We start from the raw sequence: 57,671 nt of genomic DNA, 5'->3' as shown, positions 1-57,671 counted from the left end.
CCGCGAGCATTTTTATTATAATTGCTTTCGGTTTTAACCACTGCATGGGCCATATCTACTGGCACATTATTGGCGGCTGCATGTCTTTTAATAATATCTTCATAAGGGCGACTTTCGTCGTTGTTTTGCGCTTTGCTTTTATCAAGCTTTTGAGTGCGCTCAATTTTTTTATCAATTTTGGGGACAGCATTTGCGATTTGGAAGGAGGCCGCAAAAAAGGTAATTAATAAAGTTATAAAGCTTATTATTTTCATGTTTTCTGTAATCTTCTTGCTTATATTGCAAATTTTTAATAATTTGCTATTTTTCAATGGAGTTAAACAATGCACGCACAAAATTATTTCAAACTATATTGTAGTTTGAGTGTGTTGAACGCCTATGATGTAGATTGGTTCCGTGGGAATATCGAAAATTTCGATTCCCAAATATGCTCGCAAAAAATGATCAATAAAAAAACTACGCAAGTTGCATCAGTTAAGAATGCGACAATTGCGGTTTTTTAATCTGTTCTTTGGGCAAAAAATTTTATTAGTTTAAGGTTTTCTAAATGGCGGTCTTTCATTTGTGTGAGCACTTGCTCAACCGGCTAATCATTTTTATTGCTTACTTTATGATAGATAAAATAAGCCAAAGAAGGACTACAAAGTGATTATATTAAGTTCATTTTATGATTATTACCAATATGAAACAAGTATAGTACTATTTAGTGCAAAATGACATTTGCAATATACCGCCCAATAAGACAGCAATAATGTTGATTCTATTGGCAAAAATTCAAGGTGAATGACTAGGCTCAGGACTCATTAATTAAGATAGAATATTACGGTTGCGGCGATGCATATAGCCGAGAAGAAGGTGTGTGCACATCGGTCATAGCGTGTCGCGATGCGCCGCCAGTCTTTTAGCTTGGCAAAGAGGTTTTCGATTATGTGACGCAACCGATAAGTTTGCCTGTCATAAACTATCTCGGTGGTTCTGCCCTTTCTGGGCGGAATGCAAGCCTTTATTTTTTTGTCAAGCAATGCCTGCCGGAACCAGTCAGCATCGTACCCCCGGTCTGCAATGAGTTCCTTGGCATCTGGCAGATGCGCTAGCAAAAGAGCGGCTCCTTTGTAGTCACTCATCTGCCCTTCAGTTAGTAGCAGACATATTGGCTTTCCATCTTGATCGCAGACCGTGTGCAGCTTTGAATTCAAGCCGCCTTTCGTGCGCCCGATACGGCGGGGAATATCCCCTTTTTTAACAGGCTGGCAGCCGTGCGATGCGCCTTGAGGTGTGTGGCGTCAATCATGATGCGTTGAGGTTTTGGGCCCTGTCCGGCCAGCATTGCGAAGATGCGGTCAAATACACCCAACCTGCTCCAGCGGATAAAGCGATTATAGAGCGTTTTATGCGGACCATAACCGAGGGGCGCATCTTTCCATTGCAGACCATGTTTGATGACATAGACAATGCCGCTGATAACGCGCCTGTCATCGACACGAGCAACCCCATGAGACAGTGGAAAACAGGGCGATATTCGCGCCATCTGCTCTTCGCTCAATAAAAACAAATCACTCATTAGTTTCACCTCCACAAAACCAATGAATCACAAATCAACAAAAAAAGGAATCCAAAAAATTAATAGGTCCTGACCCTAGAAAATTTAAAATTGAAGCTTTTGGAAAATGTGCTCAATAAAAAACCTCTTCATTGCAATGCCTGCAATGAAGAGGTTTTTTAGCTATAAGCCAAGGCTTTTAGGTTAATCGATCATGACTATTGATAGAATTACCGGCCCTCGCGATACCACATGCCGCTTATAATCAATAGACTGATTAGCAAGGCTAATAATCCAGTATAAAGTGGATAGCTTGCAACACTAATCAGCTTACTATCGCTACTTTCACGCAAGTGAATGGTATTTTTAAGCGGTTTGGCATTATCTTTTAATATTTCTATGTTTGGTTTTTTTAAGTTCGCATTTTTGGTGTCTTTTAACCTTATTACCGCACCATTAGTAGCATCTGCAATTGGCTGTAAAAGATGGGGTGTTGAAATAAGATCGCCAAATTCGGGTGCATTAATCGGACCAACCAAGGCTAGCGTTTCAAACTCATCATTTTTTATATGAACAAGTCCAATTTCCTCGCTGCGATAATCACCGGTAAATACGCCGTTACCTTTATTGCTATTAACTTGGTTTTTATCGCCTTGATTATCTTTGTTATTATCAAGCTTTGCTTGCAAGGTTAGTTCTTGGATTTTGCCCGACGGCAGGGTTATTTGCACTTTACCAATGTTATCTTTCATGCTTTGACGACGAATGTGAATATCATTGCCTTTACTGGTCGCAAAAAGTGCTTCTTCTTCAAGCTCTGGTTCTTTCATCAACCAGTGCGCTGTGCGTCGATAAAGGCTAGCATAAGGGCCGCCGCCTTCATAACCGCGCGCCCATAGCCAACCTTGGTCAGAAAGCAGCATAGCAACGCGCCCCTTATCTTCATGGGCAACAAGGAAAAGCGGCTTATCTTTAACGCCATTCATTAATATTTGCGCATTTTGGTTGGGTACAACATCTATTTGCCGTAACCAATGTCCCCATTTGGGTGGATTGATATTGCTGCCTTCAAGGCCACGGGTAATTGGATGCTTATGCCCAAGATCGGTAAGGCTTGGCAAAAAGGCTTCTTCCTCAATCATATCATTGGGAAGGGCTGGTAATATGCTAAATAAGGGTGTGCGGGCAAGTGAGTTCTCGCCAGTAAATTCTGGCCCAGTTGCCATAAGCAAGGCGCCACCTTGTTTTACATAATTGGCCAAATAATCATAATAAATGAGCGGCAATACGTCATAATGTTGATAGCGGTCAAAAATGACCAAATCAAAATCATTAATCTTTTCGACAAATAATTCCCTTGTTGGAAACTCAATCAAGGAAAGCTGGTTCATAGGTGTATTGTCTTGTTTTTCCGGTGGTCTTAAAATAGTAAAATGCACAAGATCAACACTGGTATCGCTTTTTAACAAATCGCGCCATGTGCGTAAGCCGTTATGTGGCTCGCCAGAAATCAGCAAAACTTTAAGATTTTCACGCACGCCATCAATCATAATCGCTGCGTGATTATTAATGTCGGTCACTTCATCGCTTGATGCAGGGGTGGATAATTCAATAATATTATTGCCGGCATGGGGCAGGGTGATTGAAAAGCTGGTTTCTTTGCCAATTTCAACGATTTGTTTTGATAATATTTCGCCATTCACAGTTATGGTAACATCTGCGGTTTTGGAGTGTCCTGCAATTTTTCCCGCATCATCCACTTGCATGGATAATTCCACCTCACGATTAGCAATGCCAAAACGCGGTGCTTTAATAAAGCGGATACGGCGATCATATTCTTCACTGTTTCCGGTAATCAGCGCATTAATAGGTGCATGAATGTTCAATTGGTTATTGGCGTCATTATTAGCTTTACTATTGGATTGTGAGGCTGAAGGATCGGGAATATCATGCACCTGCCCATCGGTAATGAGTATCGCACCACCTTGGCGGGCAGGGGGAACATCGGCAAGGGCTTTTTCAAGTGGTCCAAAAAGCCGTGTGGCTGTGCCATCATCATTGGCTGATGGATTGCCAGCTTCAATAATGCGTGTTTCAAATTGCGGATATGTATTTAATACGGTTTTGATATTTTCAAGCGCATCTAAAGTTTCTTGCTCGCGCTTATCTATTTTTTGGCTTTGGCTTTTATCAACAATAATTGCCACCACCGCTTTGGTTGGTTCACGTTGCTCTTGTAAAAATACTGGATTCATTAAAGCAAGGCTAAATAAAGCCGCCATAATAATGCGCAAAAATGAACCGCGTTTGCGCGAAATAATGGTGATGATTACCACTAAAAAACTAATGGCAATTAATATATAAACGAGCATTATTGGCAGTAGTGGTTCAAATTCAATAGAATATTGCATCGTCTTTTTCCTACTGGCCGAGGCGTTTTAAAATTTCAGGCACATGAACTTGGTCGGATTTATAATTGCCAGAAAGCACATACATGACAATGTTTAAACCACCGCGAAAAGCCCACACACGTTGCATATTATCATCAGGAACAAGCCGATATTGCCAGTCACCCTTGCCATTATGCGCCCAAGCACCGGCAAAATCATTTGCGGTTATTAAAATTGGGCTAACGCCATCACCAGCATTGACTGGTCGGTTTTCACCATTGTTTTGGGTTGCTTCAAGCCATAATTGCGAACCGCGATATCGGCCTGGAAAATCTGGCATAATATAATAAGAACGGCCAATGACATGGTTTTGAGGTTGTGGCTCCAATGGTGGAACATTAAGCCCTGCTAAAATTTCTCTTAAACGATTGGTATTGGCTGATGGTGAACCGTCAAGATTAAGGTTTGAAGTAATTTCATCTCGCGTATCAAATAAGACTGTGCCGCCTTGATGCATGAAAGCATCTATTTTGCCAATCGCTTTTTGGCTTGGCATATTGGTTGACGCGTCAATCGGCCAATAGATAAGTGGATAAAAAGCAAGCTCATCCTTATCAAGATCAAGTTCAATAACTTGCCCCGGTTCAATGGTAGTTCTTTGCACAATAAATTGGTTTAAAGCCTCTAAACCTGCCTTGCTGGTTGCGTCAATGGTATCATCTCCGGTTTTAACGTAAGCAAGATGGGTTTTACCAGCGCGCATGACAAGATCTGCTTCGCTTTGGGTTGTGTTATCGTCCGCATTTGCTGCTTGCGCCAAATTGGGTGCTGTCACACTCAATGTAAAGCTGCAGAAAAGCGCCATTAATAAGATTAAAGGTGACAGATTACTGCGCTTTAAATTTTTGAAATTTAAGCCACCTAAAATGAGCATAATAAGACTATCAAGAATAAATAATACGAAAGCTAGCCCCCACATAACGCCAATTAAAGATATTGTATCATTTTCGTCATAGTTATTATGGACAATTTTGTCGCCTTTTGGCAGCTCTAATCGTTTTAAGTCACTGTCACTATTTAATAAATTAAGTGCGTAAAGTGCGTCTTGCTGCCCATAGAGACCGGGTAGGTGATCCAGACTGGCAGTGATTGGCGTATTGCCATTAAGACTGATAGGCTTATCACTTGGCGATGGCGCTTGCGGAAAGCCTTCAGCATTGAAAATGCGCCAAGGTGCAAGCGCCTTGGTGCTGCTTTCTCCATCATTAACGCTAACTGGTTGATGGCTAAGAGCCACGAATTGGCGCAGTAAATCGACAAAAAATCCGCTTAATGGCAGGTTTGACCATTCTGGCCCAGCTGAGGTATGGACGAAAATAATGCGCCCAGCGCCACGTGTTTGCGCTGTCACCAGTGGCGTTCCATCAGCAAGATTGACCCAGCTTTTATCCCGAAGATCAACAGATGGTTCAGGCAATATTTGACGCGCTATTTCAATATCTTGTGGCGGCGTAAGGGTTGCAAATGGGCTGTCGGCTGCAAATGGGGCAATGCTTTGTGGCTTTGCCCAACTCATCACGCCACCAAGATTACGCTCGCCGCGTCTTAACTTCACTGGTAAAAGACCATCATTGCTTTCTGCCGCCGCTAAATTAGGGCCAGCAAAACGCAGCAATGTGCCGCCATTATGGATAAAGCGTGTAATGGCTTCTTCACTTTGCGGCGGTATATTGGCAATATCACCAATTACCAACATTGCTGGTTTTGATGCTAATAATGTTTTGATATTTTCGTCAATATCGCCTTTTGTGCTATAAATCATATCGCCATAAGGCGCTAAAGCTTTGGCAGGATAATAAAGCGGCGATAATAAGGGTTGTGGTAATTCGCTGGTTAAGGGTGCAAGCATGGCAATGCGCCGTCTTTTATTTGATGCATCCACCGCTAAGGTTGCGCTAGCATAGGCTTTATCATCAAGGCGTAGCCAAGCTATATCATTGCGAATTTCAAGCGGCGTGGTTATTTCTGCCTGACCTTTTGTTGCTGAATTATCAAAATGCAATTGTGCTTCACCAATTTTGCGGCCGTCACTATCAAAGGCTGAAAGTGGAATATTTTCCATTTTGCCCTTATCACTGCGAATGGCGTTAATAATCATTTTATCGCTTTGATTATTGACGCTGGTTAAGCCAATCCAATTTGCTTTGTCATTGCTAAATATATGAAAAATACCATGCGGAATTTGCTGAATTTGATTAAAACTAGCTGTATCACTTTTTTCACTTAAGCTATCGGTAAGATAGGCAATTTGTAAATCTGGTTGTAAATTTGGATTGTTTTGACCAATATTTTTAAGCCTTTCAACCAGTTGCATGCGGTCGGCAGCAAGAGGCATTGGTTTTATAGCGTCAAGCCGACTTAAGGCGGCACTGCCAGTAAATGGGCCCGTTTCGCTATTTTGTGGCTCGTTGCTGGCTAAAATATAAATTGGCAAATTATGATTATTGGCTTCTTCGATCAATTTGCGTGCGGTGAGTTTATGGTTTTGCCAATTGGTGGCTGATGGCCAGCTATTATCAATCAGCAAAGCAAGTGCGCCTTTATTTTGCACGAGTTGCTTGTCTTCGCGCCATGAAGGTTGTGCCAAGGCAATAATAATAAGAGCAGCAATGGCAAGGCGTAATAAAACCAACCACCATGGTGACTTAGTGGGGGTTTGATCTTTCTTAATAAGGCTTGCTAAAATACGAAGCGGTGGAAAAACTTCACGTTGCGGGCGGGGCGGCGTCATGCGTAATAGCCACCAGATTGCTGGCAGCACAACAAGGCTTATTAAAATAAGAGGGGTGCCAAAGCTAAGTGGTATCATGCAATATGTCCTCGCCGAAAGCCAAGATCGGCATTCATGGCAATATTTAAGGCGCTTAAGGTTTTGGTGACTGGCTCATCGGTAAGGCTTAGGCAAAAACCCCAACCATAATGGCGGCAAATATCTTTTAAGTGAGCGCGTCTTGCAGCAAAAAGCTGACAATAATCTTGTTGATATATTTGCGCGCGTCCTGCATCAAGTTCAAATCCGCTTTCAGGGTCTTGAAATAACACATGGCCTTGATAGGGAAAAACCTCTTCGCTTGGGTCTGATATTTGAATGAGGTGAACGCGGATATTAAGCTCTGCAAGCTTGGTAAAGCGTTGTTCCAAAACGCTCATATCATCTAAAAAATCGCTGGCGATAATAAGATGGCTGTAGCGGCTTAATACTGACAAATCCATGCTATTAGCTGCAGGCTGATGATTAACAAGGCTTATTGCCATGCGCTCTGCCCCATTGCGTGCTGAAATAGGTGGTAAAATAGATGGTATGGCAATACGCTCACCATTTTGCGCAAAAACTTCACCTAAAATAAGAGCTAGCAATAAAGCGCGTTCTTCTTTTGAATGTTCGCAATATTTTGATTTATACTGCATGGAGGGGCTTTGATCTGGCCATAAAAACACTGTTTGTGCCGCCTCCCATTCGCGGTCACGAATATAAAGCGTATTATCGCGGGCAGAACGGCGCCAATCAATGCGGCTTGCAGATTCACCGCTATCATAGGGACGAAACTGCCAAAAACTATCGCCACTTCCTTGTTTGCGTTTGCCATGCCAACCGCCTAAAATGCTCATCGCAATTTTGCGTGCATGAAGAACCAGCGCGCTGATTTGGCGGGCATCCTTTCCTGCATTTGCAAGAATGGAGTTTACCTTAATTGGTGGAGTAAGCGCGCCGATGGCCATTAGCTTTGTGCCTTTACCAAATCTGTAATAATGCGCGATACAGGAATGTTTTCAGCTCGCGCTGTAAAATTAAGCGCCATGCGGTGTTGTAAAACAGGTTCAGCCAAAGCATAGACATCTTCGATTGAGGGGGCAAGTCGGCCTTGATATAGGGCACGTGCACGTACGCACAAGGACAAGGCTTGCGCGGCGCGTGGGCCGGGTCCCCATGAAATATATTTTTGGGCAATTGCATTATCGCTATCAGGACGGGCAGAGCGTACAAGTTTTAAAATTGCATCAATAACCTGCTCACTCACGGGCATTTGGCGAATGATTTTTTGCATTTCAATCAAACGATGTGATGTAATAACCGCTTCCGCCTTGGTATCATTAATCCCGGTTGTTTCAACCAAAATGCGCCGTTCAGTATCAAGGTCTGGATAATGGATATTGATTTGCATTAAAAAGCGGTCAAGCTGTGCTTCAGGAAGTGGATAGGTTCCCTCTTGCTCAAGTGGGTTTTGGGTTGCAAGCACATGGAAAGGGCGCGGCAAGTCATAGCGGCTACCAGCAACAGTGACATGATATTCTTGCATGGCTTGTAAGAGTGCCGATTGAGTGCGAGGTGAAGCACGGTTGATTTCATCGGCCATTAGCAATTGTGCAAAAATTGGTCCTTGAATATAGCGAAAATTACGCCGCCCATCTTCGCCTTCTTCCATCACCTCAGAACCGATAATATCCGATGGCATAAGATCGGGAGTAAATTGGATGCGCTTTTCATCTAAGCCAAGCACCCGTCCTAAAGTTTCAACAAGGCGCGTTTTAGCAAGACCGGGTACACCAACAAGCAAAGCATGGCCACCAGCTAGAACGGCAGTAAGCGCAAGCTCGACAATTTGCTCTTGGCCAAAAATAACTTTGCCAATAGAACTACGAATTTTTTTTAATTCGTCATGAACGGCATCCGTTTTTGCAATAATATCCTCATTGGTTGAAGCCTCGCTTGTAGCTTGTTTATTATTGTCTTCTATTGTTTGGTTCATGTCGTCCTCAATACCAAGTGAATATAGTGCGTTTTGCAATAGCATCATTATTGTATTATGTTCAAAGTGACTTTATTGGCTTTTGATAAATAATCCATTGAAAAAACGTCAACAATGACTATTTCATGACTTCTTGCCCAAATTATGTAAAATCTTTGCACTAAAATATCTAAAATCACCTCAGTCAACTGCTAAAAAAACGATATTGCTGCGACTATTTGTGACATAAGACCAATAAACTAATAAAAATATCAATAGCTTGGTTTATAAAAATATGTGAGATGCTGAAAGTTCTGTCGCTTATTGTAATAAAAGAATGCAAATGGGGTTGTAATGAAGGAATGCAAATGAGTAATGATTTTTCATTAGCTGATTTTACCAAACGTTTTTATAAAAAAGGACAATCCATTGCTCAAACCCATGATGATGCTGCAAATTTTAACAGTGATCTTTCCATTTCTTATCATCTTATGGGTGCTGCCAATAAAGCTGAGCCTATTGATTATCATGCCCCAACTTGGAAAAAAGCGGCGGTATTAATCACTGTAATTGACCACAATGACGGTGCAAAAATCCTATTTACCGAGCGTTCTTCAAAATTGCGCAATCATTCAGGGCAGATTTCTTTCCCCGGTGGGCGTGTCGATTCTAGCGATAAGAATGATATTGATGCGGCTTTGCGTGAAGCGCGTGAAGAAATAGCTTTGCATGATGATAATGTTGCTATTTTAGGAAAATTGCCAAGTTATTTTACGGGTACAGGTTATAAAATTGCCCCGATTGTTGCAGCCTTACAAAAACAGCAAGATTTTATCGCTAATCCCACCGAAGTCGAAAAAATATTTGAAGTACCAATGGCTTTTTTGATGGATCCTAAAAATCATCAAAAAATGCATAAAGAGATTGATGGTAAACAACGCTCTTGGTACGCGCTTTATTATAAAGACTATGTTATATGGGGCGCAACGGCTGGTATGATTGTGCATCTTTATGAAAGGCTTTATGCGTGAAATTAACCAAAGACAAAGCAAATTGGCTTTTTGATGAAAGACTACAAAAATTGCTAAAAGTTTTAGGTAGTCAAAATGGCGAGGCACGCATTGTTGGTGGTGCTGTGCGTAATGCTTTAATGGGCAAGCCAATTAACGATATTGATATTGCCACCACCCATTTGCCAGATGAAACAACGCGCCTTGCGCAACAAGCTGGTTTTCATGCTGTGCCAACTGGCGAAGGCTTTGGCACCATTACCGTGGTGGTAGATCATCACCCATTTGAAGTTACAACCTTACGGCAAGATGTAACAAGTGACGGCCGTCACCCAAGTGTGGTTTTTGGTAAAGACTGGCAGGTGGACGCACAACGGCGTGATTTTACTATTAATGCGCTTTATTGCGACCATGAAGGGGTCATTTATGATGATGTCGGCGGGCTTGCTGATATTGAAACGTCAACCTTACGTTTTATTGGCCATGCGGAGGACCGCATCAAAGAAGACTATTTGCGTATTTTGCGGTTTTTCCGCTTTTTTGCCTTTTATGGCAAAGGTCGCCCAGATGCGGAGGGCTTAAAAGCGTCCGCACGATTGAAAGATGGCTTAAGCAAATTATCAGCAGAACGTATCTGGGCAGAGCTTAAAAAATTGCTAAGCGCCAAAGACCCAAGCCGCGCTTTATTATGGATGCGCCAAGCAGGCGTTTTAACTGCTATTTTGCCCGAAAGTGAAAAATGGGGCATTGATTTTATTCATGGCTTAATTGCTAGTGAGCAGCATTTTGGTTGGGATGTTGATCCATTTTTGCGTTTAGAAGCGATTATTCCACCTGATGCAGCACGGGTTTCCACCCTAGGTAACCGTCTAAAACTTGCGAATATTGAAAAAAAACGTTTGTCGAAATGGGCATTATTACCAGCGCCAAAATCCAGCGATACTGATATGCTGATTAAAAAACTGGTCTATCAAAATGGTGCGCAAGCAGTGCTTGACCATTTGCGATTAACGCAAGCTAAAGCACGAAGCCGCGGTATTGATGACGCCCATAATCCAAAGGGCGAGGCGGCTTTGATTGAGGCTGCCAATTATGGGCGAATGATTGACTTAGTTGAAAATTGGCCTGTTCCAGAAATGCCAATAAGCGGTGAAGATTTAATTGCGCTGGGCATTGAGCCGGGGGTTAAAATAGGTCAATTGCTTAAAGAAATGGAACAAAACTGGATTGATAGCGGCTTTTTAGCAAAACGAGACGCGTTATTAAAAGATTTGAATCTTTAGCCATAATCTACTTAAGGAATGTTTCTAAAGGCAGGAGCCATTAAATTGAATGAAAATTTATTATATTCTGAGATGAACATCCCTTGTTATATTTTGTTAATATTTAGCTCGTTCATTGGCTGTTTTGCCCAAGTAATATTAGCAATTAAACCCAACTGATCGAAGATTGGTATATTTTTTTAAAGCCATCTCCTGCTACGCTATTGATTATAAAAGTGACACCCTTATTGTTAGGCGTCTGCATCACTGTCTATGATGCCTATTATTGGGGGGAGCAAGCAATTTAACATACACTTACCGCATGAATTAAGAAAATATATCTCATTATAATAGGGAAACTTGGCTTGTAAGTATATATGGATAGTATAGGTTTGTAAAAAGGTAGCAACAAGGTTAAATATTGAGGGACATTATGGCGGGTGAGAACCAAGTTAAACAAGAAAATAAGTCGCCCCGTAAACATAAGGTGTTATTTGCTTTTATTGTGCTTGTTTTGGTTCTGGGGCTTAGTTTCTTTACTATTTTTAAAACCAAAAAAGATAGTGAAATTATTTTAAAGGTGGTGAACGAAAAAATAGATAATACTTCGCCAAGAACCGATAGCTATTTTAAAAATGCCGATCCAATTGTTTATCAACTAGCCCGCAAGATTGAAAAAAAAGAACCAATCACGCTTGAAGATGTCAAAATCTTACCTGACGGCACTCTTAACGCCCGCTATGACAATGATATAACATTGCTGTTTTTAGCTCTAACCGCGCGTAATTTACAAGCTATTGATGTGCTTTTGGCGGCAGGTGCAGACCCTTATATGGTTGATAGACCGTCGTATGGATCAGAAAATGATTTCACTTACTATACAGCCACGGTTACTATGGTGAAGCCTGATTATAGTTTTGATCCCGAAGTGACAAAAAAATTCCGTTATGAACTGACAGAAATTTATCTTAAAAATGGTGGCAAAGCCGATCATATCATTCCTGGAGAAAATCCACTTTCACTCCTATTTATGCATGCTCTAAAAAGAAATTATGATGCAGTTAAATTGCTTATTGATCAGGGTGCTGATCCACTTTGGATAGGAAGTCTCGGTCACTCAACTATAATGTCATTAGCAACTGAATATGATGAGGAAAGCCGCAAGCTTTTAAAATATATAGTTTGTAAAGGCTATTATAAAAATGCAACATATGAGCAGGTTAATGAAGCTATTAAGTGGTTTGCTCCTAGCGGTCCGAAAAATATTGCAAGGGAGCATGATTTAAAACAATTATCTATGCTTATTTTAAAAGAAAACCCAGACTTTAAAGATAATCGCTACACGGAAGAAGCATTTGCTGGACCAATTCCTTGGCAAGAAATCCGTGATATGAAAATAAGCGAAGTTTGCCATGACTAATACGACGACTAAGGTTATGGGTGGTCAAAAGCTTTGTAGTTATAGAGAGGGATATGCTATTGATGTTATTATTATTTGTTGGCATAAAATATGAGAGCTTGAGGCTATCTTTACTTATTTTCGTTTGGCATGGCTATTATAACAAGATTAAAGAACAAATTTTTTGTCGAACGAGGAATGATTTTATAGCCGATTTTAATATTTAATACTTTGATGTGATAATCAATATGCAGGCTAGGGCCGAATATCTTAACTATTTGTAAGCTGCCGGGGTTTGGGATATTTTATTGGAGCACGGCATAAAAGGTTGACTATAGTACAATTAACTCCAGTTATCATAGATTTGGAGCAAAAAGCATCTAACTTTTATTTTTTCAGTTTGGAAAGCATAACGTATATTTGTTGAGTTAATTGGTGGGTGATGCAGGGATCGAACCTGCGACCCGCTGATTAAGAGTCAGCTGCTCTACCAACTGAGCTAATCACCCTTACCAAATCAGTCACACGACTTGTGTGGCGATCTATAAACATCAAAAAACATCATGTCTAGTCCATAATTTATTTTTTTTCATTTTTTTGTCATAATCCATAATTTTTCAGGCGGAAATTTTCAATTTGCATTATCGTTTATTAAAAACCATACATAGCCTCTTGATAGTTTTAACAAAAAATATCATTATAGACACTGTATTTTGTTTCCAACTTCGGCTTTGACGATTTTTTCCAAAGCTGTGTTATTGAAAAGGTTGATCGAGCGTAATGCCCGGCACATCATGTGAAGACCCTGCAAGCAGTATGAGGCGGCATTTAATGTCGCCATTTTTTCCTTATAAAAACATTAGTTTAGCAAAAAAAGTTAAATCACTGAAAAGCCAAATCGCTTTCGGCTTCAATGCTATTCTTTCTTCTATTTCAAGAAGCATCAAAAAACATTTTTCAGAAAGCAGATTGCTTGAATAGCCAAGTATTCTGCGAATCAAACTAAAAATCTAAATTTCTTAAATGTTATTTTTTGGCAAGATTTTTAATCTTGTACTATTTATATAAGACAGCAGGATAAAATTATGGAATGGATTGCCGATCCCCATGCTTGGCTAGGCTTGGTAACACTGATTTTTCTCGAAATTGTACTTGGTATTGACAACCTTGTTTTCATTGCAATTCTTGCAGAAAAACTGCCGCCACACCAACGTAACCGCGCCCGACTAACCGGCCTTTCGCTGGCGCTTGTCATGCGCCTTGGCTTACTACTCATTATCGGCTGGGTTATTTCACTAAAAGAAACTATTTTTTCTATCGGTGAATTTGAATTTAGCTGGCGCAGCATTATTCTGCTTATTGGTGGTGCGTTTTTGCTTGCCAAAGGCACATTAGAACTGCATGAGCGGCTTGAAGGTGATACTCATGACAAAAAGACCAACGCCACACATGCGATATTTTGGCAAGTTATTGTGCAAATCGTTGTGCTAGATGCGGTATTCTCGCTAGATAGTATTATTACTGCCACTGGCATGATCCCCCATGAACAAATGGCGGTTATGTATATTGCGGTTATTGTTGCTATGGGCGTGATGATGTGGGGTTCTGGCCCATTGATGCAATTTGTTAACCGCCACCCAACCGTGGTTATTCTTTGTCTTGGCTTCTTGATGATGATTGGTTTTAGCCTTATTGTTGAAGGACTTGGCTATCATATCCCCAAAGGCTATCTCTACGCAGCTATTGGTTTTTCTATCCTTATCGAAGCCTTCAATCAAATTGGTCGGCGCAACCGCGAAAAATTGGTGTCTACCAATGATCTGCGTGAGCGGACAGCCGGCGCTGTGTTGCGCTTGCTTGGCGGCGGCCGCAATGAGGGTAACCTTGCTGAAACCGTTGATGTCATAGCCGAGCAATCGGCGGCGTCTGAAGTCTTTAAGCCAGAAGAAAAGCAAATGATCCGCTCAGTGCTTGATCTTGCAGAACGTCCCGTGCGCTCGATCATGTCGCCCCGTCAAGAGGTGGAATGGCTTGATGTTTCAAGCAGTGACGAAGAAATGCGTAAGGAAATTCCAAATTTTCGTCATACCCGCATTGTACTTGCCCATGAAAAGGTAGATGAATTTGTTGGTGTTGCCCTAACTAAGGATATTTTACTGAGCTTGGCAGAAGGCAAAAAAATCGATTGGCAAAAGGCCATGCGTCAGCCGTTGGTTGTTCATGAAAATACCAATGTCTTGCGCCTTATGGAACAATTACGCCGCTCACCCATTCAGCTTGCCATTGTTGTTGATGAGCATGGCTCTTTTGAAGGCGTTGTAACCCCAACTGATATATTAGAAGCGATTGCTGGCGACTTCCCTGATGATGAGGAAGAGCAAATGCTGGTGGAGCGTGATACTGACAATAGTTTGGTGGTTGAAGGCTATGCAGATATTCGTCGTTTAAGCGGTTTTCTTGACTGTGATCTTGTTGATGACAATGACCGCTATACCACTCTTGCCGGCTATATGCTTTGGCAATTTGGTCACTTGCCAAGCCTTGGCGAATCATTTGAAGCACAAGGGCTGCGCTTTGAAGTGATTGAGCTTGAAAGACGCAATATTAGTAAAGTTCGCATTAGCCAACTAAAAGATAGTGATGCGGATGCATTAAATTAAAAAACTAGAATATTCACCAATACTCCCCTTGTGGAAACCGCAAGTCTTCACACCAAAAGTCTTCACAAGGGGAAAATAGAAAAAACACACAACAAGTATTAATTCAAAACTCAATAAATAAAGGTCATTTATACTTAAGGTGTATAACACCCCTATCACCTATGGCTATATATGGTGGCGTGTGATCCCTAACTTGTATTATATTATATAAAAACCGAAAATTTTCAAAAGTGTATATTGGATTTTTATTTTAGAAAAAAATTATACAAAATAAAAAATGCAACTATCCATAAAAAAATTGTTTTATCCATTGTAAACTCGTTAATTATTATTGCATATAGCTTTATTAATGTTATAGACATAGTCTAGAAATATAGTTGTCGCAGTTTTATTAATTGTTAAAGTTAAAGTAGGATACGCAATGATTGTTAGCCCAGATAAGGATGTTATCGTAGGGGTGGGTGGACAAGTTTCAGCTCCATTAGTTGATTCCCAAAATTATGTAATCACATCTGGCATGTCCAGTATAAGCAATTATGCTCAATGGGGAAATGATCTCATTGTTCAATTTTCCTCTGGCGAGGAATTGCGCATCAATAACTTTTTCATTAATGGACCAGCTTTTCATAAGTTAATGATTGTGGAAAACGGCAACCGGATTGAAGTCGATTTTACCAAAGCAGTTACCAATGAGGGTGACGGTATTGATGATAGTCTTATCCAATATTCGCAATTAGGTGAATCCTTATCGGTTGCCACATTGCTTGGTATTCTTGGTGGTGCAGCTGTAGGTGGCGCTGGTATTTATTCTGTATTTGGCAAGAGCGGTGATGATAATGACAATAGCTATACGGCGCCAACCGCAACCGTTGGCCGTCCAGATTCGCCAGATGCCGATATTATCAATGATGATAAAAACCCTACTGAAGTAATCAGAAATGGTGCATCAACCAATGATAATACGCCGACCTTGCAGGGTGAAGATGCCGTTCCGGGTGCTCAAATAGCAATTAGGGTTAATGGTGGTGATCCAGTCTATGTAACTGTTGGGCAGGATGGTAAATGGAGCTATACTTTCCCACAGCTTGCAGATGGCGTTTATAATGTAGTCATTACTCAGACCAATGCAAGTGGTGCCACGAGTGAAGAAACCAGTTTACAATTTACAGTAGATACTATTGCTCCAGACGTCCCACAGCTTGAAACTGTTAATGACAATGTGACACCTACCGGCACCATTGCAAATGGCGGTATCACTAATGATGCAACACCTGAATTTAAAGGCACTGCCGAAGCTGGGTCTAAAATTAGTATTTATGTCGATGGTACGGTTGTTGGCACAACAACAACGGGCAGCGATGGTAAATGGTCGATTGAGCTTGGAACAAACCTTTCTGACGGTGTTCATAGCGTTCAAATTACTGCAACTGACGCTGCAGGAAATGAGAGTGGCAAAACGAGTGAATTTTCATTTACTGTTGACACAATTGCTCCCTCTGCAATTAGTGCCTCCTCCATTTATTGGAGTGATGCAAACGGCGGCGATGCAACACAGTTTACAACCGGTACCACCGTCAATTCAACTGTACGCAAAGTCGTTCTTTCCGGCATAGCCAATGCTGTAGGCGCTGGCTATGATGCTAAATGGATTGAGATTTTTGATAATGGCATTTCTATTGGCCGAGCAGAAATTGGCACAGATGGTAAATGGCAGTTTTCACCTGAAAATGATCTTAGCCTCGGATCACATAATTTTAGTTTTGAAGCGATCGATGCTGCAGGTAATCGCAGTTCTAGAACCAATGTTGCACAATTTATCGTTTCAGCAACAGCAACACCAACTTCTGCCGACGCTACGGACACAAGCAGCACGCCAGATGATGGTTCAGCAAGTGCTAGTGCTGATACAGATTCATCAGACAATAACACTGATGATAATTCCGGCAATGCACGCAGCGCTGCAGTTAATCCAAGCAGCAGTGATGATGTTCAATCCGATGATAGCGCTTCATCGCAGCAAAGTGACACTTCTAGCAGCTCTAGTGATGAATCAGCAAATCCATTCTCTTATCGTTTGGGCAACTTTTTGGATGAAAGCGATGCAACTGCAAGCGGCCAAGCATCTTCCAACGAAGATACGCAAAACATCGATAGTGCTTCTGCCAATGATGCATCAGCAAATGATACAATTACACCAACAAGTGATATTCTTGGTGAAATTGGCATCGATGTAAGCGATAACGACAGCCAAGCAGCAGATGCTCAAAGTGCAGATAGCCAAAATACAGATGTTGAGGTTAGCAGCGATCAAAATAGCAACAGCCAAGCAGATGATGTTCAAGCTGACAGTGTACAAGCTGACAGTGCTCAGGCCGATGAGGTTCAAGGTGCAGATAATCAGGCTTCTAATGATGCTTCTGATTTAACCATTGATGATCTATTAGATGGTGATACCAGCGTTGCTAATAATGAAAGCTATAGCGACATTCCTGCCTTTGACGCATTTAGTAGTTCGCAAATGCCAAACATCTATGATGAACAACATTTGAGTTACGTCTAGTAAAAAAAATGACTTGAGCATGATCTTTGTTTTTGAGGTCGTCTTGTAAAATCAATATGATATAGAAGCAGCTTTACCGAAATTTACGGTGAAGCTGCTTTTTTATTAATAAAACTTAGACTAATAGACTGTTCTGGGGCTATGAATTTGTTTTGCGTTAAGGGCGCCGAGCATATATCAATTATTATAGTAACCTTAAGATCTATTTTTACCTGTCACAGCAATTGTCTTGTATTCATACGTTTTAAAATACTTGATTAAGTGGCGGCATTTAGAGATTTGGGAATCATTTGAGGTTGAGATTTTTGGTCAAGTTTTTTGCCAAACACTAAACTTTAGCTTTATATTTTTGATCTTTTCCGGATGTTGTTTGCGCCCAAACCTTTAATAATCTACAAAATGCCAAAATGCCAAAATGCATATCCTTTATGGTTATTGTAACGTTAATGATATCTATGCGCGGGTAGGACCAAGACGTAAAAATATGTCGATTGCTTTGAGGTACCCCGCGAAACTAGGACCAATTTACCTTTTATCCGTTGCGAACTTTAGTTTAGAAACTTTTTCTACATGTCTTTGCGCTATGGCTAGGACCTATTAATTTTATTGATTCACATTTTAGCTAATTTATGATTCATTGGTGTGAGGGAGGTAGCTAATGAGTGATTTGTTTTTATTGAGTGAAGATTAAATGGCGCGGATCACGCCTTATTTTCCATTATCGCTTGGTGTGGCACGTGTCGGTGATATGCGCGTTCTCAGTGGGATTGTCTATGTTATTAAACATGGCTTGCAACGGAAAGATGCTCCTAAGGATTACGGTCCGCACAAAACCCTTTATAATTCCCTTTTTCGTTGGAGCCGATTGGGTGTGTTTGATCGTATCTTTGCAGCACTTGGCAGGGAAGGCTCAAAACCTTTACGCCTCATGATTGATGTAACTCATCTTAATGCACACTGCACAGCAGCCAACCTGCTTAAAAAGGGGATGTTGCCCAATGTGTCGGACGCACAAAGGGGGGCTGAATTCAAACTGCATACGGTCGTTGACCAAGAGGGAAAACCGATATGCCTGTTATTGTCAGAAGGTGAGATGAGCGACTATAAAGACGCGGCTCTTCTGTTATCAGTTTTGCTTGAAGCGCAAGAACTTATCACTGACAAAGGTATTGACACTGACTGGTTCAGATGAGCCTTATTTGACAGAAAAATCAAGCCTAACATTCCTCCCCGAAAAGGTAAGACAGCGAACATCTTCTTTGACAAGGCAACCCATAAATTACGTCATAAAATTGAGAACTTGTTTGCAAAACTTCAAACTTGGCGACGTATTGCAACAAGAAACGATCGATGCGCTCATACTTTCTTTTCAGCAATATGTATCGCTGCAGCGGTCATATTTTATCTCAATTAATGAGTCCTGACCTTAGTCAAGCCCTAAAAAATATCGCAAAAAGTCGAAACTTATTTTATGAATATCTATAATAATTCAAATTTATTTAATACTTTTTTTAAATCCTCACATGATTTATTTATGAGGTTAGGCGCTAATGAAGCTATACCCAATAGTAAACCTTTTCGGCAATTTTTTCCTGCATACCATGTCGAGAGAGGGGAAGGCGCTAAGCCATAAGTTAAACACTCTTTTGAAATATCGACGTCATTGCACTGTGATTGGATAGGTAAAATTGCAGAAAGACCTGCTATGGATTGATTGCTAATCGAGGGGCTTAAATGTTTTATAATAATATCACGATTTGCAGCGTATAAACGTTTCAAGCGTCGTAAATGACGTATGTAATGCCCCTGATGCATAAAATCTGCAACTGTTAATTGTGTTGTGACGCTTGGCTGTGATGTTAGACACATCGCGACCTCTGCGAATAAAGCAGCTTTTTGAAGCGGTGCTACCACAAAACCAATGCGAAGTGATGGTGTAAGTGTTTTGCTGAATGACCCGATATGGATTACCCGGCCCGTGCGGTCTAAAGAAGCAAGGGCAGGTGCAGCCCGACCTTGTAATTGTAAGTCGCTTAGGTAGTCATCTTCAATAATCCAAGCTTGTGCTTGATTTGCCCAGTCAAGGATTTGTAAACGTCGATCTAAAGATAAGCTCATTCCGAGAGGTGCTTGTTGTCCCGGTGTTATGATCGCCAGTTTTGCGTCTGGTGCTTTTATTATTCCCTCATCCACCAAAATACCTTGGTTATCAACGCTAATCGGTTCGATTATTAGCCGTGCTAATTCTAATCCTCGGCGTGTTAAAGGGTAACCAGGTTCTTCCATCCAGGCTTTTTTGTTCTCGAGTCCAAGTGCCATCAATACCAAGCCAAGGCCACCTGAATAGCCACTAGTAATGATAATTTGGGTGGGATTACATTGAATACCGCGTGTTATGGCAAGGTGACCTGCAATTTCACTTCGTAATTGGTACAAACCTCGTGGATCTGGATAGGCAGGTGCTTTTGCAAATTGATTGCGTGTCTGTTGTGCGCCAATGCGCGTAAATAAAGTTGCTGGAAAAGCATTTTTGGACGAAACACCTAGCTGAAAAGGGAGGGGGGCATATCCGCCCCTTTGCTGCTGAAGTGGTAATATCACTTCTTGTCTATGCTGGTCGTTATTTAAAATAGGCATTGAGGGCAGATCAGCTACAACAGTTCCTTTTGCTTTAGAAGACAAAATAAGTTGATCGGCGAGTAGTTTTTCATAAACCAACCTTACCGTGCCACGAGATACGCCTAATTGCGCGGCAAGATCGCGCCATGAAGGTAGTCGGGCTCCTTTAGGTAAATTACCTTTATTTATTGCTATTTTAATAGCTCTATAAATTTGCTCGTTAAGCGTAACCTTTAAATTTCGATCAAGCTTTAATTCGATTAGGTGCAGCATCTTTGGTGGTACATTCCTATTTGTCGTTTTTGGTGCTTTTTAAATTTTATATAAGTATTAGATTAAATATTAAGGAGAAATAATATGAACTTGAAATCTATTTTATTTGCAGCAATTACAGCATTAACATTTTCTACAAGTGCATGGGCATTAAATCCTGGTGAAAAAATTGAACAAAATTTTAATCAACCAATTCCTAATGTGCCAGGAAAGTCACTTATTGCTTTAGAAGTTAATTATGAGCCAGGTGCAGAAACAGCGCCTCACTCACATCCCAATTCAAGTTTCATCTATGCATATGTTGTATCTGGAGAAATTGAATCAAAAGTTAATGATGGCGAAGTACGAATTTACAAAGCCGGTGAAAGTTGGTCTGAAGCTCCAGGTGCAAACCATCAGATTAGTCGTAATGCGAGTAAAACAAAACCCGCAAAATTGCTCGCAGTGTTTGTTGTCGATAGTGATGAAAAATCACTGGTAAATGAAATGAAACATTAAATCATTTTGAGCGACGAAAAAATATTGTTTTACGCCCAATGGAAACAATACAAACAAGCACAGTGAGCCAAATGGTGAGAAAGCATGATGCATTCTCACCATTTGGTTTTTTTACATTTTTAGACAAAACCTATATAATATGTAAAATCAATCATTCGTTAAAAAAATGAGGCTGTACCGGATAACTGAGAATGTTTACTGGTATAAGCATGAAAAAGGACCGATTATCGATAATTAAGCAAGATCGATTAATGGAGCATGTTGCAGCAGGCAAAACTGCACGATGCACCGATGATTTCGTTGACGTCAATTTCACTACATCCGCCAATTATTGCCAAAGACTTCACGAGCTGATCGCCTATCAAACAGAGCAAGAAGCAAGTGAGAATTTTGACGGTTAGATTGGGGTCGACGGGAGTTATTTGGGCGGCCACCGCAAAGGGAAGCGTAGACGTGGAGCAGGTGGCAAATTTCCTGTGTTTGGCGTGTCTCGTCTCAAGCGCCATGGGTGTATAAATGAAGATTATTTTTTCATGCATTAAGAGCCAGTTTATTGCCCATTATTAAACGTAAAGTTGTGCCCCATGTGTTGTCTATGGCAACTGTCGGCGTGGATATAATGCATATTGGATGCATTAAAGTTTAAACATTATCACATCAACCATTCAAAACTGTTTGCAGATAAGGGCAATCACATCAACGATTTTAGAAATTTTTGACCTGAGCCCAACAAGACATGCGCAAATCTAATGGTATACCTTGACAGAATTTTGGACTATTTTCGAAGGAGTGTGAGTGGCATTTTAATAACCCATCGCCTCAAGTACAATGAAGGCATATCAAACAATGGGTTAAATTGTTTATGGGCTAATTAAATGGTACAGCCCCTTTATTTATATCCTTCTGGATTTTTTAGCTGAAAGTTCCACATATCAGCACACATTTTGCTTAAATTTCTATTGGCTTGCCAGTTTAAAATTCTTTTTGCCGTTTCTGGATTTGCATAAAATTCGCCAATATCACCAGCACGGCGGGGGCCTATTTCATATTTAATGTCGCGATTTGAAATATGCTGAAATTCTTTGACAACCTCCAAAACGCTGTAGCCACGGCCGCAGCCGAGATTAATGATTTCGCAATTTGGTTCATTGGTAAGTTTTAAGGCGCTAACATGGCCTGCCGCTAAATCTTCAACATGGATGTAGTCGCGGATACCTGTTCCGTCACGGGTGTTATAATCATTTCCCCATATCATTAAGCGATCCCGCCGTCCTGCCGCAACTTGTGCAACAATTGGCATAAGATTATTCGGAATACCTTTTGGGTCTTCGCCAATTAAGCCGCTTTCATGAGCGCCCACTGGATTGAAATAACGCAGTATAACAAGACTCCAGTCAGGTTGACTAGTGTATAAGTCGCATAGCATATTTTCAACGGTCAGCTTCGTTCTGCCGTAAACGCTTTCTGGGGCGAGGGGGTGTTTTTCATCATAGGGAAGATAAGAAGGTGTGCCATAAACGGTTGCCGTTGATGAAAAAATTAATTTTTTTACGCCAGCTCGTTGCATCGCTTGCAAAAGCCTTAAAGTACCACTCACATTGCAATCATAATAAAGAAGTGGTTTTTCTGCAGATTCGCCAACGGCTTTTAATCCAGCAAAATGAATGACCGCGGTGCATTTATGGCGCGTTAATACAGATTCCATGAATTCTCGGTCGCGAATATCACCCGGTTCATTAATGACAGTGCGTCCGGTGATTGTCTCAATTCGCCTAATAACTTCTGGATGGCTGTTATCGTAATTATCAACAATTACCACATTATAACCGGCATTTAGAAGGGCTACGCATGTATGGGAACCAATGTAACCGGCGCCACCTGTCACTAAAATTGTCATTTAATCATCCATTATGATATTAACTGCAACTATTTTGAATAGCAGGAATATTTCTATTTGTAAAAATTTAAACAAGTCAATTGAAAACTATCATCGATATGTTTACTTAGCTATATAATTGAACTCGACGATTGCAAGATAAAGAAAGTCCTATTCAATGAGTAGCGTTAAAGTCGATATTAACAAAGTAAAAGTTTCACGCGATATAAATGACCTTATTGATATAATGATGGTGTTGCGCGACCCGATAATTGGATGCCCTTGGGATATTGAGCAAAATTGTGAAACCATTATTCCTTATACTATTGAAGAAGTTTATGAAGTGGTGGATGCAATCAGACGCAACGACCCGCTTGATCTTTGTGACGAGCTTGGCGATTTATTGCTACAGGTCGTGTATTACGCACAAATATGTAGTGAAAAAAATCTCTTTTCTTTTGGTGATATTGTTGAAGCTATCACCGCAAAAATGATTCGTCGCCATCCACATGTCTTTGGCAGTGAAAAAGAACGCGCCCAAGGTATGCAAAAAGGGCAGTGGCAGCGTATCAAACAGCAAGAAAAAGAGTTGCGCCATGAAAGAAGACTAGTCGCTGGTCAGGCTAGTAATTTTGAAACCGTTGAAAAAGCTTCAATTTTGGCTGATGTTGCAACCGTTTTTCCTGCACCTATTGAGGCGATGAAATTGCAGGATAAGGCAGCAAGTGTGGGTTTTGATTGGCCGAAGGCAGACGAGGTGATTGATAAGCTTAAAGAAGAAACTACTGAAATTATTGATGCGATAAAGACAAAAAATAAAGAGGAAGTAGAGGCTGAATTAGGCGATATCTATTTTACGCTTATTAATCTTGCCCGCAAACTTGATGTTGATCCTGAAAAAGCGCTTGCTCGAACTAATGCAAAATTTAGGAAAAGATTTCAGTATGTTGAACAGCGCTTAACCCAGTTGGGGGAAGAGTTAAGTGATTGTCCCTTGGAAAAAATGGAGGCTTATTGGTGCGAGGCTAAACAATTTTAGTTTTTGATTTTTGTTGATAACGGGGAAACGTAAAACAAATTTATATACACTTAAGGATGATGAAAAGCGACCAATTCCCCTTGATGATGATTTAAATGAACATCAGGCCCTAAGAAGTCAATGATTGCAAGCCCAGCGGTTGGATAGTTCTGCGGTATTTGGATTGCCGATTTTGGCGAGGCTAGATATTGTAACAGTGCAAAAATTGAAGGATTGTGCCCAACCAATAAAAGACTGGCAAACTGACTATTCTGCTTTAAAATATCGAGATATTCCTTAGGTCCCCCGTCATAAATAGCATCAAGCGATATCAAGTTGGTTTTATCAAATAGGTTTAAAGCTTTTGTAGTTTCAGTTGTTCGTATAGATGGCGACAATAATATTTTTTCAGGCAAGGAATAGTTTTGCAGGATAATATTGCCAATTTTTATAGCATCTGCTTTTCCATTAGCACTAAGGTGGCGATCAAAATCAGACTGCCCCATTTGTGCTGGTAATGCTTCCGCATGACGTAAAAGAAAGAGTCTTTTCAAATGGTTCATTTTAAAGCCTATGAATACAAATTGAATTGATTAGTTCACATATTACAATAATAGCTTGAAAGAGAAAGTATTTTACAAAAATTAATCTCTTACCCTAGGAAAATAATAAAATATATTTTATGCAGTTTGTCAGTCAAAAAAAATTGAGTTTTAGAACCAGCATGTTGGACTTATAAGTGATGCTATTCCTAATCCTTTTAAAGAAGAATCAAAAAAAACAGCTTTTAATATTGCGCTAAAAATTAAATTTATGTTTTGAGATGTCAATAAATTTGCAAGTAAATTATTTTTCTTGCAGTGGTTTTATTTAGAAAAAATTTAATATTTTAGAGTTCTAATATAGTAATTTTTATACAAAATAATTGTAAAAATAGTTGATTAATTCAAAATATAACTAGTTTGTCATATAGATGAAATAAATACGTGTTTTTTTTAAAAAATTTAATTGCTGTATGACGTTAATCGATTTGATTTTTAATATTTAATTGTGTGTTTTTCAAATTTTTGTGTTGTATATTTTAAAAGACCACAATATATAGGGGCTCTCAACCAAGCTGTGGAGGCTTCGTACATGAGCGAACAAATTAATTTGGACTATCACCCAAGTGACGACGAGCCATTTATGAATGAGCGTCAAAAGGCTTATTTCCGCTCAAAGCTTATCTTTTGGAAAAATGATATTCTAAGGGAATCGCGTGAAACGCTAGAAAATCTTCAACAAGAAAACGCCAACCTTCCTGACATGGCTGATAGAGCTTCATCAGAAACAGATAGGTCTATCGAGTTAAGAGCCAGAGATCGTCAACGTAAGCTAATTTCAAAAATTGATGCAGCTCTGCAACGTCTTAATGAAGGTACTTATGGATTTTGTGAGGAAACTGGCGATCCAATTGGGCTTAAACGTTTAGATGCAAGACCAATTGCGACGCTTTCTCTTGAAGCCCAAGAGCGCCATGAACGTCGTGAAAAAGTTTATCGCGACGAATAGCTGCAGTTTATTTACTAGATGAACTCAAAAACTACCGCGCAGGCGTTTATACTGTTCGGTTGTTTTTGAGATGTAATGCTATAATACTTTGTAAAAAGGCATTTATCGACAAGGTAAGCATAGCGCAAGGCTTGTTGCTAAAGGAGTCTAGTTTTAGACACTTGTATAGTTAATTCGCAAATATATTTCCATTATTTTTTGAAGTATAAAATATTTTAATACACTTTGGCTATGCTGTGCACATATGATGCTATTGCAATTTTTTACAATAGTTTAGCAAAGTGTTTTAAGGGGATGCCTAGTTTCTAGCATATTTTTTGAAATATAATCTTAAGGTTCTCACAAAAAATTTGTTATACTATTTCATATAAAGAAATTATCTGCCCCTAAATTTCTTGTTTTATTGCAGGTAAGTTCTTGGTGTATAAAACCATTTTCTTCCATTTGCCGAAATTATTTTTGATTTAGAAGAGCCTATAATTATAATGGTTCGGCTGGTAATATCATCCGTCTTTAATTCACCAAGGGTCGTAATTTTAAAGTCCTGTGTTGGTCTAGCAATGTCATGACCAAGTCCAACAGGCGTATCTTTATGACGGATAGCCTTTACGATATCCAATGCCTTTATAATTTGCTCAGGACGAGCTTTTGAAACAGGATTAAAAAGTGCTAAAGCCATATCTGCCTCACAGCAAAGTTTTAGACGCTTGGCAATTACATCAAAAGGTTTCAAATTGTCACTTAAAGATATCATGGCAAAGTCATGTCCAAGTGGCGCCCCCATTAATGCCGCCCCTGCAAAGGCAGAGGTAATACCAGGCTCGACAACAACTTCAATATTGGGCATCTCATTATTCATTGTATCAATAATCTCAAAAACGGCCGCTGCCATTGCAAAAACTCCTGGGTCACCGGAAGATACAATTGCAGCATTTCTGCCTTTAGCTGCCAAGGCTATTGCGTATTTGGCGCGATCTAATTCTTGACGGTTATCGCTTTCATGAATAGTTTGTTTGGCATGAAAAGGCGTCGCCAATTTAATATAAAAATCATAGCCTAAAATATCGTCGGCCTCAGCAAGTGCCTTTTGAGCAGATATTGTGCGATATGCCTTGTCGCCCGGACCCAGTCCAATAATTGTTATCTTACCCTTTTTAAGCTGTGCTGATTTTTGGTAAAGTAAGGTTTGCTCTTTTGGTTTTATAGGTTGGTCTTGATCAATTATTTCAATGGTTAAAGATGACGTGTCATTAATTGGCAGCGTTGCTTGATTGAGCCACGAATGGCTACCTATAATCTTTAATGATTCGCCATTGATGATCTGTGAAATAAATGATTTCGCATATTCAGGATTGATGAGTTGCAAATCATTGGGTGGGTCAAGAAGGTTGATGCCTAATCGTCTTTCGCCATTTGAAGTGATTGCGCTTAATCCATCGGTTATTTGAGCCAAATCATTTGCAAGTCTGTTGGCACCATTGGCAGCACCAAGTAGAGGTACAATGAGTTTGCCATCTTCGCTTATGCAAATGACTGGAGGTTCTTGATACTTATCTTGTAAAAGCGGGCCAAGTGCCCGAATAATGATTCCTGTCGCGCAACAGCTTATGATTGCAATATTTTGCTTGTATAAGCTTGTTGCTAAATCGCTAAAAGACGTGAAAGTTTGGTCGCAGTTAGTGACGCGTTTTTCAAAGCCATAAATCGTTGCATTTGGAATTTTAAATTTTATTTGTTCAGCAATTGCAAATGCTGAATTAGATAAAATTATAATTGCAATATCTCTCACAGATTTTTGCCCTTATATTGTGTTGAGCTATATGCCTCGCCAGGGATTAAAATAAGAGAAAAATATGGGCTGCAATTGCTATTAACTTCCGTTAGTGGTCGTATTTTTTGGTCTTTCATCGTTGCGCGTTCGATATAAAGAGCTTTATCAAAAAGGTTTAGTCGTTTCAAAATTTTGATGATTTTATCAATATTTCGTCCAAGCTTCATAATCGCAAATGCACTTTTTTCTTTAAGCTTTTCTTCTAACTTTTCTTCATCAAGTACAGCAGAAAGCACAGTAAAAGTTTCGTTGCGATAACATATGGGAGTAGCGAGAGCCGCAGATGCACCTGAAATAGATGTAATGCCCGGTATAATGATCGTTTCAAACTTATCTGCCAAACGGTCATGAATATACATGAATGAGCTATAAAATAAGGGATCGCCCTCTGCTAAAACAGTTATTATTTTGCCTTGACTAAGATGGCTTTCAAGCTCTGTTGTTATGTCACCGTAAAATTTTGACAAAATGTCATCATAGCTAGTGTTTAGAGGTGGTGCTTGTGTCGTAATAGGATAAGTAAGGGGTAATAGGGTTTGGCTCTCTTTAATCCAACATTCAGCGATTGTAAGTGCATTACTCTTTTTGCCCATTGCTTGATGAAAGGCAATAATGTCAGCGCCTTCAATCGCTCTTAACCCCTTAATTGTAATGAGTTCTGGATCTCCTGGACCAACACCAACGCCGTAAATCTTGCCTTTTTTCATTATGTTTGCTCTTTATTCAATTTCACTTGCAAGGGCATTTACTGCGGCTGCTGCCATGGCACTTCCGCCGCGCCGTCCTGTGACGGCGATATAAGGGATGTCAAGATCGTTTTCGATTAATGCTTGCTTTGATTCTGCTGCCCCTACAAATCCAACTGGAAAGCCTAAAATAAGGGCGGGACGCGGTGCACCATTCGCCAACATTTCTAAAAGATAAAATAAAGCTGTTGGGGCATTACCAATAGCAACAACGCTCCCTTCAAGATCATCCCGCCATAATTCAAGTGCAGCGGCAGAACGTGTATTGCCAAGTTGTTTGGCAAGTTCTGGTACTCTTTCATCGTTTAAAGTACATAATACTGCATTATTTTGGGCTAGACGTTTACGTGTAACCCCATCTGCGACCATGCGGGCATCACATAAAATTTTTGCACCATTTTCTATTGCGGTTCTGCCAATTGTCCCAGCATTTTTTGAAAAGCAAAGATTGTCAACTATATCAATCATACCGCAGGCATGGATAATTCTAACCGCAATTTTTTCCATGTCGTTATCAATGGCTGAGAGGTCCGCCTCTTGCCTAATAATCGCAAAGGAGCGGTCATAAATATTCTGGCCGTTTTTAATATAGTCGTACATTGCTTTCCTTTTAAATTAAATAGGGCTTTCATTAAAACCAAAACAGGCGCATTTTCAAATATTTCGGCTTGATAATTAAAATTGACAGGCCCCATATAGAATCCTTCTCATACCCTTTTTAGCGACAAATGCGAAATGAAATATCATTTAATAATAATTATAAATGTAAATTATGCGGATAAGTTGTAAGATAAATAGCTCGGCTAGCCTTATCATAGATTGACTTAATGCCTAGTCTTTTGAAGAAATGAGTTTTGCTATCTGTTTGATATTTAGATTTTCTCCAATCAAAGTACCAAATCCACTGTCAAGTGAATCTTCTTTGGTGCTATAAATATCATAAATGCCGTTATCTTTAGCAAGTAAAGTTGTTGGATATGTTTTGGTGGCTGCGCATGATTTAGGGCAACCAGTAATATGAATGCGGTTTATATTTTTATCTTGCAATAAATCTGGTAGTTTTTTTGCATCCAACAATGTATTGGAGTGGGCTCTTACACATTTAGGTGCGCCTGCGCAGGCTATAATTTTACCTCGAACATCATCCTTGCAGACTATAAAGTCCTGTGTTTTCAATATGTGGCGTATCTCTTTTGCTTGTTGATAGCTACAATTTGGAAATATAATACTTTGCCAAGGGGTGAAAATAAGCCCTTGGTGCGTTGTATATTGGTCGATGATGGTTGCTAATGAATTTAGCATTAAAGGTGTCATTCTAGCTAAGGGGGGCTTTGCACCTATATAATATTGTTTTTCTTGTTTTGCTTCATGAATACCAAGATAATGACTGGTTAACTCATCTCTAAAAAAATCAAAAGCAGGAAGTATATCAAGATTTTGTTTTTTTAATTCATCAATAATTTGAGCTATAGTACATTCTTCAACTAAATGTTTCATGCGTTGCAGGTGCGGCGCTTGCTTTCGCCTATCGATTAATAAATCGATTAAGGCATAAATAAGTTGGTGACCATGTTCAAAAGCGACTTTGCCTATAGCTCCAATTTTAGATAATTTTGTCGTTGGACAAGAAGCTAGACCAAAAGCAAAATTGTCGCCACCATCGCATAGCGATAGCCAGATATCGCTTTTATGATCAAGGACGCAACAGCCCTCGCCACCATCAATTAAAAATGAGAATTTAGGCGAAAGGCTTTGATAGTTCTTTTGCACATATAAGGACAATTGCTTAGCAAAAGGAACAATGTCACGTAAAGCGTATTTATCAAAGCCTGCTGTTGGATTAATCATGATATTGCGAACATCATCGCCATTTTCAACCTTGGGGCCAAAACCTGCTGCAATCAAATGCTGTGAAAGAATGCTAGAATTTTCTGGAAAAACACCTCGTATTTGGACATTGGCTCTTGTTGTTACTTCTAAAAGTCCATCGCCATATTTCTTAACTAACCTTGCAAGCGCCCTTAGTTGCGTTGCACTGACATGACCTTGATCCAGTTTAATTCTACAAATTCCCCCATCGGCTGACAATGGCATGCGGAATAGTCCAGGACAAGCCCAGCGCCTATCTTCAACGAAGTGGTTAGTTGATTTAATTTTAGTCATGTCATTTTCTTTTTCTTGAGCTGCGTTTTATCTTGCGCTCGATCGAAACTGATTTTATTGCTTATTCATGACAAATCAAGATGCAACATTGCCACGGCTTGCAAATGAGCTAAATCAGCCAAAAGCGTGGCTTAAAATTATTGGTGTGGGTGAAAATGGTGTTGAAGGCCTAAGCGAAGCCGCTTGCCTTGTTATTCGCAATGCAAAACATGTTTTTGGCGGTATGCGACATCTTGCTTTACTCGAAAATATTATAAACGGCACATCCCATATTTGGCCACAACCTTTTTTAAATGCCATTGATGAACTGAAGCAGTTGCGTGGCGAGGATGTGGTCGTTTTGACCAGTGGCGACCCTATGCATTATGGTGCAGGGGCAACTTTTAGCCGCTATTTTGACCTTGCTGAATTATCTGTCCTATCGCATCCATCATCTTTTTCGTTAGCCGCAGCGCGTCTTGGTTGGGCGTTGCAAGATGTTGATTGCCTTTCAATTCATGGCCGATCGATGGATTGCTTTATACGCTCCATTGCTCATGAGAAAAAAATGCTGATTCTTGCCAATGATGGTTCTAGTGCGGGGTTAATTGCAAAAGCATTATGCAAGCGAGGTTTAGGCAGAAGCCAGATATTTGTATTAGAGCATTTAGAAGGTAAACAAGAAGCAATCCATTTTTTTCTTGCTAAAGATTTTATAGGTCAATGTTTTGCAAAATTAAATATAATTGCGGTTAATTGTTTGATTGATGATTATATGCAGCAAATACCTAATTTTGCTACTCTCCCAGACGATGCTTTTAGGCATGATGGGCAAATAACGAAGCAAGATGTGCGGGCAATTACAATGGCGCATCTTGCGCCAACCTCTCATCAATTATTATGGGATATAGGTTCTGGCAGTGGCTCTATTTCAATAGAATGGTTGCGCCTTGGTTATAAATGTCGAGCAATTGCTATTGAAAAAAATATACAACGTGTACAAAATATCCGTCAAAATGCTAAAAACCTTGGTGTCTTATCGCAGCTAACAGTTATAGAAGCCAATGCTAATGATGTGCTTAAGCAATTAGAAGAGCCAGATGCAATTTTTATCGGTGGCGGTTTCAGTAATGATGGTGTTTTTGAGCAATGTTGGCAGAAGCTAAAATTGGGCGGTCGCCTTGTTGTTAATGCTGTTACTTTAGAGAGTGAGGCTTTGATGTTGGAGCTTAGTCGCCAATTTGGTGGTGATCTGACTAAAATCGCATTAAGCACTGCGCAAGAACTTGGTAATTATCTTGTATGGCGTCAAGCATTTCCAATTACTATGATGTCCTTGCAAAAAAAATAGATCGTTAGGATAAGCCATCTCTATTAAAAACCTTATAAAGCGATATTGCTTGGCTTTCAAATATCAATAGTAATTTAATGTAACTTGACTTTTATTAAAATGGCAAGCATCACTAAGTTATTCTATTTGCTTTAGTGGTTTTTTTTAATATTATAAATTTTACTTAAGTTATATTTGAACTATTTTAGCTGTTTGATGGCGTGTGGCAGGGGATTTGTATGCACATTATCGGTTTATTATTAGGTAGCTTTATAGGTGCAGTATTTTTTCAGGGGTGGGGTGCATTGTTTGGCGCAATTATTGCCTTATGCATTACTGGACAAATAGCATCTTCAGATATAACCAATAAATTTTTGTCCTTGCGCAAAAAAATTGATAGCCAAGATATTAAAATCCTTGAACTTGAAGCTAAAATTGCAGAACTTGAAATAGCTCCATCCAGTGAAGTTTTAAATCAAACTGATGTCGTAGCTGAAAAAGCACTGGAAAACTTCCAGCCTATGCATGTAAATGAGGATGTTCGGACTGACGCGGAACAGGCTGTTGCTTTAGAAAAAGTGATGAATGAAACGCGTGCCTCATTAGACGGCGTTAAAAACAGTGCTGAAAAAATTCATAATGATGGAAAAAAACGGGTTGAAACGTCAAGTAATGATCTTTCAACTGCGATAGTATTCGAGCAAGCTCTTAGTGAGCCTGTTTTAAAGGTGAATGTTCCTGATGCAGAACCCATTTTTGTAAATACAGTTAAGCAATCATTGCAGCATGATGCTGCTCAAGAAAATGCCGATAAGCTGTCGCTAGCAGATAGCAATGCTGATATCACACTTGATATAAACGAAAAAGAAAAATCGGCGCAGTCAAGCAATAGTAATCATCAAGGGACTGAAGAGCTTCCTTTTATGAAAATCGTAGATAAGGTGTCGAGCTGGTTTTTACGCGGCAATCCAATTTTAAAAGTTGGCGCTATTATTCTTTTCCTTGGACTTGCATTTTTATTACGCTACGTCGCACAACATACTTATTTTCCAATTGAATTACGTTATGCATCCGTGGCATTTGCGGCATTTGCTCTTACCGCGGTTGGATGGAAGGTACGTAAGAAAAACCCACCAACTGCTCTTATTTTGCAAGGTTTAGGTATAGGTGTTTTTTATCTTACTATTTTTGCAGCAATTAAGCTTCATCCACTTATTCCTCCTTTTATAGGATTTGTTATTTTGGTTGTGGTTGCTGCCGCTGCAATTGTTTTGGCACTTTTGCAAAACTCAATCAGTTTGATGCTTGCAGCAACAATAGGCGGTTTTGCAGCGCCAATATTAGCATCGACAGGGGGTGGTAGTCATATTGGATTATTTACCTATTTTGCCATTTTAGATATGGCCATTTTAATTATCGCTTGGTTTAAATCTTGGCGAATTCTTAACATTGTTGGATTTTTTGGTACGTTTTCGATAGGTATGGCTTGGGCCTTGAGTTCGTATCAATCTTCCTTTTATATCAGCACTCAGTTGTTTTTGATTTTTTTCTTTTTGCTTTTCGTTGCCATCGCATTGCTATTTGCTAGGCGTCAGCTTTTGGAAAACAGTCATGACGAAAGCGGCAATGAAAGATCGCTGCGCAGTGCTGCACTGCAAACTTATTATGTTGATGGAACACTTTTCTTTGGCGTTCCCATTATTGGCTTTGGTTTGCAATATGCACTGGTTCAGCACATAGAGATGGGGCCAGCTTATTCGGCTTTTATTCTTGGAGGTTTTTACAATGCATTGGCATTTGGCACATTAAAACGCGGCCAAAATGCTTTGCAATTATTGTTCGAGACCTGTTTGGTGTTGGGGTTAGTCTTCGCCTCTTTAGCCGTTCCTCTGGCTTTTGATGCTGAATGGACAACGTCAATATGGGCAGTCGAAGCGGCGGCAATCTATTGGCTTTCGTTGCGACAAAATCATTTTTCATCGCGTTGTTTTTCTTTGATTGTTTTAGCTGGATCTGTTGTAAGTTGGTTTGTAACTATTAGGGAAGGTGGACAGCAAACAGTTATTGTTGCATCAAAGCTAGGTATAGTGCTTATTGCTTTATCTTTGGTCTTTACTTGGTGGCATGCATCGCGTGCAAATAAATCACGTATGATGGCATGGGAACATAATATTCCAGCAATTTTGGGCTGCTTATCAACCATTTCAATTGGTTTGGCGCCATCTGTTTTCTTTTCGTATTATGGCGCAACAATTTTGACCGCAATATTGTCGGCTATTATGTTTGTGGGCGGTTTAAAGCTTTCAGATATTGTTATTAAAATTACGGCGACAATTATCTTTTTCTATACTGGATATATTTATCTGGTGGGCGTTTCTGACCAATATATTTACGAGTTATTCAGTGCGGATTTTATTCCGGTATTTATCTTATCATTATCACTATTATTCTCGGCTTTAAGTATCCAATATCTGGGTAAAAATGACGACTTGACGGATAAGATTTTGGAAGGAATTTTTGTCGGCTATATGGTCTTTGTATGGGCTTTTGCGGTTTTTGCAACGATCAATTATAGTGCGGTAGGATTAACCAAAATTCACGGTATCTTAGCTGTTTCCATTGCGAGTTTTTCCGTGTGGAGCTTGCTTGCGCGTCATTACCAATGGCGTCTATTAGCCAATGTAAGCCTATGTTGGGCACCCTATGCATTTTGTTTGTTTATCTGTGCTTTTGGGACCAATATTTCTTTGATTGTTGGTACACCTGATATTTCCAAGGTGATTTTTTTATCGCTTTATCAGCCGTGGGTAAATTGGGGATGGTTGCTTTGGCCTGCTAGCATTTTATTGCATTGTGCTATTTTGTTTGCTTTGTTGCCTTTAATCAACCAAATGCTAACACGTATTGTGCATGTTACCGGCGCTTGGTTGACCATAGGTTTGGTATCAGCAACTTGCAGTGCAATGCTCATGGATGTGTCGGGTAATTTTAATGCTTGGCGTTGGCTAGGATGGATAGTAGGGCCAGTTATCTATCTCCTAATGGTTGCAGCAAACAAACCAAGATGGTCGTTGAAAACCGACCCGACAGCCTATCGTTTCTTTGCAGCTTGGCCAGTAGCTGTTATTGCGTTCGGTTGGATTTGGTTTGCAAATATTATCAATGATGGTAGCGCTACGCCGCTTCCTTATATTCCATTAATTAATCCACTTGAGCTTGGGCTCTTCATTACGCTTTTTGCTTTATTTATATGGAGCAATACCGAGCCTTTAGTAAAGAAAAACTTACCTCCATATTCAATTCCCGTAGCCTTCGGTTTCACAAGCTTTGCTATTTTGACTGCAACAATTTTACGCTCAGTTCACCATTTCTTTGGCGTTGATTGGCGCGCAGCGGCACTCTTTGCATCAACGACCGCCCAAACAACTTTGGCGATTGTGTGGACAGTTGTTGCTCTGTCGGCTATGTTAATCGGAAATCGCAAAAAGCTTCGTATTTTGTGGATTTGTGGCACAAGTTTGATTGGCGTGGTTGTGTTTAAGTTATTTGCCATTGATCTTGGTGGAAGTGGCACTATGGAGCGAATTATTTCCTTTACCAGTGTTGGACTTTTGTTGTTAATTATTGGTTATTTTGCGCCTTTGCCACCAAAAGAAAAAACTCAACAAGCTGATGACGTTAAGCATAATGAGGAACAGCCATTATGAGACGCTTTTTTAATTTTTTTATTGTCCTTATATTGTTCATTCAAGCGCCATTGATAGTTTGGGCCTCTGAGGCAATAGAGCAGCAAGCGCCATTGGTGCTTGAAGGTACCGGCCCTTGGTATGAGTTAGAGCTTGATGCAATGCTGCAATTGCAAGCAGGCAGCGAGGGGCTATCTGATATTCGCATTTTAGATCAAGATGGTAAGGCGCAGCCTTATGCATTTTTTATTAGTTCTAACGCTAAAATTACCGAGCTTAGCACTGTTCACCATGAAACCGTACAGGCTGAACTATATCCATTGCGTGGGAGCGATCCCCTAAATGGTTACCAATCAAGTATTACGGTTAATAATACACGCGCTGGCACCTCAATTTCAATTAATAATGATGATGCGAGTGCTAGTAGTAATGATGCCTTACTTGGCTATATTATCGACTTGAAGAAGGTGACTTATGGTATTGACAAAATAGACATAGTGTGGACACCAAGTCAGGATGGTTTTTTTCCCTATCGTCTAGAGGTAAGTGACGATTTGGTGCATTGGCGTTTGATTGAAAATGGCCAACTTTACCGCTTATCGAATAATAATGGTGAGATTACGAAAACAAGTATTGCCATTAAAAAAACTCAAGGTCGTTTTTTACGACTAATGTGGGTGGATCGCGCAAAAGCACCTTCTATAACGCAAGCGATGATAAGCAAGATGGTTGTTACCGAAACAAGCTTAAAACCTAATCTAATTTGGAGTAACGCGCTAGAAGCTAAAAGAATTTTAATCGATGACCCCAATCATGAAATTTATGAGTTAAGTTTTGCCGCACCTCATAAATTAGAAGTTATAAAAGTTAATTTGCCTGATGGTTATAGTCTGGCACCCTTCTGGCTATACGGCTCCAAATCCAACAGCCGTGGTAATTGGATTCCCTTACGCCAAGGCATGTTTTATCAATTGCAGGGAAAAAATGGCGAGCTAACGCGCCTTGATAGTGTAGAATTGCCAGATGGTGACTTTACAGCGATAAGAATTGAAATAGATAAGCGCGGTGGAGGACTCGACTTAGATGCTTTACCCATGGAAATTGCACTTGCGCCTAACAATCTTGTTTTTTTAGCACGCGGCAAGTCGCCCTATGCCATACAAATTGGGAAAAGTCAGCAAAAGTCAATGGAGCTTGCATTTGCTGATCTAGTTCCGGGTGCTGTCGATATTGATGATCCGCGAATTAGCCGCGCAGTTTTAGCCGAACCATTGAAAAATATTTCTAAAGTGCCGGAAATAGAAAAGGTGGATCAATTTAACTGGCGGCAATTTATATTGTGGGCTGTTCTAATTTTAGGTGTTGGATTTTTGGTGCTAATCGCATTTCATCTATTGCGGCAATCAGAGCAAAATACACAATAGGTGCCAGAATAAACAATAGGTGGTGGGCCTTGATTGGAACAACGCCTATTTATTTTGAGAAAAATGGTATGAAAATATCATGAGAACAAGAAGGAGAGGCGCAAAGAAACACCTAAATAATTCCATCTTATTCTAATTGTTTGAGACGATTTTTAAGCAATGACTTACCCATTTGGTAACAATCTCTATCTTCAGTCCCCAATGCCAAATCCTTAATTAATCTAGTATAAACTATTACAAAGTTTATTTGCAGAGCATTAAAAGTTGCCAAACTCATTAACACTTTGAGTATTGCATCTTGGGTTGTTTTTATCGAATTGTTTTCCTGTCGACAAAAATTGGTGCATTATTAGAATTTTTACCTATTTTAAAAGAAAAATGAAGGCGTTCGCTTTAGTAACTGCGAAATAGCCCCACGAGCTTTCCTTGAATATTGACCCTATTAGCAGGAAAAATACGATTTTCATAAGCAGGGTTCGCGGCTTCAAGTTCAACAAAGCTTCCCTTAGGCTTATAGCGCTTTAAGGTTGCTTCTTCATCATCAACCAAGGCAACCACAATTTCGCCCGTTAGTGCCACGTCAGCCTTACGGATAATCACCGTATCGCCATCATGAATACCAGCTTCAATCATCGAATCGCCCTTAACTTCAAGAGCATAATGTTCCCCCTTACCAATCATATCAATTGGCATAGTAATGCTGCTTATTTGGTGCTGAATTGCCGATATGGGTACACCAGCTGCAATTCGTCCCATAACTGGAATGTCAACATTGCTATTAGCCGCGACAGGGCGATTAGCCGCAATTGTTTCATTACCAGCGACAGGAAATTTGGATTTTGCAAGCGAACTGGGCGAAGCCATATTAGTATCTTCCGCCATGCTTCCATAATTATATGAGGGGCGGTGGGGCATGTCAGGAAGTTTAATAATTTCCATTGCGCGGGCGCGGTTTGGTAGGCGGCGGATAAAACCACGCTCCTCCAAAGCGGTGATAAGTCGATGAATACCTGACTTAGATGCTAGTTCAAGTGCATCTTTCATTTCATCAAATGATGGTGGTATTCCTGTTTCTTCCAGTTTTTCATGGATGAACATCAACAATTCACGTTGTTTGCGCGTTAACATAATAGCCCCATAAGTCGAATCATTGGCACAAATAGTGAACATATCATATATGTTCCACTATTGTTCTGCAATAGGGGCAAATAATTTAAATTAAATTGGAATTTTTGTGTGGCATTACAATTTTATAATCTGGTTGGGTACTGTTTTTATTGGCTTATTAGATTTAATGCTTTTAAACAAAAATGCCGGCTATATAGCCGGCATTTTATCAAAAAATATTGCATGTCGAAGAATTAATCTTCTTCATTTTCAAACATTTGCACTGGTTGGCTTGGCATGATTGTTGAAATAGCATGCTTATAAACCAATTGCGAATGACCATCTCTGCGCAATAATACGCAGAAATTATCAAAGGAAGTGACAATACCGGTAAGCTTGACGCCATTTACCAAGAAAATTGTCAATGAAATTTTTTGCTTTCTTACGGCATTCAAAAATAAATCTTGAAGATGTTGCGCCCGTTCTGCCATTGTTTTTACCTTTTATTGCGAACCGCATAACTAATTATTTTTATTTCATAGCATGCCAACAGCAAGGGCTGTCAAGTTAAATTCAAAATTATTACAATATATTACCGAATATTTTGTTTTTGGGCTTATAATTGTAGGATTTTCGGTGCTGACGCTTCGGCTTGAGCAAAACTAGCATTGGGTCGTTTAGTGTTACTTTATGTTCAATTGGTTTAAACGGTCATTAATAATTGTTGAATTGATAGGGCCTATGCTGGCCTTAGTTTTGCGCTTTGTTGATTACTATGTAAATATTGCAGCGGTAAGCTGTTCAGCAACAGTTCAGATTAATGGGCTATCTTTTAAGCAATGATATGAGGTTACTTTTATGAATAAGATTTCGGCACTTTTTTTGACATTGCTTGGAACGGCATTAATAATGCCATCGGTTAGTTATGCCAAAATGACAATTTATACCGATCCACCAACAGCTGTTGCTCCATTGCCACCAGCGCCGCCAGTAGCACCAACACCACCTGCACAAAATCAATATCCAGTGCGCCCTGTGCAGCCTGCACCACCACCAGGTGGCAACCGTCCACAGCGCCCTATGCCGCCGCAAAATGACCGGCCGATTGTTGTGCCAGGGCCATCTGAGCCGCAATATGATAGGCCGCATCCACCGCGCCCTATGCCTCCACAATATGATCGTCCTCAATATGATAATTCTTATCCGCAGCGTCCAATGCCGCCTCAATATGATAGACCGCATCCACCGCGTCCTATGCCACCGCAAGATGGCCATGGTTATCCATTAGACACAAGACCAAATTATCAAGGACCAAATGGTCAGGGTTATGATAGGCCAGTTTATAATCCAAATGCGCGGCCGCAATATAACCGCCCAAATTATAATCCACCACGGCCAAGGCCACAAAACCAACGGCCAGTTTACCGTGATGATGATAGGGGCTATTATGATCGCCCGTCGCTCTATTAAGAGTGGTGATGAACTAAAGTCAGCTTAAAAGTTAATTAAGGTTGGAAATAGACAATAATTGGAAATGGTTTTGCCAATTCCAATGGTCTATTTCCAGACTTTTTTTATTGGTGAATAATGGGCATAAAGCCTGTTATTGCCTTAATCGCTAGCCATGCTTTTCCACAAAATGAGCCAAAACTTGCGGCTATCGTTGCATGCAGATAAAATTTATCTCAAATGCAATGAATGTAAAAATTTGTTTCAGTTGTGTGGCATTTTTTAAAAACCCTATCGGCGCAAAATAACTAGAATAAGTTTAAATTCCTGTAATCGGCGAAAAAGTGCATTTTGCTATTTTGATTGCGGGGTTGGACATGACGGATTATTTAACCAATATTGCAGGTGAACTTAATGGCAAATTCGCGCGTTTAACCGTGCTTGAACGCCTTGAAGCTGTAACTAAATCTTTTCCTAAGGGCTGTGTTTTTACCACCAGTTTTGGCCTTGAGGATCAAGTTCTTACTCATTTTATTGCACAAAACCGCCTTGCTATAAGTATTGTTACCTTGGATACGGGGCGCTTGTTTCCTCAAACCTATAGTCTTTGGCAGGAAACAGAAGAAAAATACGGTATTAGAATTAAAGCAAAGTACCCCCAAACTGAGGGGCTAGAAGCATTAATTGATGATCAGGGCATTAATGGTTTTTATTTTTCGCCTGATATGCGCAAACAGTGCTGCTTTACCCGAAAAATCGAGCCTTTGGGCCGCGCATTAATCGGGCAGCAACTTTGGGTGACCGGTTTGCGAGGTGACCAATCTGCTGCACGTCATGATTTGGCATTTGTATCCTTTGATAGTGGTTACAATCTTATTAAAGCAAATCCGCTTTATGATCTGAGCCGCAACGATCTTGTATTGATTGCCCAGCAAAATGACATTCCGATTAATAGCCTACACAAGGAAGGCTTTTTATCTATTGGCTGTGCGCCTTGTACCCGCGCCATACGCGCTGGCGAGGAGGAACGTGCCGGCCGTTGGTGGTGGGAAACTGAAACTGCCCGCGAATGTGGCTTACATGTGCAAAATAGCCATTCTTTGTCCGCAAAAACGACCAATCAAGCCCAAGCAGCTTTTGAGAAAGTTTGACAATGTATTTAGAACAAAGCGGCAAGCCGCAAACCCCAAATAAAAACCATGCTTCTCAAAGTCATTTGCAACGCCTTGAATCGGAAGCTATTTATATCATCCGTGAAGTTGCAGCAACGTCTGATAATCCGGTAATGCTCTATTCCATTGGTAAGGACTCTGCGGTTATGCTTCATCTTGCGATGAAAGCCTTTTACCCTGGTATTCCGCCATTTCCATTGCTGCATGTGGATACAGGGTGGAAATTTCGAGAGATGATCGAGTTTCGCGATGAAACGGTAAAGCGTCTTGGTTTAAACCTTATCGTTCACAAAAATGAAAAAGGCATCAAGGCAGGAATTAATCCTTTTGATTCAGGTTCACGCATCCATACCGATGTAATGAAAACAGCAGGCTTAAAGCAAGCATTGGACAAATATAAATTTGATGCCGCCTTTGGTGGTGCAAGGCGAGATGAGGAAAAGAGCAGGGCAAAGGAACGGGTTTTCTCGCTGCGCTCAAGCGAACACCGCTGGGATCCTAAAAAACAACGGCCAGAGCCTTGGTCATTATTTAATACGCGCAAAAATAGTGGTGAAAGTTTTCGGGTGTTTCCGCTATCGAATTGGACTGAAAAAGATATTTGGGATTATATTGCTTTGGAAAATATACCGGTTGTGCCGCTTTATTTTGCCAAACCTCGTCCTATTGTGCAGCGTGATGGCATGCTTATCATGCGTGATGATGAACGCATGGTTTTGCGCGATGGTGAAAAGATTGAGCAATTATCGGTGCGCTTTCGCACCCTTGGCTGTTATCCGTTAACTGGTGCGATACAATCAACTGCTACAAATCTAGATGATATTCGTGAAGAAATGCGCCTATCTCGCACATCAGAACGGCAAGGCCGCGCGATTGATAAGGATGGCAATGCTTCCATGGAACAAAAAAAGCAAGAGGGGTATTTTTGATGTCGGCTGCTTTGAAAATAGATCATTCACCTTCTGATGAGGTTTTAAAGTCATCGCTTGATGTTTCTTTGCCTGAGCAAATGCCGCAACAACGCTCGCTATTGCGCTTTATCACCTGTGGTTCGGTCGATGATGGGAAGTCCACCTTGATTGGGCGGATTTTACACGATGCGGGAGCCATTTTTGAAGACCAGCTTGAAACATTGGAACAAGATTCACGCAAATTTGGCAATAAGGACGATGTGTTAGATTTTGCACTTTTGGTTGATGGTCTTGCTGCCGAGCGCGAGCAGGGCATTACTATTGATGTGGCTTATCGCTATTTTTCAACGCCCAAGCGTTCCTTCATCATTGCTGATACACCCGGTCATGAAGAATATACCCGTAACATGGCAACAGGGGCATCAAGTGCCGATCTTGCCATTATTTTGGTGGATGCGCGAAAAGGTATATTGCCACAAACCAAACGCCATTCCTTTATAACCTCAATGGTCGGCATCCGCTCGGTTATTGTTGCGGTTAATAAAATGGATCTCGTTGATTATGATGAAGAAACATTTCAACGCATAGAAAAAGACTATCGGGCATTGCTGCCAAGTTTGAATTTTCAAGATATTATCTTCATTCCAATGAGTGCCAAACTTGGCGTTAATGTCACTAAAAAAGATGATAAGCTCAGCTGGTATCAAGGGCCAACGCTGCTTGATTATTTGGAAGATATCACGCCATCGACATCAAACATAAATTTTGATGAGCCACCGCGTTTGCCCATTCAATGGGTTAATCGTCCAAATCTTGATTTTCGTGGGTTTTGCGGCACGTTAAGCAGCGGTGTTTTAAATGTCGGTGATAAGGTAAAGTCCTTGCCAAGTGGCCGTACAAGCCGCATTAAGGAAATCATTACCCCATCAGGCTATGTAACCCAAGCCATAAATGGCGATGCAATAACTGTTACGCTTGAAGACGAGATTGACAGTTCGCGCGGTGATGTTTTGGTGCGCCAAGATGATCCTATTCGCCCGTCTAAAACGCTTAAGGGTGAAATCCTATGGATGAGTGAAACACCATTGGAAAATGGTCGGCGGTTGATTTTAAAACTCGCTAGCAATGTAACACCAGCAACCACGGACACAATTGAGCAAAAATTTGATATTCATAGCTATAAGGGTAGCCCTAGCCAATCGCTGCAAATGAACGAAATTGGCCATATTTATATCACGGTTGAAAAGCCAGTGGTGGCAACGCCTTATAATGATAATAGGGGGCTTGGATCTTTCATTTTGATAGATGCGATAAGCAATGAAACTGTCGCCCTTGGCGTTGTGCGCAATTGCTTTGATTATAAGTTTTTAAATGATGAAACTGAAAAGGGGACAAATACATCTACCTTATATCATTTGGCACAAATTTGGTTAAATGCACCGCTCAGTAAAGCACCTGCAATTATTTTGTTGCGTGCAATTGCCTCGCTAGTACTCGCTGCTATTCCTTTGGCTTTTGGTGCACCAGCATTGGCCGCTTGCGCAATTTTTGCCGTTGATCTTCTATTTCGCCCATTTTTACGACTGGTTATTGATGACCATACTAAAACAGGGCAAAATGACTTTGAAGAAGGCGCTGGCATTTAAATTGATATGATTTTTAATAATTAATGAAAGGGGGCGTAATGCCCCCTTTTGTGTTTCAAATGCTTTGCGATAAAACAATAAATGCATGAGTAAGCACTGTTAAAAAAACAATTTTATGGTAATTTTCTTAAAAAATTGGCATTTAAAACCATAACAAAATAGATTGTAGGCAATAAAACCTCTGCAACACCATATAAATAATTATAAATTTTTTTCATCATATGATAAAATTCTTCATAGGTGTAATCAACAGAATATAAAAATTTATCAGGCTCAAATAATTCCGTTTTCAATACAGTTACTTTATCGCCATTATAGCTAAAATTAAAACGACAATTTTCATCCGTTTCAGCTAATTCTAAATTGTAAGAAAAATTTTCCTTTGAAATAATCTTATTAATTTCATCATAACTATCAAGAACAAAAAAGTCTAAAGCTGTCCCTGGATAATAGAATTCATCGTTTTCAAAAGGCGAGTAAAATAAGCACTTTTTTTGACGTTCTAAATATCGGCATATGTCATAAATTGCTGCGACTTCTTCACCCTCTGTGTCGTATAATTCTTGATTAATATATTGGTTAGAAAATATGACCTTGTCCTGTGTTGTTATTGGTTCCAATGGTTTTATATCAAATAAAATCTTCGTCATTAAAATTTCCTTGATCCATTTTGATATTCAAAGGATGTTTAACCTTCACTCTGTATAGGTTATTTAAAATAGTAGCAGTTTTATCATTGCTTTTAAATATCCTAATAAATTGCCGCCATGCCCAAATTTTTCATAGATAGCGGCTCTAAAGTAATACTGTAAAAGGTCTAAATCTATTGGGTTTTCTTTTACGTGTTCAAATATGATATAGGAAAGTAGTTTGGGGCTCATAATTTTTATAAATTGCCTTATAAAAAATAGTCGCAGTGAACAAATGAAATGAATAACTTGGCTAATTTGATTTTTAATTCTTTTTTCCAAGATCTATGAGCTACTAATATTATTCCATATGATGGATTTGTTAAATAATGTGGCGTGCTAAAATCAAAACCATCAGATTGTTTTTTAAATAATCAAAAGCTTCCCAATAGTCATCTTGCGCAGCCTTTTGGCTATTCGTTAGATTTCTGCTCTTATAGACATTTCCATTTTTGTACGCGGTGTAGATCTCAATTTATTTCATTGAAAGGTAGGCTTTTCGCATTTCAATGGTCTTGCGCATTTTTTCCGTTACGACTGTTGCTCTAAAAACTGGGACGTATTTTTGTGGGCTGTTGAAGCGATTGCATTCACTAATTTGCAATCGATAGCGAAGTTGGTCTTCTTTACCTTTTATCTGCCATTCGCCATAGGTAAGGGTAACAGTAGGTCCATCAATTAAAAAGCTCGCTTGTGTCATATCCGTTTGACCTGTTTTAAAAACATAGCCAGCGTCATGAAACGAATTATTGATAGTTTGGGCTAGGATCTTAACGTCATCAAAGCTTAAGCCCAATAAAGAAAATTGTGCCATTAGCTCGACGATCTGATTATCTGCAATACTTATCGCGCAATGGGGCGCTGTGGGCAGTGATACAATGCCTAAATCTAGTAATTGAATGACATAACCAAGTGGATTTCTACCTGAACCATTACCAGCACTATAAACAGCCGATTTTTCGGTGTTTTCCTGAGGATCGTCATCATCAAATGATCGAAATTTGTCGCTTATGTGTTGAGGAGGGAGGTCATTAATAGCTAGGAAATCTTGAGTCGATTGCCGTAAAGCCGTTTTAAATATCTGGATATCCTTTGTCATATATCTTCTCTTGTTGATTAAATATCATGTCGATATCAATGGCTTAAGTTTTTGAAATATATTGGCCTTATTTTTCTTGTCATTATAATATGAAAAGCAAATTTCATCTAAATCAAGGCAGATATTATCTTCTATTTCTTTGAAGTAATCGAGGTAGTCATCTACATGTACGTATTGATCTGTAAGTCCGCTTTGAATTATTTCTTTTGTTGTAAAAAATTGCTGATATATAGCCATATAACGCATATAAAGGGGCTCTGGCATTTGATTGATATTAAAAGAACTATCAAGTTGTTTACGTTTTTCTATTCTTACCTCATCGCTTATTTCACCTAAGTGATATTTTATTATAACATCAATATATGCCAATAGATCTTTGGGAAACAAATAAGATGTTCTTACAATCATCATTAAGAAGATGGTTTGTGCGTCATCCATCGAATAGCTTAAGTCATCTTCCGGACATTTTAAGCCATTTAAGATCGCGCCTTTAAATATAATCTCGTCTAACTCGTCGCTGTCAATATTGCTTAAATTATATTTCATAGCATTTTCTTTTGTTGCGTGTTTTTCGAATATATTTTTATAACGATATAATCAAAATTAAAATTATTCTTTTATAATATACCGATCATATCGTGTTTTATATTTTTTCAATTTTTAATGGAAATCTAATTTTTCTAAAATTTCTTCACGCGCTATGGTTGATATTTCATAAATATTTAAAGGGTCAATATTTTTAAATGTTTCGCAACGCGCAATAGTCTCATTTATTTCAATAAGTCTTTTTTGCAAATATTCAGGATAGTCTTGATATGCAGGCATTGGGACGGGATCAAAATATGGATAAAAACTAGTTACACTGTGAAAGCTTTTATAAATAGAAGCCGATAAACATTTTATGGTTAGGCTAGCATCCTTATTGGCGAGCTTTACTATGATATGTTCTTCAAATTTTTGAACTTTAATATAGTCAATTCCATTGAGCCTCGGCGTGCCATTAATTTCCTCAACGCACTTAAACCATATATCACAATTTTCAACTTCTTCGTGATTTTTATTAATCTCAAAGCCTTTGATAAGGTAAGTCCCTGCCATCGCTATATTAATGTAATATATAAAAAAATTAAAATGAGAGTTTAAGGGGTAAATACCATTAAATGGTGAATCAACTATTTGTTTCGCATCAATAATTAGCGTGGCTTGCTTATCTGACATATTAAAATCAAAATGGGTTTGCACCCAATTTCCTCCCTTATAAAATATAACTTGTTGCAGAAAATACTGCTATTTTTAGCTGCGGTATGATGGAACAAGTTTTATTAATTTTTGTATTCTAGGGACAGTATTTTTCTGCTTTATCATTCTATTGCGTATATCTTGAACATTGTAATATTAGGCATAATCATCATAAAAGCTTATATATGCATTGTGGTCATTATCATATTTGCCAAAAGCGCGGTTATTTATATTACTATCTTGGATTTTGTAGAATGATTGAGTTAATTTAAAATTCTAAATGCTCTAATTCTGGGCATCATGTTTGTGTCCACAATTCATCTGCCCGTTATATTTTTTTAGCCGATTGGGGGCTATTTTACATTACTTACTAAATCCTGCTAAACTGAGATTGGCAAAATTGTAACTGGTTGGTTAATCCCTGTTGTTATGTGTTAAATGCAACTACTCAACTTTGATTTCACCCTGCAAGCATAGAATGCCTAAATTATCTTGCGCTGTCATTTTATAGAGCGCTTTTTTTACGTTTCTACGAATGGCTTCATAGTAAAATTCGTCATATGCTAAGAAAACATAAAATATCTGATCATTATCACCTTTAAATTGATTTACAAAAATCATGGGTTTTTCATTATAGAATAACCAATCTTCTTCAAGAACCCAATTTGGTGCGTCTCCAATAGATTTAAAACAACCATCTAATTGTTGTTTGAGCCAATTTTCTTTGTTATCTGGATTAGTTATTTTATATTTCTCATATATATCATTCCTGAATTTATCTCCTCTAGCTGTAGAAGCATTAAAGTATGTGTTAGCAATTGTATCTAACAAAACCATAAATTCTATACGTTCAAAATCTGGTTTTTCAGATCGCAATTTTTTTCTTAATTCTTCCATGCGTGACATGATCACCTCTTTAAATTTTAGTTTCTAAGATTGTTTTTTGGTGAAATTTTACAACTACGTTGCGCATAGTCAATATAATAAAACATATGCGATTATCTCTCTTTTCTTTATTTAATATAGATATTAATTCTGTTAACAAAATTACACTATTTAAGGGAGGTTTAATAAATGGATTTTAAGAAATTATTTGATTTTTATAATATAGTTCCTGGAAGGCAGGGAGATCGATATTGGATATTTCCCTGCTCATGTGGCAAAATACAATCTGATTATTTAAAGGACAAACTTGTTCTTGAAAATGGTATTGCAATAAATTGTATTGCTTTTGGCTTTATAGAAAATTGTTTTTTCAAATATGAAAAATATAAAAATTATGGTCCCGTTGGGCAAACGCTATTTAATGGAGACGAGGTTGCCGATATTGTTGATGATATGGTGGTATTAAAATCCATGTGGCAATCTAATGATTGTTTTTCTAAACAATTAAGTGAAAATTATTTACCTGCTTTTCAAAATATTGAGCTTGATTTTATTAAAAATAATTTTTTAAAGATACGGCAACATTTTCTTTTATTTTTAGATAGGTTTTTAGCCTATTTGAATAACATAATGAACAATAAGCAATATTTATGTGTTGATGGTTTGTAATTTCAACTGAAATGCTAGTATTCATGCTTTATTTGGGATTTTTATTATCGTTTAAGCGCTTTTGGTAATGAGCATGGTGGTCATATCATAGAGCTAAAAAATTGTTTAATTTTTTGATTTGCATATATATGATGCACCGGCTGCGTAATATGAATAATCGCGGTGAAGTTTTAGTAAGATGACAGCTTGTGCTTGTGACCAAGCATAACAGTAAGCGCGTAAAAAGCGAAAGAAGTGAAAATGACTGAGACAATTGATGAAATTATTGAAAACTTTTCATTCCTAACAGATTGGGAGGATCGTTATCGCTATGTTATCGAACTTGGTCATGAATTATCACCCTATCCAGAAACATCGCGTGATGATGTTCACAAGGTTCCAGGTTGTGTTAGCCAAGTTTGGCTAGACTATAAGGTTGACGGTGAAAATGATCCAGTCATGTATTTTATCGGCGATTCCGATGCGCATATTGTGCGTGGCCTTGTTTATATTTTATTGGCATTATATTCTGGCCATAAGGCTTCAGAAATTTTAGAAATCGATGCTGAAGCATTATTGAAAAAATTGGGCTTGGATGAAAATTTAACGCCGCAACGCTCAAATGGATTGCGCTCTATGGTTGGCCGTGTCCAACAAGAAGCGCGTTCGCAACTCAAATGATTAACTACTTGCTAGGCTTTTTTCTTATTATGCACCCTATGGTTTTATTGCATAAGTAAATAGCTAACAAAGATGACAATGTATAAGGGAAGGTCATTAAAATGCTGTAGTATAAAAGTAACGCAACCGATGAATATATATAATTAAAATATGTTATAATGCTCATTGAGATGATGAATGAGCTTATAACGACTAATAGGAATTTTGCCAATTTTTTATGCGTACTAAGGTGGTTTAGACGCCAACACCTGTATAGACCTTGTAAAAAAGCAGCAGGCAAGCCTAATAGATAAGCGTAAATTATAATTATTATTAGAGGCTTAATAAAATCAATATAAAAATCGGGATTAATTAACGAACAAAGTGTTTCGCTTTTTATAATGCCGAATATGAAGAGAACAACAAGATAGGGTAGTGCCCCAAAAAATGGCCCAATTAGTAGATAAGTCAACATTACAATGATAGACTGTTTTTTTGACGGTTGCTTCATAGATTAAACCCATTTACTGTTTTTTCTTGTAAATTATTTATATTTAACAAATCTTTGATTGAGTAGTCATAAAATATTAATAATTTTTGCTCCGCTTGGTAAATTAAAAGAGGCAAAATTAATGACTAAAGATTTATTAATTTTAACGAAAAATCCTCTTGAGGAAATTATAAAAAAGGTTCAAGATTTATGCACTGATATTATACCTGGTGCAGTTCCACATTCTAATTATTTCGTAATTTTGGATAAAGATAATATAAAAAGAACGCTATTTCTTAGTCAAAATGATTTTGATAAATCGGTACCTGAAATTTCAATTAAGCAAGACTTCCGCGATGTGTTATATGTTTATGGAAAAAATGTTTTAAAGGATGATGTAGAACAATATTTTAGTTATTATATGGCATTATTTGGATATGGAGATACCTATTTAGCAAATAAATTTTTATGCCGTTTAGATGATGTAAATATATCAATTAACGTTCCATATATTATTGTATTTGATCAAATCAAAGACCAAGTTATTGCCAGCAATTATGAACTTGATTGGTATGATAATGAAGAAAACTATTGTGTACCGCTAGCTGAAGGATGGGAAGAAAGAGAAGAAGAAATTTTTTGAAATACTAAACTATTCAGTGTCATTCACATTTAGAAATACTCAGCTGGTATTCAAGAAACTGTGATTGAGTAGTCATAAAATATAGATGATTATAGCCCTATTGCTGACACAAGAATGATTCAAGTTTTTGCTAAATCACATTTGTCTCTATTTATTAGATGATTTATAGCTTTTTTAAATTTGAGTCTTTAGGCTGGATTAAAGTGTTGCATATTGGGGTTTAGTTGTGGAATCTGTCTTTATTGTTCTTATTCTTCTTGTTGCGGTCGTGTTAAGCAGTGGTATTTCGCGCGCTTCCCCCATTCCGATTCCCATCCCACTTATTCAAATTGCGGTTGGTTTTTTTATCGCCAGCGTTGCAGATCTTGGCGTTAAGTTAAGACCTGAATTGTTCATGTTTTTGTTTCTACCGCCTTTATTGTTTCTTGATGGTTGGCGCATTCCCAAGGAAGGTTTGCAGCGTGATAAATGGACAATTTTAGCCTTGGCACTTGGCTTGGTGGTTGCAACTGTTATTGGCGCGGGCTTTTTTATCTATTGGCTTATTCCAACAATGCCATTGGCGGTAAGCTTTGCATTGGCGGCGGTTATTTCCCCAACCGATCCAGTAGCCGTTTCTGCTATTGCTAAGCGTGTAGCGGTGCCAAAACGCCTCATGCATATTTTGGAAGGTGAATCGCTCCTAAATGATGCATCAGGTCTTGTTAGCATGCGCTTTGCGCTAGACGCAGCAATGTATGGTCTTTTTTCAATTACTGTTGTTATATCAACTTTTTTATGGACAGCTGTTGGTGGTTTAGTAATTGGTGTTGCAACCACCTTTATTATTACAAAACTAACAAGTTTTTGGACGCGAAAATTCGGAGATGAAGCCGGATCTAATGTGTTGGTTAGCCTGCTTATCCCTTTTGCGGCTTACCTATTGGCAGAAGAAGCCCATACATCTGGTATTTTGTCCGCCGTTGCTGCCGGTATTTCAATGAGTTTTACCGAAGATAAGTTGAAAAACCTTGCCGCTATTCGCATACAAAGAAACGCAGTTTGGAATACGGTTCAATTTACTGCAAATGGTATTATTTTTGTATTGCTTGGTGAGCAACTGCCACAAATTATCGCTAGTGCTCATTCAGTTGTTGAGCAAGCTGGGCATGAAAATCCGCTTTGGTTGCTTTTCTATGTAGTGGCTATTAACGCAACTTTGGCAGTTTTACGTTTCATCTGGGTTTGGATTTCTCTAAAGTTTACCTTGGCGCGCGCCCATAAAAAGGGATTAAAGCCTTATGCACCGGGTTGGCGTTTGATTACTGCAACATCTCTTGCGGGTGTTCGTGGAACGGTTACCCTTGCGGGTGTTTTAACATTTCCTTTGTTCTTGCCAGATAATTCCCCATTTCCCGGTCGTGAACTAGCCATTTTTCTAGCAGCCGGCGTTATTTTATTATCTTTAATTGTTGCAAGTATCAGCTTGCCTTACTTATTGAATAATATCGAATTGCCACCTGAGCCATCCCATCAAAAAGAAGAAGAGAAGGCGCGCTCTAGTGCGGCAGAAGCAGCCATTAAAGCGGTTGAACAAGCCGTTCATAGCATGAGTGAGGGGCGCAATGATGCCGATCTTTATACGCTTGCTGGATCGCGAGTGATGGAGGGTTATCGTGACCGCTTGGCAGAACTTTCCGCAACCGATGAACAAGTGAATGCGAATTTGCATGCTGCTGAAATTGAGCGAAAATTACGCCTTGTTGCTTTGAAAGCAGAGCGCGAAGTCTATTATAATTATGGCCGCCGCCATCAATTATCCGAAGAAGCAGTCGATAAATTTATTCGTGAGGTTGATCTGCTTGAAACGCGCTTTTCAAACACGTAATTTGTAATCAATGGTTTTGTAATCGTCTTTTATGAGAAAAGGAGTGGCAAGTTGTTTAAATTCGGTGTTGATCCACTTAAGAATTATCACGATGATATAAGTGTCGAAATATTACTCGATAAGCCGATTAAAATTATTGCAGATAGCTATTTTTTTGATATATTTTTTGATTATGAAGAAAAATGTAAGCATTATATTCCGCTTGCCGATCGGTTTGACATGCTTTTGAACTATTGGTTAAATAAGATCGATAGCCATTCAGACAATTTTTTTGTCTTTCAGCTTTTTGACGAATACGTCGCCGGATTTTTTAATAAGGGTAATAATTTATATTATGGTTATACTTTGCAAATGCAGGGATGGAGTATTGATCAAAATTGTATTGACGACGTGATTAATGAGGAAAATATCATATTTACAACAGATTATGATCTTGGTTTAAGTTTTGAGCAGTTTTTGGACGATATCAAAGCATTTTTGAAAAAAAAATAAAACCGTTTTTAAAAAGATATTATAGGTGCATGGCTACGGCATTATTGTTGTTGTTTGTGCGCAATCAGAATTCTAATCAATCTGCTTTTGCGTTTGCAGTGTTCAATAATTATATTTGCAACAAACAATCAAATTTTTAAGCACATAAGCCGATTTTCAATTGATTTATGCTAATTTTTTGATCAAAAGATGCTTTTTTCCACATGTTGCATAAAAAAATTACTGCAATGACTAAAATTTGTACTGCTTATAATTTGTGCAACTTTTCTAAAAACTCATCATTAAATAATCAAAATGTGAGCGAAATTTGCACCGTGCCGTCAAAAATGCGCGCTAATCGCATAAATAATAGACGATCGTCAAAAATATGATGATTTTTTTTGCAATAAATGCCCGCCTTTTAAGCAATAAAATTACCCAATTTGCATAAATAGTTTTCATTAAGTACTTGAAGAGTTCTAATTTTTCTGTCATTAATAGGACAGCATTGCTGTCATAAGTGACAAAAAGCATATTTGATTAGAGCAATTGGCACTTGGGGGCGAGTATATTATCTTTTTGAATTGTAAAGAAAATTCAGCAAAACAATAAGTTTAAGCCACTATTTTTATGAAAAGCAAGCATATGAATAATCCGTTCCTTTGAATTGTTAAAAAATAGGAACATGTTTAAAGAAAGGCTTCACGATGACGCAGTTTACGCCATCCTCTTCAAATGGTTTTTCCAGTTCTGTTTTAGCCAAAACAGCGCAAAAAAAAACTACGAAGCCTTTCGGTTTTCCTGATGCGCAAGGTCTTTATAATCCAATTAATGAGCGTGATGCTTGCGGTGTTGGTTTTATCGCCCATTTAAAAAACCAAAAAAGCCATAAGATTATTGAAGATGGTTTGTTTATTCTTGAAAATTTGACCCATCGTGGCGCAGTCGGCGCAGACCCATTAATGGGTGATGGTGCGGGCATATTGGTGCAAATACCAGACCGCTTTTTTCGTGAAGAAATGGCGCTGCAAGATGTCGACCTGCCAGAAGTAGGGCAATATGGTGTAGGTCATATTTTTATGCCGCAAGATGCAGCCATGCGCGCCCATATTGAAAATATCATTCGTGAAGTAATTACTGCTGAAGGGCAGCAATTTATAGCGTTTCGTGATGTACCGGTTGATAACGCATCCCTATCTAAAGCCGCCGCGATTGTTGCGACTGAGCCAGTTCACCGTCAGGTTTTCATTGGTCGCAATGCCAATTTAACCACCCAGGATGATTTTGAACGCCGTCTATTTGTTTTGCGTAAAGTTATTTCAAACCGCATTTTTGACGAGACAGAAGGGCGCGATGATGGTTTTTATATCGCTTCGCTTTCATCTCGTACCATTGTTTATAAAGGCATGTTCCTTGCATATCAAGTTGGTGCTTATTATAAGGATTTGAAAGATAAGCGTTTTGAAAGTGCCTTGGCCTTAGTGCACCAACGCTTTTCAACCAATACTTTTCCATCTTGGAAGCTTGCACACCCTTTCCGTATGGTTGCCCATAATGGTGAAATTAATACTGTACGCGGCAATGTTAACTGGATGGCAGCGCGCCAAGCATCGGTTGATTCAGAATTATTTGGCAATGATATCTCTAAGCTTTGGCCAATTTCCTACGAAGGTCAATCCGATACTGCGTGTTTTGATAATGCTTTAGAGTTTTTGGTGCAAGGTGGTTATTCCGTTGCTCATGCCATGATGATGTTGGTGCCAGAAGCATGGGCTGGCAATGCACTTATGGGCGATGAACGGCGCGCATTTTACGAATATCATGCGGCGTTAATGGAACCTTGGGACGGACCTGCTGCGGTTATTTTTACTGATGGTCGCCAAATTGGTGCAACCCTTGATCGTAATGGTTTGCGCCCAGCGCGCTATATTGTCACCGATGATGATTTTGTCATTGCCGCTTCTGAAGCTGGAGTGCTGCCAGTAGCAGAGGAAAAAGTCGTGCGTAAATGGCGTTTGCAGCCTGGTCGCATGTTGCTGCTTGATCTTGAGGAAGGCCGCATTATTTCTGACGAGGAAGTAAAGTCTGAAATAGCAACACGTCACCCCTATCAAAAGTGGTTGGATAACACCCAGCTTATTCTGGAAGAGCTAAGTCCGGTTGAGCCGCGCTCACTGCGCAAAGATGTGACATTGCTTAACCGCCAGCAGGTTTTTGGCTATACGCAAGAAGATACCAAGCTATTATTGTCGCCTATGGCAACCACGGGGCAAGAAGCTGTTGGTTCAATGGGAACCGATACGCCAATTTCGGCCATGTCGGAAAAGTCAAAATTGCTTTATACTTATTTTAAGCAAAACTTTGCCCAAGTGACCAATCCGCCAATTGATCCAATCCGTGAAGAATTGGTGATGAGCCTTGTGTCTTTCATTGGGCCGCGTCCTAATATTTTTGATCTTGTTGGCACATCGCGCCGCAAGCGTTTAGAAGTGCGTCAGCCTATCTTGACCAATGGTGATTTGGAAAAAATTCGTGCTATTGGCCAAACGGAAGACCGTTTTGATACCAAAACACTTGACATGACCTATGCGGCTGAAGAAGGTGCAAATGGCATGGAGGGTGCAGTTAGCCGCCTATGCGAACGTGCCGAGGCTGCTGTGCATGGTGGCTATAACATCATTATTCTTTCAGATCGCCAAGTTGGGCCAGATCGTATTCCTATTCCGGCACTGCTCGCAACGGCATCGGTGCATCATCATCTTATCCGCCGTGGTTTGCGGACCTCGGTTGGTTTGGTGGTTGAATCGGGTGAACCGCGCGAAATTCATCATTTTTGCTGTCTTGCGGGGTTTGGTGCTGAAGCAATTAATCCTTACCTTGCTTTTGATACACTCATTGATATGTATCGGCGCGGTGAGTTTCCAGTAGAAGTAAGCGATGATGAAGTTGTTTATCGTTTCATTAAGTCTATTGGTAAGGGCATGCTTAAAGTTATGTCAAAAATGGGCATTTCTACTTATCAATCCTATTGTGGTGCACAAATTTTTGATGCAATTGGCCTAAAGCAATCCTTTGTTGATCGTTTTTTCACTGGTACGGCAACGACTATTGAAGGCATCGATCTTGGGGAAGTTGCCCAAGAAAGCGCGCTTCGCCATAAGGGAGCATTTGGCAATGACCCAGTATTGAAGAATTTTCTCGATGTGGGCGGTGAATATGTTTACCGTATGCGCGGTGAAGAACATGCATGGACACCCGATGCAATTGCCGAATTGCAGCACTCTGTGCGCACAACTAGCCCAGAATTGTTTAAAGCCTATTGCGAACGTATTGATGGTGAAAGCGCAAGAAACAGAAATATTCGCGGTCTTTTCCATATTAAGCTTGCAAGCGAGCGCGGTTTAGAACCTGTTGCTCTTGATGAGGTTGAGCCTGCAATTGATATTGTAAAACGCTTTTCAACCGGTGCAATGTCCTTTGGCTCTATTTCGCGTGAAGCCCATACTACTCTTGCCATTGCCATGAACCGCATTGGCGCCAAGTCTAATACTGGCGAGGGCGGCGAGGAACCAGATCGGCTTTATCCATTGCCTGATGGTACGCCAAATCCTGAGCGTTCTGCAATCAAGCAGGTGGCATCTGGCCGCTTTGGTGTGACGACGGAATATCTTGTTAATGCTGATATGATCCAGATTAAGGTAGCGCAAGGTGCAAAGCCGGGCGAGGGCGGGCAGCTTCCCGGCCATAAGGTTGATGCAACCATTGCTAAAACCCGCCACTCGACCCCGCGCGTAGGTCTTATTTCGCCGCCGCCGCATCATGATATTTATTCGATTGAAGATTTGGCACAGCTTATTTATGACGTGAAAAACGTTAATCCTGCCGCTGATATTTCAGTAAAATTGGTGTCTGAAGTTGGGGTTGGTACGGTTGCTGCTGGTGTTGCTAAGGCAAGAGCGGATCATATTACTGTGTCTGGCTATGATGGTGGTACTGGTGCTGCGCCATTAACATCACTTAAGCATGCTGGTAGCCCTTGGGAAATTGGTCTTGCTGAAACGCAGCAAACCCTTATTTTAAACGGTCTTCGTTCACGCATTGCTTTGCAAGTTGATGGTGGTTTGCGTACAGGGCGCGATGTGATTATTGGTGCTTTGCTTGGTGCTGACGAATTTGGTTTTGCTACTGCGCCACTTATCGCTGCTGGTTGTGTCATGATGCGTAAGTGCCATTTAAATACCTGCCCAGTTGGTGTTGCTACCCAAGATCCGGTTTTGCGTAAGCGCTTTAAGGGCACGCCTGAACATGTGATTAACTTTTTCTTTTTCTTGGCTGAAGAAGTAAGGGGTTTCTTGGCTGCGATGGGGTATCGTCATTTAGATGATATTATTGGCCAGTCTGATCTATTGGATAAAACAGCATTAGTGGATCATTGGAAGGCTAAAGGCTTAGATTTTTCTAAAATGTTCCATATGCCAGAAGCTAAGAAAGAAGATACTTATCATACGCAATTGCAGCACCATCCGATTGATGATGTGCTTGACCGTAAATTAATCAAACTTGCCGAGCCTGCATTGGAACGGCGCGAAAAGGTTGAAATTGAAACGATTATTCGCAATGTTGATCGCTCCGCAGGTGCTATGCTTTCAGGCGAGTTGGTAAAGCGTTATCGTCATCGCGGTTTGCCTGATAATACAATTACGGCTCGTTTTTTTGGCACGGCTGGGCAATCATTTGGTGCGTTTTTATCCAAAGGTATTACATTTGAACTTATTGGCGATGGTAATGACTATGTGGGTAAAGGCTTGTCAGGCGGCCGCATTATCATCAGACCATCGGATGATTCTAAAATCATAGCCGAAGATTCAATCATCGTCGGCAATACAGTTCTTTATGGCGGTATTGAAGGTGAATGCTATTTCCGCGGCGTTGCTGGCGAGCGTTTTGCGGTGCGCAATTCTGGTGTTGCTGCTGTTGTTGAAGGCGTTGGTGATCACGGCTGCGAATATATGACGGGCGGTGTTGTGGTTGTTATTGGCCAAACAGGGCGTAACTTTGCTGCTGGCATGTCGGGCGGCGTTGCTTATGTGCTTGACGAGGCTGGAGATTTCTCACGCCGCTGCAATATGGCGATGGTTGAATTAGAACCAGTACCAGAAGAAGATGATATGCTTGAAAAGCTGCATCATCGCGGTGGCGACCTTATGCATAAGGGGCGTGTCGATGTATCGGCTAATATGACGCGTCATGACGAAGAGCGTTTGATGCAAATGATAGCTAATCATCACCATTATACTGGCTCAACGCGGGCAAAACAAATTTTGGATAATTGGGAAATTTTCAGACCAAAATTTGTAAAAGTTATGCCTGTTGAATATCGCCGTGCATTAGAAGAAATGGAAATTTTGCGTGTTGGCACAGCAGCCGAATAACGTGGCTTTAACGGGATTGCGCGGCAAAGAACCGCGCAGCCCATCGCCTAATGCAGATTAAAGAAAGATAAAACATTATGGGAAAAGTTACCGGTTTTCTTGAAATTGACCGCCAGTCGCAAAAATATCAACCAGCGGCGGATCGTATTCGCCATTTTCGCGAATTTGCTATTCCGTTAAGTTCTGATGAAGTAAAGAAACAGGCTGCCCGTTGTATGGATTGTGGCGTGCCTTATTGTCATGGGCCAACAGGCTGCCCTGTCCATAACCAGATCCCAGATTGGAATGATCTCACCTATAATGGTCGTTGGGAAGAAGCTATTCGCAATCTTCTCACTACCAATAATTTTCCAGAATTTACGGGCCGTATTTGCCCCGCGCCATGCGAGGAATCGTGCACGCTTAATTTGGAAGATGCGCCAGTTAATATTAAAACAATTGAACAGGCGCTTGCTGATAAGGCTTATGAACTTGGTTTTTTAAATCCGCAACCTGCGGCCATGCGGACTGGTAAAAGCGTTGCTATTATCGGTTCTGGTCCATCAGGAATGGCAGCAGCTCAACAATTGGCGCGCGCTGGTCATAATGTTGATGTTTATGAGCGTGAAAGCCGTCCAGGAGGCTTGCTGCGCTATGGTATTCCTGATTTCAAGATGGAGAA

At 39.7% G+C, this 57,671-nt stretch carries 42 protein-coding genes, 1 tRNA gene and 2 pseudogenes (2 of these 45 only partly in view); 24 read left to right on the top strand and 21 right to left on the bottom strand.

What is annotated here, in order from left to right; translation table 11 throughout:
• The 6 genes from N6A79_RS07665 to N6A79_RS07640 all read right to left on the bottom strand — a co-directional run.
• Positions 1-254, bottom strand: the beginning of a protein-coding gene (locus N6A79_RS07665; RefSeq protein WP_182417044.1) for a lytic transglycosylase domain-containing protein. The gene continues 265 nt to the left of window position 1, outside the view; only the first 254 of its 519 coding nucleotides appear in the window; the start codon lies at positions 252-254; its stop codon lies off the left edge, out of view.
• Between the two features lie 549 nt (positions 255-803).
• Positions 804-1,561 (bottom strand): IS5 family transposase gene (locus N6A79_RS07660; RefSeq protein WP_442784224.1). Its coding sequence is split into 2 segments (ribosomal slippage): positions 804-1,228 and positions 1,228-1,561, totalling 759 coding nucleotides; the frame shifts between segments, so codons are not numbered across the junction.
• 209 nt (positions 1,562-1,770) lie between these two features.
• Positions 1,771-3,951, bottom strand: coding sequence for a glutamine amidotransferase (locus N6A79_RS07655; RefSeq protein WP_268545483.1), 2,181 nt, complete (start codon positions 3,949-3,951; stop codon positions 1,771-1,773).
• Between the two features lie 10 nt (positions 3,952-3,961).
• On the bottom strand, positions 3,962-6,799 hold the full coding sequence (locus N6A79_RS07650; RefSeq protein ID WP_268545482.1) for a DUF4159 domain-containing protein: 2,838 nt from the start codon (positions 6,797-6,799) through the stop codon (positions 3,962-3,964).
• On the bottom strand, positions 6,796-7,710 hold the full coding sequence (locus N6A79_RS07645; RefSeq protein ID WP_268545481.1) for a DUF58 domain-containing protein: 915 nt from the start codon (positions 7,708-7,710) through the stop codon (positions 6,796-6,798). The genes N6A79_RS07650 and N6A79_RS07645 overlap by 4 nt, the downstream gene beginning before the upstream one ends.
• On the bottom strand, positions 7,710-8,738 hold the full coding sequence (locus N6A79_RS07640) for an AAA family ATPase (protein ID WP_268545480.1): 1,029 nt from the start codon (positions 8,736-8,738) through the stop codon (positions 7,710-7,712). Before N6A79_RS07640 ends, N6A79_RS07645 begins: the two co-directional genes overlap by 1 nt.
• Before the next feature lie 347 nt (positions 8,739-9,085).
• Here N6A79_RS07640 and N6A79_RS07635 point away from each other — a divergent pair, with 347 nt between their 5' ends.
• The 3 genes from N6A79_RS07635 to N6A79_RS07625 all read left to right on the top strand — a co-directional run bounded on the left by N6A79_RS07635 (position 9,086) and on the right by N6A79_RS07625 (position 12,409).
• The gene (locus N6A79_RS07635; RefSeq protein WP_268545479.1) at positions 9,086-9,748 is read left to right on the top strand and encodes a CoA pyrophosphatase; all 663 of its coding nucleotides are present in this window, start codon (positions 9,086-9,088) and stop codon (positions 9,746-9,748) included.
• Positions 9,745-11,010: a CCA tRNA nucleotidyltransferase gene (locus N6A79_RS07630; protein ID WP_268545478.1), complete on the top strand. Its 1,266-nt coding sequence runs from the start codon at positions 9,745-9,747 to the stop codon at positions 11,008-11,010. The genes N6A79_RS07635 and N6A79_RS07630 overlap by 4 nt, the downstream gene beginning before the upstream one ends.
• Positions 11,011-11,422: 412 nt before the next feature.
• The gene (locus N6A79_RS07625; protein WP_268545477.1) at positions 11,423-12,409 is read left to right on the top strand and encodes a hypothetical protein; all 987 of its coding nucleotides are present in this window, start codon (positions 11,423-11,425) and stop codon (positions 12,407-12,409) included.
• A gap of 412 nt (positions 12,410-12,821) precedes the next feature.
• Here N6A79_RS07625 and N6A79_RS07620 read toward each other — a convergent pair.
• Positions 12,822-12,897, bottom strand: a tRNA-Lys gene (locus N6A79_RS07620).
• Between the two features lie 576 nt (positions 12,898-13,473).
• Here N6A79_RS07620 and N6A79_RS07615 point away from each other — a divergent pair.
• The 3 genes and pseudogenes from N6A79_RS07615 (at position 13,474) to N6A79_RS07605 (ending at position 19,022) form a co-directional block, all read left to right on the top strand.
• The gene (locus tag N6A79_RS07615; protein WP_268545476.1) at positions 13,474-15,048 is read left to right on the top strand and encodes a TerC family protein; all 1,575 of its coding nucleotides are present in this window, start codon (positions 13,474-13,476) and stop codon (positions 15,046-15,048) included.
• Positions 15,049-15,469: 421 nt separating this feature from the next.
• A complete protein-coding gene (locus N6A79_RS07610; protein WP_268545475.1) occupies positions 15,470-17,608 on the top strand; it encodes an Ig-like domain-containing protein in 2,139 nt (712 codons plus the stop codon).
• A gap of 691 nt (positions 17,609-18,299) precedes the next feature.
• Positions 18,300-19,022: pseudogene (locus N6A79_RS07605) on the top strand (IS5 family transposase).
• A gap of 65 nt (positions 19,023-19,087) precedes the next feature.
• On the opposite strand, the gene pdxR reads toward N6A79_RS07605, so the two are convergent.
• Positions 19,088-20,500 carry a MocR-like pyridoxine biosynthesis transcription factor PdxR gene (gene pdxR / locus N6A79_RS07600; protein WP_268545474.1) on the bottom strand — a complete coding sequence of 471 codons (1,413 nt, stop codon included), beginning with the start codon at positions 20,498-20,500 and terminating at the stop codon, positions 19,088-19,090.
• A gap of 84 nt (positions 20,501-20,584) precedes the next feature.
• Between pdxR and N6A79_RS07595 the strand changes: the two genes are divergently transcribed.
• On the top strand, positions 20,585-20,998 hold the full coding sequence (locus N6A79_RS07595) for a cupin domain-containing protein (RefSeq protein WP_268545473.1): 414 nt from the start codon (positions 20,585-20,587) through the stop codon (positions 20,996-20,998).
• A 209-nt stretch (positions 20,999-21,207) separates the two neighbouring features.
• Positions 21,208-21,830 (top strand): annotated as a pseudogene (locus tag N6A79_RS15900) (transposase).
• 57 nt (positions 21,831-21,887) lie between these two features.
• On the opposite strand, the gene galE reads toward N6A79_RS15900, so the two are convergent.
• Positions 21,888-22,895 carry a UDP-glucose 4-epimerase GalE gene (galE, locus tag N6A79_RS07585; RefSeq protein ID WP_268545471.1) on the bottom strand — a complete coding sequence of 336 codons (1,008 nt, stop codon included), beginning with the start codon at positions 22,893-22,895 and terminating at the stop codon, positions 21,888-21,890.
• A 157-nt stretch (positions 22,896-23,052) separates the two neighbouring features.
• Between galE and mazG the strand changes: the two genes are divergently transcribed.
• Entirely contained in the window at positions 23,053-23,913 is an 861-nt protein-coding gene (mazG, locus tag N6A79_RS07580) for a nucleoside triphosphate pyrophosphohydrolase (protein ID WP_268545470.1), read from the top strand.
• A gap of 50 nt (positions 23,914-23,963) precedes the next feature.
• On the opposite strand, the gene N6A79_RS07575 is transcribed toward mazG, so the two are convergent.
• Positions 23,964-24,455, bottom strand: coding sequence for a SixA phosphatase family protein (locus tag N6A79_RS07575; RefSeq protein ID WP_268545469.1), 492 nt, complete (start codon positions 24,453-24,455; stop codon positions 23,964-23,966).
• A gap of 571 nt (positions 24,456-25,026) precedes the next feature.
• Between N6A79_RS07575 and dksA the strand changes: the two genes are divergently transcribed.
• Positions 25,027-25,443 (top strand): RNA polymerase-binding protein DksA, encoded by a 417-nt coding sequence (dksA, locus tag N6A79_RS07570; protein WP_182417031.1) that lies wholly within the window; start codon positions 25,027-25,029, stop codon positions 25,441-25,443.
• Between the two features lie 400 nt (positions 25,444-25,843).
• Here dksA and cobJ read toward each other — a convergent pair whose 3' ends face one another.
• The 4 genes from cobJ to cobG form a co-directional block, all read right to left on the bottom strand.
• Positions 25,844-27,232, bottom strand: a complete 1,389-nt coding sequence (gene cobJ, locus N6A79_RS07565; protein WP_268545468.1) for a precorrin-3B C(17)-methyltransferase — start codon at positions 27,230-27,232, stop codon at positions 25,844-25,846.
• Positions 27,229-27,984 carry a precorrin-2 C(20)-methyltransferase gene (locus N6A79_RS07560; protein ID WP_268547566.1) on the bottom strand — a complete coding sequence of 252 codons (756 nt, stop codon included), beginning with the start codon at positions 27,982-27,984 and terminating at the stop codon, positions 27,229-27,231. The genes cobJ and N6A79_RS07560 overlap by 4 nt, the downstream gene beginning before the upstream one ends.
• Positions 27,985-27,993: 9 nt before the next feature.
• Positions 27,994-28,620: a precorrin-8X methylmutase gene (locus N6A79_RS07555; protein WP_268545467.1), complete on the bottom strand. Its 627-nt coding sequence runs from the start codon at positions 28,618-28,620 to the stop codon at positions 27,994-27,996.
• A gap of 231 nt (positions 28,621-28,851) precedes the next feature.
• On the bottom strand, positions 28,852-30,114 hold the full coding sequence (gene cobG, locus N6A79_RS07550; RefSeq protein ID WP_268547565.1) for a precorrin-3B synthase: 1,263 nt from the start codon (positions 30,112-30,114) through the stop codon (positions 28,852-28,854).
• Between the two features lie 136 nt (positions 30,115-30,250).
• Here cobG and cbiE point away from each other — a divergent pair, with 136 nt between their 5' ends.
• The 3 genes from cbiE (at position 30,251) to N6A79_RS07535 (ending at position 36,602) form a co-directional block, all read left to right on the top strand.
• Complete coding sequence (gene cbiE, locus N6A79_RS07545; protein ID WP_268545466.1) at positions 30,251-31,513, top strand: precorrin-6y C5,15-methyltransferase (decarboxylating) subunit CbiE; 1,263 nt, start codon at positions 30,251-30,253, stop codon at positions 31,511-31,513.
• A gap of 218 nt (positions 31,514-31,731) precedes the next feature.
• On the top strand, positions 31,732-35,199 hold the full coding sequence (locus tag N6A79_RS07540; RefSeq protein ID WP_268545465.1) for a DUF2339 domain-containing protein: 3,468 nt from the start codon (positions 31,732-31,734) through the stop codon (positions 35,197-35,199).
• Positions 35,196-36,602, top strand: a complete 1,407-nt coding sequence (locus tag N6A79_RS07535; RefSeq protein WP_268545464.1) for a DUF3999 family protein — start codon at positions 35,196-35,198, stop codon at positions 36,600-36,602. The genes N6A79_RS07540 and N6A79_RS07535 overlap by 4 nt, the downstream gene beginning before the upstream one ends.
• A gap of 393 nt (positions 36,603-36,995) precedes the next feature.
• Here N6A79_RS07535 and lexA read toward each other — a convergent pair whose 3' ends face one another.
• Positions 36,996-37,730 (bottom strand): transcriptional repressor LexA, encoded by a 735-nt coding sequence (gene lexA, locus N6A79_RS07530; RefSeq protein ID WP_268545463.1) that lies wholly within the window; start codon positions 37,728-37,730, stop codon positions 36,996-36,998.
• Between the two features lie 233 nt (positions 37,731-37,963).
• Complete coding sequence (gene hfq / locus N6A79_RS07525; protein WP_182417023.1) at positions 37,964-38,200, bottom strand: RNA chaperone Hfq; 237 nt, start codon at positions 38,198-38,200, stop codon at positions 37,964-37,966.
• Positions 38,201-38,567: 367 nt separating this feature from the next.
• On the opposite strand from hfq, the gene N6A79_RS07520 reads away from it, so the two are divergent.
• The 4 genes from N6A79_RS07520 to cysN all read left to right on the top strand — a co-directional run bounded on the left by N6A79_RS07520 (position 38,568) and on the right by cysN (position 42,887).
• The gene (locus tag N6A79_RS07520) at positions 38,568-39,179 is read left to right on the top strand and encodes a hypothetical protein (protein ID WP_268545462.1); all 612 of its coding nucleotides are present in this window, start codon (positions 38,568-38,570) and stop codon (positions 39,177-39,179) included.
• A gap of 356 nt (positions 39,180-39,535) precedes the next feature.
• Positions 39,536-40,309 carry a phosphoadenylyl-sulfate reductase gene (locus N6A79_RS07515; RefSeq protein WP_268545461.1) on the top strand — a complete coding sequence of 258 codons (774 nt, stop codon included), beginning with the start codon at positions 39,536-39,538 and terminating at the stop codon, positions 40,307-40,309.
• Positions 40,310-40,311: 2 nt separating this feature from the next.
• Positions 40,312-41,259: a sulfate adenylyltransferase subunit CysD gene (gene cysD, locus N6A79_RS07510; protein ID WP_268545460.1), complete on the top strand. Its 948-nt coding sequence runs from the start codon at positions 40,312-40,314 to the stop codon at positions 41,257-41,259.
• Positions 41,259-42,887, top strand: coding sequence for a sulfate adenylyltransferase subunit CysN (gene cysN, locus N6A79_RS07505; RefSeq protein WP_268545459.1), 1,629 nt, complete (start codon positions 41,259-41,261; stop codon positions 42,885-42,887). Before cysD ends, cysN begins: the two co-directional genes overlap by 1 nt.
• A gap of 113 nt (positions 42,888-43,000) precedes the next feature.
• Here the strand turns inward: cysN and N6A79_RS07500 are convergent, their stop codons facing one another.
• From N6A79_RS07500 to N6A79_RS07480, 5 genes are all read right to left on the bottom strand, one after another.
• Complete coding sequence (locus N6A79_RS07500) at positions 43,001-43,537, bottom strand: hypothetical protein (RefSeq protein WP_268545458.1); 537 nt, start codon at positions 43,535-43,537, stop codon at positions 43,001-43,003.
• Between the two features lie 514 nt (positions 43,538-44,051).
• Positions 44,052-44,675, bottom strand: a complete 624-nt coding sequence (locus N6A79_RS07495) for a hypothetical protein (protein WP_268545457.1) — start codon at positions 44,673-44,675, stop codon at positions 44,052-44,054.
• Between the two features lie 24 nt (positions 44,676-44,699).
• A complete protein-coding gene (locus N6A79_RS07490; RefSeq protein WP_268545456.1) occupies positions 44,700-45,221 on the bottom strand; it encodes a hypothetical protein in 522 nt (173 codons plus the stop codon).
• Between the two features lie 114 nt (positions 45,222-45,335).
• A complete protein-coding gene (locus N6A79_RS07485) occupies positions 45,336-45,917 on the bottom strand; it encodes a hypothetical protein (RefSeq protein WP_268545455.1) in 582 nt (193 codons plus the stop codon).
• Positions 45,918-46,358: 441 nt separating this feature from the next.
• Positions 46,359-46,820: a hypothetical protein gene (locus N6A79_RS07480; RefSeq protein WP_268545454.1), complete on the bottom strand. Its 462-nt coding sequence runs from the start codon at positions 46,818-46,820 to the stop codon at positions 46,359-46,361.
• Positions 46,821-46,988: 168 nt separating this feature from the next.
• Between N6A79_RS07480 and N6A79_RS07475 the strand changes: the two genes are divergently transcribed.
• The 7 genes from N6A79_RS07475 to N6A79_RS07445 form a co-directional block, all read left to right on the top strand.
• Positions 46,989-47,468 (top strand): hypothetical protein, encoded by a 480-nt coding sequence (locus tag N6A79_RS07475; protein WP_268545453.1) that lies wholly within the window; start codon positions 46,989-46,991, stop codon positions 47,466-47,468.
• 240 nt (positions 47,469-47,708) lie between these two features.
• Positions 47,709-48,128: a SufE family protein gene (locus N6A79_RS07470; protein ID WP_268545452.1), complete on the top strand. Its 420-nt coding sequence runs from the start codon at positions 47,709-47,711 to the stop codon at positions 48,126-48,128.
• A 611-nt stretch (positions 48,129-48,739) separates the two neighbouring features.
• On the top strand, positions 48,740-49,240 hold the full coding sequence (locus tag N6A79_RS07465) for a hypothetical protein (protein WP_268545451.1): 501 nt from the start codon (positions 48,740-48,742) through the stop codon (positions 49,238-49,240).
• A 226-nt stretch (positions 49,241-49,466) separates the two neighbouring features.
• Positions 49,467-51,107 carry a Na+/H+ antiporter gene (locus N6A79_RS07460; RefSeq protein ID WP_268545450.1) on the top strand — a complete coding sequence of 547 codons (1,641 nt, stop codon included), beginning with the start codon at positions 49,467-49,469 and terminating at the stop codon, positions 51,105-51,107.
• Positions 51,108-51,158: 51 nt separating this feature from the next.
• Positions 51,159-51,599, top strand: coding sequence for a hypothetical protein (locus N6A79_RS07455; protein WP_268545449.1), 441 nt, complete (start codon positions 51,159-51,161; stop codon positions 51,597-51,599).
• 686 nt (positions 51,600-52,285) lie between these two features.
• Positions 52,286-57,010, top strand: coding sequence for a glutamate synthase large subunit (gltB, locus tag N6A79_RS07450; RefSeq protein WP_268545448.1), 4,725 nt, complete (start codon positions 52,286-52,288; stop codon positions 57,008-57,010).
• A gap of 77 nt (positions 57,011-57,087) precedes the next feature.
• Positions 57,088-57,671, top strand: the 5' portion of a protein-coding gene (locus tag N6A79_RS07445) for a glutamate synthase subunit beta (RefSeq protein WP_268545447.1). Its footprint extends 871 nt past the window's final position; only the first 584 of its 1,455 coding nucleotides appear in the window; its start codon is at positions 57,088-57,090; the stop codon falls past the right edge of the window.

This window comes from Bartonella sp. HY761 (assembly GCF_026743145.1).
Taxonomy (GTDB): domain Bacteria; phylum Pseudomonadota; class Alphaproteobacteria; order Rhizobiales; family Rhizobiaceae; genus HY038.
The sequence above is the reverse complement of the archived record's forward strand: the minus strand, read 5'-3'. Positions and strand labels throughout refer to the sequence as shown.

Bases quoted from the DNA above. Each gene is read 5' to 3' on its own strand.
- N6A79_RS07655 (WP_268545483.1), bottom strand. From the start codon at position 3,951: ATGCAATATTCTATTGAATTTGAACCACTACTGCCAATAATGCTCGTT.
- N6A79_RS07650 (WP_268545482.1), bottom strand. From the start codon at position 6,799: ATGATACCACTTAGCTTTGGCACCCCTCTTATTTTAATAAGCCTTGTT.
- N6A79_RS07645 (WP_268545481.1), bottom strand. From the start codon at position 7,710: ATGGCCATCGGCGCGCTTACTCCACCAATTAAGGTAAACTCCATTCTT.
- N6A79_RS07640 (WP_268545480.1), bottom strand. From the start codon at position 8,738: ATGAACCAAACAATAGAAGACAATAATAAACAAGCTACAAGCGAGGCT.
- N6A79_RS07635 (WP_268545479.1), top strand. From the start codon at position 9,086: ATGAGTAATGATTTTTCATTAGCTGATTTTACCAAACGTTTTTATAAA.
- N6A79_RS07625 (WP_268545477.1), top strand. From the start codon at position 11,423: ATGGCGGGTGAGAACCAAGTTAAACAAGAAAATAAGTCGCCCCGTAAA.
- N6A79_RS07615 (WP_268545476.1), top strand. From the start codon at position 13,474: ATGGAATGGATTGCCGATCCCCATGCTTGGCTAGGCTTGGTAACACTG.
- N6A79_RS07610 (WP_268545475.1), top strand. From the start codon at position 15,470: ATGATTGTTAGCCCAGATAAGGATGTTATCGTAGGGGTGGGTGGACAA.
- pdxR (WP_268545474.1), bottom strand. From the start codon at position 20,500: ATGCTGCACCTAATCGAATTAAAGCTTGATCGAAATTTAAAGGTTACG.
- N6A79_RS07595 (WP_268545473.1), top strand. From the start codon at position 20,585: ATGAACTTGAAATCTATTTTATTTGCAGCAATTACAGCATTAACATTT.
- galE (WP_268545471.1), bottom strand. From the start codon at position 22,895: ATGACAATTTTAGTGACAGGTGGCGCCGGTTACATTGGTTCCCATACA.
- mazG (WP_268545470.1), top strand. From the start codon at position 23,053: ATGAGTAGCGTTAAAGTCGATATTAACAAAGTAAAAGTTTCACGCGAT.
- N6A79_RS07575 (WP_268545469.1), bottom strand. From the start codon at position 24,455: ATGAACCATTTGAAAAGACTCTTTCTTTTACGTCATGCGGAAGCATTA.
- dksA (WP_182417031.1), top strand. From the start codon at position 25,027: ATGAGCGAACAAATTAATTTGGACTATCACCCAAGTGACGACGAGCCA.
- N6A79_RS07555 (WP_268545467.1), bottom strand. From the start codon at position 28,620: ATGTACGACTATATTAAAAACGGCCAGAATATTTATGACCGCTCCTTT.
- cobG (WP_268547565.1), bottom strand. From the start codon at position 30,114: ATGCCATTGTCAGCCGATGGGGGAATTTGTAGAATTAAACTGGATCAA.
- cbiE (WP_268545466.1), top strand. From the start codon at position 30,251: ATGACAAATCAAGATGCAACATTGCCACGGCTTGCAAATGAGCTAAAT.
- N6A79_RS07540 (WP_268545465.1), top strand. From the start codon at position 31,732: ATGCACATTATCGGTTTATTATTAGGTAGCTTTATAGGTGCAGTATTT.
- N6A79_RS07535 (WP_268545464.1), top strand. From the start codon at position 35,196: ATGAGACGCTTTTTTAATTTTTTTATTGTCCTTATATTGTTCATTCAA.
- lexA (WP_268545463.1), bottom strand. From the start codon at position 37,730: ATGTTAACGCGCAAACAACGTGAATTGTTGATGTTCATCCATGAAAAA.
- hfq (WP_182417023.1), bottom strand. From the start codon at position 38,200: ATGGCAGAACGGGCGCAACATCTTCAAGATTTATTTTTGAATGCCGTA.
- N6A79_RS07520 (WP_268545462.1), top strand. From the start codon at position 38,568: ATGAATAAGATTTCGGCACTTTTTTTGACATTGCTTGGAACGGCATTA.
- N6A79_RS07515 (WP_268545461.1), top strand. From the start codon at position 39,536: ATGACGGATTATTTAACCAATATTGCAGGTGAACTTAATGGCAAATTC.
- cysD (WP_268545460.1), top strand. From the start codon at position 40,312: ATGTATTTAGAACAAAGCGGCAAGCCGCAAACCCCAAATAAAAACCAT.
- cysN (WP_268545459.1), top strand. From the start codon at position 41,259: ATGTCGGCTGCTTTGAAAATAGATCATTCACCTTCTGATGAGGTTTTA.
- N6A79_RS07500 (WP_268545458.1), bottom strand. From the start codon at position 43,537: ATGACGAAGATTTTATTTGATATAAAACCATTGGAACCAATAACAACA.
- N6A79_RS07495 (WP_268545457.1), bottom strand. From the start codon at position 44,675: ATGACAAAGGATATCCAGATATTTAAAACGGCTTTACGGCAATCGACT.
- N6A79_RS07490 (WP_268545456.1), bottom strand. From the start codon at position 45,221: ATGAAATATAATTTAAGCAATATTGACAGCGACGAGTTAGACGAGATT.
- N6A79_RS07480 (WP_268545454.1), bottom strand. From the start codon at position 46,820: ATGTCACGCATGGAAGAATTAAGAAAAAAATTGCGATCTGAAAAACCA.
- N6A79_RS07475 (WP_268545453.1), top strand. From the start codon at position 46,989: ATGGATTTTAAGAAATTATTTGATTTTTATAATATAGTTCCTGGAAGG.
- N6A79_RS07470 (WP_268545452.1), top strand. From the start codon at position 47,709: ATGACTGAGACAATTGATGAAATTATTGAAAACTTTTCATTCCTAACA.
- N6A79_RS07465 (WP_268545451.1), top strand. From the start codon at position 48,740: ATGACTAAAGATTTATTAATTTTAACGAAAAATCCTCTTGAGGAAATT.
- gltB (WP_268545448.1), top strand. From the start codon at position 52,286: ATGACGCAGTTTACGCCATCCTCTTCAAATGGTTTTTCCAGTTCTGTT.